The sequence below is a fragment of the Mycolicibacterium lutetiense genome (assembly GCF_017876775.1).
In the GTDB taxonomy this organism is placed as follows: domain Bacteria; phylum Actinomycetota; class Actinomycetes; order Mycobacteriales; family Mycobacteriaceae; genus Mycobacterium; species Mycobacterium lutetiense.
Map to the genome: position 1 here is coordinate 561,013 of NZ_JAGIOP010000002.1, position 57,671 is coordinate 618,683.

Genomic DNA, 57,671 nt, shown 5'->3' on the forward strand with positions numbered 1-57,671 from the left:
GGCGCGATGAGCGTCTGCGCGACATCACCCACGAGCGCCTGCAGGACTGGTTGACGTTCCTGGCCACTGACCCGGCGGCACGACAACACAAGAAGAAGAGCGACGAGACCGCAGGCCTATCCCCCGCCCGGGTAATCCAGACTCACCAGGTGGTCAGCCAAGTGCTGTCCTATGCGATGCGCTCCAAGTACGTGGCGACCAACGCCGCCGACCACATCGAGCTGCCCAGCAAGCCACAGAGCAAGGATCTGGCCCTCACTCACGACCAGGTGCACCGCCTGGCCGAGGAAACGGCCAACGCCGAGAAGGCCGTTCGTCGCCGCAGCGACACCGCCCCGGCGCAGACGCCCCCAGAAGCGCTGCGGGCCATGGTGCTGCTGCTGGCCTACTCCGGTCTGCGCTATGGCGAGTGCGCCGCGCTGCGGGTGGGCGACGTCGATATCGACAAGCGCCGGGTTCTCGTTGACAAGTCGGTTACCCAGGTTCGGGGCCAGGGCCGCGTCGAGGGCGAGACCAAGACACACCAACGCCGGTCGGTGCCGATTCTGACCGAGGCATTGGCCCAGGAGCTGAAGGCCGTCACCGAGGGCCGCGACCCGTCAGAGTCCCTGTTCCCCGGCCCCGACGGCACGGCGATGACCGTCGGCTGGTTCCGGGTCCGGTTCGATAAGGCCGTCACCGCCATTGGCGTGCCAGGCATCACGCCGCACACGCTGCGCCACACTGCGGGATCGCTTGCGATCAGCGAGATCGGCAGCGTGGTGGTGGCCTCCAAGCTGCTGGGCCACCGCAATGTCAGCACCACCGCCAACATCTACTCGCACATGCTCGACGGCGATTGGGACCGGCTCGCGACGGCGATGGATTCTGCCGCGCGCAAGGCTGCAACCAGCGGATAGCTACGCCAAACGTTCTAGCCAGCTAGAACGAATTACATTGCACCACAATCGATCTCGGATTGTTGATGCTTGCCAGCGTTGACCACGCTGAGCTATCGTTAGCTGCGTAGCGGGCCGATATGCCTGCGACAACACCACCCACGTGGAAGGCGCGCCAATGGCGCGTGCTGTTGCCGTATCCGCATATCGAGAGGAACACCGTTCCGTCATGAATTCCCAGACACCCGCGCCACCGCGCACCCGCCTATCCACCTCCGAGACCGCCGAGTTCCTCGGACTGCCTGCCTCAACGCTTCGTTACTGGAGGCACACAGGCGTCGGCCCAACCTCCTACCACGTCGGTCACCGTGTCTTCTACGACCTCACCGACCTCGAGTGCTGGCTGGCCGCTGAGAAGGCCAAGACCGCACGCGGTGGTGTGGAGGTGACCGAATGAGCGCACATCCCAACACGTCCCAGGCCGACCGCGACCGGCTGGCCGATCCCGACCTACCCGACCTCGATGACCGGGTGGGCACTGGCGCTGGCGCCCAGCATGACGAGGAGGTGCTGGCCCAGTGAGTCCCCCAAACGACAGCCGCCCCGGTGGTTTGAACACCACCGAGGCGACCAACAAGTCCCACGCCCAGGACTGCCACCAGAATACCCCCAGCGGGTATGGACGCGCAGCCCCTGAGGAGGTGAACCGTGGCTGACATCATCGAACGTAAGTTGCTGGCGCAGATGATGACCGCCGACGGCATGGCCCAGGTGGTCGAGGCCAAGGTGGCCCCGGACCTGTTCGTGGAGCCCGTGCACCGGGCCATCTTTGAGTGGATGCACGACTATCGCGACACCAGCGACGGCAAGACCCCGACACGCGACGCCATCGAGTATCAGTTCCCCGGTCGAGGCCTCCCCGACACGGTCGAGGAGGACACCGGCTGGCTCATCGGCCAACTGCGAGATCGGCACGTGATCAACCACGCTCAGGACCTCCTGCGCGATGTGGCCAAGACGGTCAACGATGACCCGATCGGAACCATCGAGCGCATGGCCGAAGCTGCCAGGGTGCTGCACGAGCAGATCGGCAAGAACGGCAGCGACAGCGACAGCGACGCACCGAGGCTCTGGAGCGCTGCCGACCTCAAGCCTGCCGAGCAGCCGCGCTGGCTGGCCAAGAATCGGCTGCCGCGCGGGGCCGTGAGTCTGCTGGTGGGCGACGAGGGCATCGGTAAGAGCCTGTTCTGGGTCTACCTCACCGCTGCGATCACCACCGGTAAGCCATTGCTGGAGTTCGGAGTTCCCGCACGCGATCCCGGCCACGTCGTGATCGTGGTGACTGAAGACGATTGGTCGACCACGGTCCGGCCTCGGCTGGAGGTGGCCGGGGCCGAGCTGGACATGGTTCGCGTGATCTGCGCCGAGGAGGACGGCAGCGGCGCACCGGAGTTCCCGCGCGACCTGCACCTGATCAGCCAGGCCGACCCTGCGCCGGCCCTGGTCGTCGTGGATGCCTGGCTCGACACCGTGCCGTCCAGGTTCGACGTGCGCAACCCGCAGGCAGCACGTCAGGCCCTGCACCCGTGGCGTGAGGTGGCGGTGACCACCGACGCCGCCGTGTTGCTGCTGACCCACACCAACCGGGTGGCCAGCGCCAACCCACGCGACAAGTACGGGGCCACAGGAGAACTGCGCAAGAAGGCACGCATGACCCTGTTCGCCCAGCGCGACGAGGACGGCGGTCTGGTCATCGGGCCTGACAAGGCCAACACCACCGCCGCAGTGATGGCGTCACGGTTCACCGTTCGAGGTGTCCAGCACTTCAACCCCACCGATGACCACGACGGCATGGTGCCGCGCCTGGCCTACGCCGGTGAGACCGGCCAAACCGCTCAGGAGCACATCGCCGAGGCCTACACGGCAGGCCGTGGGACCAGCGCCGAGGACAACCCCGTGGTCGGGTGGTTGGCCAGCCACCTGGCCGACGGCCCACGGTGGGCCACCGATGTGTACTCAGCCGCAAAGGAAACCGGGTACAGCGTCGACCAGACCAAGCGGGCCAAGAAGCGGCTGAGCGTCGAGGCCAAGAAGGACGGGGCCAGCGCTTGGTACTGGAGGCTGCCAGGGCATGAAGGTTCGCCGAGTGGTGGCCAAGGGAGCGCCGATGCCTCCGTCTGATGCTCCCTCGCTCCCTTGCTCCCTTCCCTCATAGGGCATCCAAGGGAGCACTGCAAAAAACACTTCTACCAGTAAAGAGAGCAAGAGGGCGGATGGAGAAACATACGGACACCCCGGCGCTCCCTTGCTCCCTTGCCTCCGCTCCCCATGTAAAGGGAGCGCCTGACCCCAACAACCCGAAAGGATCTCGGCACCATGACCACCGCTCTGGACTGCCACCACCGGCACCTGGCCGAGGAGGCCCACCGATGACCTGGCCCGCTGCCCTGGCCCTGTTCGGTCTGGGCTACACCATCCCGTTTGCCTGGCACCACGCCCAGCGATTGGCCGACTCACTCACCGAGGTAGAGGGGGTTCGGATCCCTGGCGTGGGCCAGGACGGCCCTCGCCGTGGTGAAGGAACTTTTTCGTGCACGAGTAATGACCCTTTTTTGGACCGAGGAGTCCACTGATGACCACACCGATTACCGACAAGCGCCGAGCGGCCCATCTGCTGCTTGCCTGCCTCGATGACGACGGCGACACCGTCGATACGATCCTGAACGCCGCCAACCGTGAGCCCGGTGGGCTGCAGGGCCTCCTGGCCGCGCTGGCCTCCGGGTGCATCGAGCTGCTGCTGGGCACCGCAGGCGAGGACGGTGCCCGCAAGACTCTGAACATGATCCTGCTGGACACCAGCTTTCATGCCCAGGAGCCCGACAATGGCTGACACCCAACCGGACACACCACCGGAGACTGAACGTCGGCCTACGGCCCCCTCGGGGGCCAATGCGGACGATCCGGAGGGCGACGCGACACCACCCAACACCGTGCGCGTGCCGATCGCCGGAGATCGGTGATCGGGAACTCCATCGACCACGGCAGCGGCGCTTTCTTGACGAGCTGCGGCTCGGCCTCGGCGTCGAAATAGCTGATGGTGGCGAGCGTCCCCGGCGGGCCGAACACCTCGTAGACCAGATGCTTGGGGTCGTGGGGCCGCTTCTCTTCACGTTCGGCACTGGTATACGCGGGGCGCGTCTCGTTGCCGAAGACGCCGTGCAACCGCGACACAGTAAATCCGCCTGCGACTGCAACCACCACCAGCACCAGCGGAATCCACAGCCGCTTCAGAATCCTGAAAATCGCGAGTTCCTCCGCCTATATCTGTGCCGGCACCCTGCCAGGTGCTCAAACTTGCATTTGCAGATCGGATGCGAACGACCGAGCCCGGGATGCGGTGGCATCCGAGGCCTGACCTTGCACGAAGCTTCCGCAAACGTGCGACGCGCCTCGATGAGCGCACCCGATCCCGAAGAGTAAACCATGCCGATGTGTCAATATGACGCAAAAGGGTCAGATCGTCGGAATCGGTTCAACGCCTTGACAATCACTGTGAAGCCCTATCGCTGGTTCGTCGACCGATATCGCCGATGATCACCGCTGCTCAGGCACCGTCGGGCGGGCGCCGAAGCTGCCCTGGATTCAGGGACCAGCTATGAAGCCGCCATGAAAGGACCATGGAATGCGCCATTGTCAAAGGCTGGTCCGCGGATGCTATCTCGTTGCGATGAATCCATCCAAACACCCGCCTGGGTCTACGCTCACTGCGACGGCCGCGCTAATCGGACGTTATTTGCTGTGCCGCTATGGCAGGAATCGGGCGATCTGCGGCGACGGCAGTGTCTGCGCGGCGCGCGCCTGCCGGAAGCCCACCGCGCCACCTGCGGCCGTCATCAATAGCATGCCGCTCAGTCCGGGCAGCACGGCGAACAGCAGGTCGGTGGTGCTGGCCGTACGCAAATAGTCGGTGTACCCCAGCCGGACGAACTCCGGCGTCGTAGGCGCCGAAAGACTCTGTGCCACTGGTGGTTCTGACCGTGGTACGGGAAGGATCGGTGCGCTTGGGGCTGCCGACGACGCCCTGGCGGGCGGGGCGGCGGGTGCCGGGATCGCGGGAGGAACCACCACCGGTGCCGGAACGATGGGGGCCAGGGCCGCACCGATCGCCGGAGCGGGTGCAGCGGGAACCTCGGACGGGGCCGACCGGATGACGATCGTCCTACCGCTCGGGGCCGTCGGTACCGGCGCCAGGTTGGGGGCTCGGCCGATGTTTCCGTTGATCGGCGCCCCGACCGCCCCACCTCCCCGGTCATCGCCCGTCACAGCTGCCGTCGGGGTCTGAGAGATCCCGCCCGACAGGACTGCCGAGGGAACCTGCGCGGTCGTGCCCACGCGGGCCGACCGCGGTGTTTCGGCGAATGATCCGCGGGCCGCAGTCGCCGGAGCCTCGTCGACGCCTACCTTGCTGGTCACGGCGCTGCTGGTCCCGATCTTGCTGGTCCCGATCTTCGATTCGGGCTTCGCGCCTATCGCGGCCCCCGGGCCGAGGGCGCCACCGGAATTCTTGACTCCCCCGCCGCGCCGCGGGCCGAGGCCGGCCGCGGGATTCGACTTCTTGTTCTTCTTCTTGTGATGGAAGAGGTCGTGGATGTCGACACCGAACAGATGCGCCGAGGCCACCGCGGTGCCTGCCATCCCAGGTCCAGCCACCATGGCACCACAAGCGATCGCACAGCCGGCTGCGGTGTTACGCACCCATGACCGGTCCACGAAGAGATCCCCCCCCCCCAAAGAGATCGGCGGCCCTATTGCCGCGCGCACTGGAACAAGTTCCTATTGTGGCATATCGAAGTTCTGTCGGGTTTGCTGGACCATTGCTCCGGCTGCAGCGAGACCGAGTCGGTCTGATGGGTGGCCTGCGGCGATACGCTGTGTATGTGGCGGTCAGCGAGTTCCGCCGCTCGGTGTGCATGCCCGAGATGGCGCTGAACAACCGCATGTCGGCGCGCACTCGGCACTACGCGGAGAGCGTGTCAAGCCGGTTGCGCGTGTTGACCATCGCGACGTGGATTGCTGCCGCCGTGACAGCAGGTTTCGGGATCTTCCAGTTGGCCTTGGACGGACCGATGTGGCGACTCGGGTTCATCAACCTCGTTTCCGCAGGTCTGTTCGTTCTGGTGCCGCTGTTGTACCGGTTCGGCGAACTGATCGCGCCGCTGACGTTCTTCCTGATCGCCTATATATCCGTGTCCGTGATGTGTTTCGCGGTCGGTACCGGTTCGGGTTTGCAGTTCTACTTCGTGGTCGCGGTGTCACTGGTGGTCCTGGTGTTGGGCATCGAGCGCATCGTGCTTGCGGCGTCGTTGGCGACCATGGCCGTGGCTGCCACCATCGCGCTGCAGATCCTGGTTCCGGAGGATCGAGGCGTCGGGCCGCCCTGGGCGCTGACCGCCGGCTTCGTGGTGTCGGTGGTTTCCGCGGCGGTGATGGTGTTTGCCACCGTCTGGACGTCACTGCGCGAAATGGCCCGGGCTGAGCAGGCGATGGACGCCGAATATCAGCGGTCCGAGCAATTGCTGAGCAACATCTTGCCCGCCACGATCGCGCAGCAACTCAAGGACCCCTCACGGACCATCATCGCCGACAACTATGACGACGCCTCGATCCTGTTCGCCGACATCGCCGGCTACACGGAACGGGCCAGCGACCTCACCCCGACCGATCTGGTGCGCTTCCTCGACCGGTTGTACACCGATCTCGATGCGTTGGTGGACCGTCACGGCCTGGAGAAAGTAAAGACCAGCGGTGACTCCTACATGGTGGTGGCCGGAGTGCCCAAGCCGCGTGTCGACCACATCGAGGCGCTCGCCTGCCTGGCGCTGGATCTGGCGGACGCTGTCGCCGATCTCAAGGACCCGCGGGGGCGCGCGGTGCCGTTGCGGATCGGCCTGGCAGCCGGACCCGTGGTAGCGGGCGTGGTCGGGGCCCGCAAGTTCTTCTATGACGTCTGGGGCGACGCGGTCAACGTCGCCGCGCGGATGGAGACCACCGACGTGGCCGGCCGAATTCAGGTGCCGCAGAACGTCTATGACCGCATCAGTCACGCGTTTGTGCTCGAAGAACGCGGCGATGTCGAGATCAAGGGCAAGGGTGTCATGCACACCTGGTATCTGGTGGGGCGCCGCGACGACGAAGCGGTACGCGCCGGACCGCAGACTGCCGGTCCGATGCGTGCCGCCTCCGTCGTGCCGCCCACGGGTGCCTGAACCTCGCGGTTCTGGTTCACCCGGGCCGCTGGTCAGCCACCCGATCCTGCTGATTCAGCAGTCGTGCATATCCCGCTCCCATACCCAGCAGCGCCAACCCGACCACGATGAACACCGCGACCCGGAAGATTCCGTCAAGAGTCCCGAGGTCGAACAGGAACAGCTTGGTCATGGCCGCTGCCACGAGCGCCATACCGCCGCCGATCGGCAGCGACCGCTGCGCCTTGGGACGTCGCGCCGCATAGGCGAGCAGGCCGGCCGCCGCCGCGATCCAGCAGATGGTCGCCACCATGTGGCCACCGAAGAAGCCGCCCCGGGTGCCGGCGATGGCGACGCCGGCCGTCACGGCGAACACGGTGAGCGCATATCCGGCCACCAGGGCGGCCAACGCCCACACCAACCGGAGCACCTCCCGATCCGCGGCACCCTCGACCGACCATGCCCACGAGATCGCGGCGGCGGCGGCGATCGCCACCACGCTGCCGATCAACACCGAAACCGTCAGCCCTGTAGACAGTTTCGTGGCGTGGACCAGAATGCCGGGTCCGGCGGTATCGAGGTAGATCAGTCCCCCGACCACGGCCAGGCCGATGGCAATCCACCGCGTCACACCGTGGCCGCGCCCGGCGACCCCGACCACCGTGGCCATCGCCAACAACACCGGACCTGCCACCGGTCCGTCGAAGGCCACCAGCACCGCGATGAGAGCGGCGACGGCCGCAAGTGCCGACCAGATCTGGCGTACCACAACGCTCATCCCCGGAATGCGCTCGCCGAGTGCCACGATCCCCACCAAGGCAGCCGCCAGCGCCACCACCATGAGGGCTGCAATCGTGCGATCAACGCCGGCTGCGACACACAACACCGGAAGGACGCCGCAGGCCGTCAGGGCCGCCATCGCCGACGGCTTGGTGGTCCAGCGCAGCACCAGCAGCCCACCCACCAGAGCCAGCACTGCAGCGAGCCCGCAGGCCAGCGCGAGCAGGAGATCGCGCCGACCGTCGATTGCGGCCGCCGCCAGCGCGATCAACAACGGCACCGTGGCCGCGGCGGTACGCGCGGCGTACAACCCGGTCCAGTCCCGACCGAACTGGACCGGAAGTGCAGCGGCCGACAACGCCAGCATGAATCCGATCAGCAACAGGGTCACCCCGTCGGTGACGACGGGCGCCAGGGCGATCAGCGGCACCAGGACCAACAAGCCGAGCTGTTCGGAGTTCCACCGCCGCGCCAGCATCAGACCGCCACCAGCAATTCCGGCAGCCAACATCAGCCCGATCGGCGCCGACACCCACTCATAGATCGTGGTCACGGCGATCACGTCCATGTACGCGGCGGCAACACCGGTCGCGGCCAGTGCGACCGCACCGACCCGGCCACCCGGCCGGCGATACAGCCACCATCCCGCGCCGACAAGGCCGGCGGCCAACGCTGCACCTGCCGCGACCCGGAACTCCGGTCGCAGGATGCCCGCCTGGGCGGCCAGCACCAGCAGCAGCACCACGCCGGTGAGCGTCACGGCCACCCCGGCGACCGCGAGTGCCTTGCCGATCCAGCCTTCGGAGCGCTCCGGCCGCATCGCGGGCACCGTCGGTGACGGCACCGGCGCCGGCGCTGGAGTGGGCGTTGGAGTGGGGGTGACGGACCAGGTAGCGGCAGACGGCGCAGCGGGCACCGGGGGCAGTACCGCTGCCGGAGCCTGATCGAGCATTCGCCCCAACTCCCCCAGATCCGCCGACACCCGGTTCGTGTAGGCCGAGATCGCCGCCAGGTCCGATGACATCCGGGCAATCACGGCGCGATGAGATTGGCTCATGCGGTCATAGTGGCAACAAATGCGCCCGCCGGGATGAGTAGGACTACTCGTCGAGGCCGTGTTCGATCGCGTAGCGGGCCAATTCGACACGGTTGGCGACCTGCAACTTGCGGAACGTGGCCTGGACGTGGTTTTCCACCGTGCGGTGACTCAGCGACAGGCGGGTGGCAATCTGCTTGGCCGTCAACCCTTTTGCCACGAAACGCAGCACCTCGGTTTCCCGTTCGGTCAAGCTGGGGGTGGCCGGACCGTCGTCCGGACGTTGAGAGATACGCCGATACTCGCCCAGGACCAACCCGGCCAACCCCGGGGTGAACACCGCCCGCCCCTCCGCGGTGGCCCGCACCGCTGCGGTCAACTCGACCTTCGACGCGCTCTTCACCAGATATCCGGTGGCCCCGGCTTTCACCGCTTCCAGAACGTCGTCGCGCTCGTCGGAGGCCGAAAGCACCAGCACCCGTGACAACGGCGACACCGTGAGCACCTCCGCAGTGGCCGTGGCACCACTGCCATCGGACAGGCTCATGTCCATGACCACGACGTCAGGCAGTACGACCCCGGCCCGTCTACGCGCCGAAGCCACCCCGTCGGCGGTGGCCACGACTTCGAACCCCTCGTCGGCAAGGTCGCGTGCCACCGCATCGCGCCAGATCGGATGATCGTCGACGACCATCACCTTCAGTGCGGACTCCGTCATCACTGCCCCCTCTCGACGGCGTCACGGTCTCCCGACGGGCGGGGCAGCGTGAGTTCCCATTCGGTGCCACATCCGGGCTCGGTGTTCAACTGCGCTTTCCCGCCCAACCAATCCAGTCGTCCCACAATTGATTTCGAGATTCCCACGTGGCCTTCGCGGATCGCCTCGGTCAGTCGCCCGGGATCGATGCCGATACCGTCGTCACGAATACTCACCGTCACCGAATCGCCGAGGTCTTCCAGCAGCACGAAAACCCGGGCGTCAGGTCCGGCGTGTGCGGCGGCATTGTCCAGGGCATTGCCGGCCGCTGCGAACAACTCATGGGCGGCATCGTGGTCCAGCAGCACGGGTTCGGCAGGCAGGCTGACCGAAACTCGATCGGAGGCCCGAGAACGCAGCAGGGCACCGATATCGGCGGTGCCTCCGGTGTGCGCCTCCGGATCGGGTGCGCTGACCAACCTGCGCAACGCCCGCTCCTGCTCCCCGGCGAGTTCAGCCAATTGAGCTGTCTCACCACCGATTTCGCGACCCTTCCGCGCAACCAGGGCCAGCACTTGAATGGCGCCGTCGTGCACCCGTCGTGACAATCGCTCTCGTTCCTCCAACGAGGCCGCCAACCGCACCGCACGCTCCAACTCGGCATGCGCCCGACGCGCGGTCTGAGCGGCCATCCCCACCGCGAGACCCACCGCCAGCTCGATGACGATGGTCGCGTTGCGCCCGAGATTGACACTGACGTAGCCCTTCAATGCGGCCGCGGCGCCCATCACCGCCAGCCCGGCTCCCATCCCCCCGACCGGACCGAATTGCAGTGCCGCCGAAATCGTGGCGTTCGTCGCCCACAACGTGGTCGGCCAGGACTGGTTGTCCGCGATCCAGTGCGCGGATGCCACCAATTCGGTAGAGAGCATGAGCGCCAGAACCACCACGATCTCCGCGATCACCCACGACGGTCGACGGCCGAAACCCTGCAGGTAGGCGATCGCACAGGCGATACTCCACACGATCAGCACCGCACACAGCACGCCGGCCAGTACCGGACGCCTCAGATCGTCGTTGATCGCGAGCTGAAACCCCAGCGCATACAGGCAGCTCAGCAACCGGAAGATCTGCGCGGCACGCCACAACGGAATGACCGGATCCGGGTGGCGCTGCATCGGCCCAGCATAAAGTCGCTCACGGCCACGCACGTGCACCGATCGTGAACGTGCGAGCTACGACTCCCCTCGCGCCACCGGTCGACCCGGATCTGACGCCCACTCCGACCATGACCCGGGATACAGCGCCGCATCCACCCCGGCGGCAGCCAGGCCGGCCACCGCGAGCGCCGCGGTGACCCCCGATCCGCAGTAGGCGCCGACATCGGCGCTGTCGGTCACCCCCCGGTCGGCGAGCAGCGTGTGTAGCCGGGCGTCCGGGAGCAGCGTGCCGTCCGCGGAAAGCAACTGGGTGCTGGGCAGATTGACGGCCCCGGGGATGTGACCGGCCACCGGGTCCACGGGTTCGACGTCGCCGCGGAACCGTTCCGCCGCCCTGGCATCCAGCAACAACTCGACCCCGGTCGTCGCCTGTTCGGCGGTCAGGGTGCGCAGAGCCCCGCGGTACAGGTCGTCATGGCGCACCTCGACATCACCACCCGGGGGTGCCACCGGCCCGGTGTCCAGAACCTCACCCGCCGCCGACCACGCCGCCAGACCGCCATCGAGAATGCGGACGTCGTCGATCCCGGCCGCGGTCAGCACCCACCAGGCCCGGGCCGACCCGGCACGGTTCCAGTCGTCGTAGACCACGGTGGGCACGCCCTTGCGCATCCCCCAACGACGCGCCGCCGCCTGTAGGTCGGATCCAGACGGCAGCGGATGACGGCCCCGACCGTTCACGCGGTGGTCGGTGAGATCCGCGTCCAGTGAGACATAGACGGCCCCGGGTAGATGACCGCTCAGGTAGGCCTGTTCACCGTCGGGTTCGGCCAACGACCACCGCACGTCGAGCACGGTGACCGGGCTCCCGGAAGGGATGAGCTGACGAAGTTCACCGGCCGTGACGAAGACGTTTTTCCGTGTGGAAGCCACGCGGTCGAAGCTACATCACTTTCGACAGAAACTCCTTTGTGCGTGCATGTTTGGGGTTGGCCATCACCTCACGGGGAGGACCGCTCTCCACGATGACGCCACCGTCCATGAACACCAACTTGTCGGCGACCTCACGGGCGAAACCCATCTCGTGGGTGACGACAACCATCGTCATCCCCTCGCCGGCGAGTTTCTTGATGACCGCCAGCACCTCCCCGACGAGCTCGGGATCGAGCGCCGACGTCGGCTCGTCGAACAGCATCAACTTCGGGTTCATCGCCAGAGCCCGGGCGATGGCCACCCGCTGCTGCTGGCCGCCCGACAGCTGTGCGGGGTAAGCGTCGGCCTTGGCGGCCAAACCCACCTGAGCGAGCAGATCCTTGGCCCGGGCCAGCGCCGCATCCTTCTTCACCCGTTTGACGCGCATGGGCGCCTCGACAATGTTCTCCAACGCGGTGCGGTGCGGGAACAGGTTGAAATGCTGGAACACCATGCCGATGTCCCGGCGCTGCCGGGCGGCATCCCGCGGAGCCATCTCGTGCAGCTTGCCACCACGTTCGCGATAGCCGATCAGCTCGCCGTCGACGTACAGACGACCGGCGTTGACCTGCTCGAGATGGTTGATGCACCGCAGGAACGTTGACTTACCCGACCCCGACGGACCGACCATGCACAGCACCTCGCCCCTGCCGACGTCCAACGTGACGCCCTTCAGGACGTGCAGGGCGCCGAAGTTCTTACAGACACTCTCGGCCCGCACCATCGGCTCGGCGGCGGTCATGGATGCGGCTCTCCCATCTGCGCTTTGGCCAGGGCCTCGAGTTGCTTGGACGTCAACTTGCGCGACGCACCGCGCGCGTAATGCCGCTCGAGGTAGTACTGACCGACCATCAGAATGCTGGTGATCGCCAGGTACCAGGTGGACGCCACCAGCAGAAGCGGGACCGGCTGAAACAGATCGACACCGATATCCTTTGAGCGGCCGTACAACTCGAAGCTGTACGGAATGGCGGTGACCAGTGACGTCGTCTTCAGCATGCTGATGAACTCGTTGCCGGTCGGCGGGATGATGACCCGCATGGCCTGCGGAAGCACAGTCCGCCGCATGGTCATGCTCCACGACATGCCCAGCGCCACCGAGGCTTCCGTCTGGCCTTCAGGCACGGAGTTGATGCCTGCCCGGATGATCTCCGCCATATAGGCGGCCTCGTTGAGGCCCAGGCCCAGAACCGCCAGCCAGAACACGTTCGGATCGGACAGGGTGAACTCGAAAAGCCTCGGGCCGAACGGTACGCCGATCTGAATGTTCTTGTATATCACCGGAACCAGACCCCACAGCACCAACTGGACATAGATCGGTGTTCCACGGAAGACCCACAGATACGCCCAGGACACGGCCTTGAGCACCGGGTTCGGTGACAACCGCATCACCGCGAGGAGCACGCCCAGAACGAGCGCCAGGATCATCGAATAGATGGTCAGTTGCAGGGTGTTCAAGGCGGCTTGCGATATGCGTTGATCGAAGAGGTACTTGCCGTATGTCTTCCACCCATACGCCTCGTTGGTCGCCGCGCCCCAGAGAAACAGCCCGATCAGGATGACGATGACGATCGCCGCCACCCAACGCCACGGATGTCTCAGCGGGACGGCGTCGATAGCGGCCGGCGACGATTCATCACTCATGGACGGCTCAGCTGGTCGCACCGTTGATGACCGGCTTGTCGATCATCCCGTTCTCCGCGCCCCAGTTCGCGGCCACCTGCTTGTACACACCGTTGTCGATCAGGTGCTGGAGTGCCTGCTGCAGCGACGCTGCCAGGGGCGATCCCTTCTGCACGGCCCAACCGTACGGAGCGGAGTCGAAGATCTCCCCAGCCGCTTCGAGCTTTCCGTTGCTCTGTTTGATGGCGTATGCCGTCACCGGCGAATCCGCCGACATGGCGTCGGCCTGCCCCAGCATCACCGCGCTGGTGGCGGCGGTCTGATCGTCGAACTTGACGACGTTGATGGCAGGCTTACCCGATTCGGCGCACTTCTTGCTGCGCGCGGGCATTTCCTCGGTGTCCTGCACCGTCGCCGTCTGCACTGCGACCTTCATGCCGCACGCGTCTTCCGGGTTGATCCCCGCACCGACCTTCTGCGCCCACGCCGAACCCGCACTGAAATAGGTCACGAAGTCAACCTGCTCTTCACGCTTCTTCGAGTCGGTGAACGAGGACATGCCGACGTTGTAGTTCCCGCCCTGAACCGACGGGATGATCTTGTCGAACAACGACGCCCGGTACTCAGGGGTGAGACCCAGCGTGGCGGCGATCGCATTCATCAAATCGACGTCGAAGCCGATGATCTGGCCGCCGGGATCTTTGAATTCGTGGCTCTTCCGACTTGATGGGGGTCTGGTGTGACCGATTGGGTTCGTGTCGGTGACTGATTGAGGGCTCGCGCCCTTGTCAACTGGGTGTTCTCTACGCATCCAGAGCAAAGGCGCGAGCATGTCTGACAATAGTGGTTCCCTGCTGCTTGGACTCGACGGCATCACCGTGGAGTCCGTGCAAGTCGATGACGGCGATGTCCGCATCGTTGAGGTGGGCACAGCGCTCGAGTGGGTCGGGATCTGCCCGGACTGCCGAACCAGATCGTCGCGGTCGAGGGGTTGGGTCACGACTCGGCCCCGGGACATCAAGATCGGTGCGGACCGGCCGCTGATCATGTGGCGAAAGCGGAAATGGTTGTGCACCAACACCTCCTGCGAACGCAGGTCATTCACTGAGTCGACGCCGTCGATCCCGCCGCGGGCTCGGGTGACGGTGCGAGCCAAGGCGGAGATGGCCCTGGCGGTCCTCGACGACGACCGCTCGGTCAAGGCCGTCGCCGCCGCGTATGGCTGTAGCTGGAACACCTGCCATGACGCGGTGATCGCCACCGCGGATCCGGTCCTGGCCGGTGAACCGCCCCCGGTGCGGGTGCTGGGCATCGATGAGACCCGCCGCGGGAAGGCCAAGTGGGAGACCTGCCCGGAGACCGGGGCCCGGGCGTGGGTGGACCGCTGGGACAGCGGCCTGGTCGACATCACCGGCGCCGGCGGGTTGCTGGTCCAGGTCAACGGGCGTGCCGCGCGGCCGGTGACCGACTGGCTGACCCAGCGCGAGCAGGCGTGGAGGGACGGGATCGAGTTCGTCGCGATCGACATGTCGGGGGCCTACGCCAAGGCCGCCCGCGAGGCGTTGCCGCACGCGAAGCTGATCGTGGATCGCTTTCATCTCGTGAAGAAGGCCAACGAGATGGTCGATCGGGTTCGCCGCCGCGTCACCCAGACCTACCGCGGACGCCGCGGGCACAAGAGCGATCCGGAGTGGATCAACCGCCGCCGGCTGCTGCGCGCCGCCGAACGGCTGACCGACGATCAACGCCACACGCTGTTCGAGAAACTGACCTGCGCAGACCCCAACGGGGACATCGCGGCGGCCTGGATCGCCAAGGAACTGCTGCGAGATGTGCTGGCCTGCACCGACCGTGGCGGTCTGCGCTACGAGATCGGCGACGCGCTGTACCGGTTCTACACGTTCTGCGCGGCGTGCTCGGTACCCGAGATCGTCAAGCTCGCCGAAACCATCTCCGCGTGGCAGGAACCGATGATCCTGGCCATCACCACCGGGCTGTCCAACGCCCGCAGCGAGGGCTACAACAGAATCGTCAAACACGTCGGCCGAATCGCGTTCGGATTCAGAACACCGGACAACCAACGCCGCCGCGTACGGTGGGCCTGCACCCGCCAATCACGGCGAGCGCCATCCAGAACCAGGCTCCGCCCCTGCTAAGTCGGAAGAGCCGAATTCGTTGGGCGGATAGGACGGGTCGGTCCCGATGACCAGTTTGCCGCTCGACTTGATCGGCTCCGGCACCGAATTGGCGATCGCGTCGACCTTGTCCGTCTTTGCCGCCGTTGTCGTCTGGGTTTCTGACCCACCGGATTCGGTGTTGTTCGCACAGCCCGACATTGCCAGCGCGCCGCTCGCGGCAATCACGACCGCGATACGCCACATCCTGCTTCGTCGTGGACGACATCCAACTGTCACGGTTGCCTCTTTTCTCTGTCTGCGGCTGCGGTCGGGCTGTTCCAGATCCAAGACGTTAACGGCCGCCGGCCGGGGTTGCAGCGCCGGTAACGGAACCTTAACTACCAGGCTGCGACACCACAGCCGTAACGCCAAAACCGCGATCTACATCTGTGTTTGTGTCAAACTTCCTGCATGGAATCCACTGCTGTCCCAAGCTTGTTGCCACATCTGTGGAAATCGACGCTGGTGTCGGGAATTCTCGCCGTCATCCTCGGCATTCTGGCGCTGGTATGGCCCGGAATTACCATTCTGGTTGCCGCGATCTTCTTCGGCGCCTATTTGCTGATCACCGGTATCTCGCAACTGGTCCTGGCGTTCAGCATCCGGTCATCGGTCGGTGGGCGGGTGTTGCTGTTCCTCGGTGGCGCCGCGGCCCTCGTGCTGGCTGTGCTCTGTTTCGTCAACCTGCAGAATTCGTTCGAGCTGCTGGCGATCTGGATAGGTGTCGGCTTCATCTTCCGCGGTGTGGCAACCACGATGTCAGCCATTGGGGATTCCGCACTGCCCGGGCGGGTCTGGGAAATCATCATCGGCATCATCAGTGTCATCGCCGGCATCATCATGTTCGTCGCCCCCAAGGACGGATTGGTCGCCCTGGCTCAGGTCACCGGCATCATCCTGATCGTCGTCGGAGTATTCGAGGTGATCTCGGCCTTCGCGATCCGCAGCGAGGCCAAGAAGCTCCACGCCTTGATCTCGCCGGAACGCCCCACCGTGACGTAAGACACCCGGTCAGGTCGGCGGTCGGGCCGGGAATGTCTACTACACTCCGTCGTAGATTGATCTGAGACCTCGAAAGTAGGGCCAGATGGACGCTTTGGACGTATCGCGGTGGCAATTCGGAATCACCACCGTGTACCACTTCATCTTCGTTCCGCTGACCATCGGGTTGGCACCGCTGATCGCCATCATGCAGACGGTGTGGGTGGTCACCGGAAACGACAACTGGTACCGGTTGACCCGGTTCTTCGGAAAGCTCTTCCTGATCAACTTCGCGATCGGTGTCGCGACCGGCCTGGTCCAGGAATTCCAGTTCGGCATGAACTGGAGCGAATACTCGCGATTCGTCGGAGACATCTTCGGCGCACCGCTGGCCATGGAAGGCCTCGTCGCATTCTTCTTCGAATCCACGTTCATCGGATTGTGGATCTTCGGCTGGACGCGACTGCCCCGACTGGTTCACCTGGCCTGTATCTGGATCGTGGCCCTGGCAGTGAACATGTCGGCGTTCTTCATCATCGCCGCCAACTCGTTCATGCAGCATCCGGTCGGGGCGCGGTTCAATCCGGAAACCGGCCGCGCCGAACTGACCAGCATCGTCGGGCTCTTCACCAACAACACCGCGATCGCGGCGTTCAGTCACGCTGTCGCAGGTGCATTTCTGACCGCGGGCACATTCGTGGCGTGTGTGTGCGCGTGGTGGATGGTGCGCTCGCGCCGTAGCGGTGAGGGCACGGAGGACACCACGCGTGACGACGCTGTCAGGATGTACCGCCCGGCCACCATCCTGGGCTGCTGGGTCGCACTGATCTCCGCGGTCGCGTTGTTCTTCACCGGAGACGCGCAGGGCAAGCTGATGTTCCAACAACAGCCCATGAAGATGGCCTCGGCAGAGTCGTTGTGTGACAGCGAGACCGACCCCAACTTCTCGGTACTCACCGTCGGCACCCACAACAACTGCGACAGTGTCATACACCTCATCGAGGTGCCGTATGTGCTGCCGTTCCTGGCCGAGGGCAAGTTCAGCGGCGTTCACCTAGAGGGTGTCAACGACCTCCAGGCACAGTTCGAGGAGAAGTTCGGACCCGGTGACTACCGCCCGAATCTCTTTGTCACCTACTGGTCATTCCGGGCGATGATCGGACTCCTGGCAGTGCCGGGGTTGTTCGCGCTGGCCGCCCTCTGGCTTACCCGCGGCGGGAGAATCCCCCGACACCGCTGGTTCAGCTGGTTCGCGCTGCTGACGATCCCCACCCCGTTCCTGGCCAACAGCGCCGGCTGGGTGTTCACCGAGATGGGTCGCCAGCCGTGGGTCGTGGTGCCGAATCCGACCGGCGATCAAGACATCCGGTTGACCGTCGCCCAGGGTGTCTCCGGGCACTCGGCGGGGCTGGTATGGCTCTCCCTGATCACGTTCACACTCCTGTATGCCGTGCTGGCGGTCGTGTGGTTCTTCCTGCTGCGCCGCTACATCGTCGAGGGACCGCTGGAACACGACTCCGAACCTGCCCCGCCGACGCCACCCGACGATGACGAAGTCGCGCCATTGTCGTTTGCCTACTGAGGAGCGGACCGATGGGACTACAAGAACTCTGGTTCATCCTGCTGACAGTCTTGTTCCTGGGATTCTTCATCCTCGAGGGATTCGACTTCGGCGTCGGGATGCTGATGGCATTCTTCGGCCGGACTGCCGCAGGCCGGAACGAAGACCCCGAACCGTACCGCCGGGCCGCACTCAACACCATCGGCCCGGTATGGGACGGCAACGAGGTGTGGCTGATCACCGCGGGCGGAGCCATGTTCGCTGCCTTCCCGGAGATGTACGCCACGGTGTTCTCCGGCCTGTACCTGCCGCTCTTGGCGATCCTGTTATCGATGATCGTGCGCGTCGTGGCGATCGAATGGCGGGGAAAAATCAATGATCCCGGGTGGAGGCGATGGGCCGACATCTCCATCGCGATCGGTTCCTGGACACCGGCGATCCTGTGGGGTGTCGCGTTCGCCGGGCTGGTGCGCGGCCTGCCGGTCGACGGCGACCGACAGATGCACCTGGCGTTCGGTGACGTCCTCAACGCCTACACACTGCTCGGCGGACTGGCGACCGGCTCCCTGTTCGCACTGCACGGCGCGGTGTTCGTCGCGCTGAAGACCAGCGGCCAGATCCGCACGGACGCCTTCCAATTCGCGACGCGGCTGGCGATTCCGACCACAGTTCTGGTGGCCGGGTTCGGCATCTGGACACAATTGGCCCACGGCAAGAGCTGGACGTGGTTCCTGCTCGCCGCTGCTGTGCTGGCACAACTCGCGGCGGTCGCCCAGATCTACCGCCGCAGCGGCGAAGGCTGGGCCTTCATCTACACCACGATTGTGGTTACTGCCGTGGTGCTTCTGCTGTTCGGATCGTTGTTCCCGAATCTGGTGCCTTCGACCCTGAACCCGGACTGGAGCCTCACCATCCACAATGCCTCGTCCTCGCCGTACACCCTCAAGATCATGACGTGGGCGGCGCTGGTGTTCGCACCACTGGTGGTGATCTACCAGTCCTGGACGTACTGGGTGTTCAGCAAGCGGATCTCCGCCGACCGGATCCCTGCCCCGGTCGGACTGTCGCGGCGGTCAGTCTGAATCTCTGGCGCGCACTGGGCATCCGGGGAGCCACCGGGTCCACCACGGCGCTGCGGCGTCATCTGCTGGCGACCGTCGCCTGCGGCGTCACCATCAGCGGCTGCACCATTGCCGCAGCCGCCGTGCTGGGACACATCGTTGCCGCGATCATCGTCGATCCGGCGTCGGCAGGCCGTCACGGCGGTGCCCTCGTCGCGTTGTCGGCGCTCTGGATAATGCGCGCCGCCGCACACTGGCTGCAGGGCCGTCTCTCCCAGCGCGGCGCAACCGCAGTGATCGGAGAATTGTCCAGCCAGGTGCTGCGCTCGGTAACTGCAGCACCGCCAAGGCAATTGGCGGCCGAACGCGATTCCGCCGCCGCCGTGGTCACCCGTGGTCTCGATGGGCTGCGGCCCTACTTCACCGGCTATCTGCCCGCAGTGGTGCAGGCGGCGGTCCTCACCCCGTTGGCAGTGGTGGTGATGGCCTGCTACGACCTTCAGGCCGCGGCGATCGTCGTGATCGCGCTCCCCCTGATCCCGATATTCATGGTGTTGATCGGGCTGGTCACCGCCGAGCGCTCGGCGGCGTCATTGGCCGCGATGACGACGTTGCAAGCCCGGCTACTCGATCTGGTCGCGGGTATTCCGACGCTGCGCGCCCTCGGCCGGGCGGCCGGTTCGGTCCAACGGATCACCGAATTGACTGCCGCGCACCGACGTTCCGCCATGGCAACGCTACGGATCGCATTCCTGTCCTCGTTGGTGCTCGAACTGCTGGCCACTCTGGGGGTGGCACTGGTGGCCGTCAGCGTCGGTCTGCGACTCGTCTACGGCGAGATGACGCTGACGGCGGGTCTGACGGCGCTGCTGCTGGCCCCCGAGGTGTTCTGGCCGCTGCGCCGCGTGGGCGCGGCATTTCACGCGGCACAGGATGGCAAAACAGCAGCCGAACAGGCTTTTCGGCTGTGCGAGACGCACGCTCCGACCGAAGGTGGCGTGCGCCTGACGAATTCCGCACCGACGATCGAGTTGGGGGGCCTGGGGCCGGCGATTGAACCCGGCCGGGTCACGGTGCTGACGGGACCCAACGGGGCGGGAAAATCGACCGCGCTGCAAGCCATCCTCGGATTGGCCACGCTGCCATCGGGACCCGTACGCGTCGACGGGGTCGAGGTGGGCGACCTCGACCTGACGGCCTGGTGGCATCACATCGCCTGGCTGCCCCACCGGCCGGTGCTGATCCCGGGGACCGTCCGGGACAACCTTGAACTACTCGGCCCCCTGGCCGACCCGGACCGGGCCTGCCGCGATTCCGGATTCGACGATGTGCTCGATGACCTTCCCGACGGACTGGACACCACGATCGGCCGCACCGGGGTCGGACTGTCACTCGGGCAGCGACAACGGTTGGGGCTCACCCGGGCACTCGGGTCATCGGCACGGGTGCTGCTGCTCGACGAGCCCACCGCACACCTCGATTCCGCTCTGGAACAGCGAGTGTTGCAGGCCATCGTCGCCCGGGCCCGCGCCGGCGCCACGGTCGTGGTGGTAGGGCACCGGGATCCGGTAGTGGCCATCGGCGACGAGGTGATCACGATTGGTGCCGCACATGTTTCGTCGTGATCCGCTGCTTCGTCTGACCCTCGACCTGCTGCGGCCCCGGTTGGGCCGGCTGATCCTGGCCAGCGTCCTCGGGGTGCTCTCGCTGGGGAGTGGGTTGGCACTGGCGGGCGTCTCGGCGTGGTTGATCACCCGGGCCTGGCAGATGCCCCCGATCCTGGACCTGTCCGTGGCCGTGGTCGCGGTCCGTGGGCTGGGCATTTCACGCGGTGTACTCGGTTACTGCCAGCGACTGGCTGCCCACGACACGGCGCTACGGGCGGCGGCCAACGCCCGCACCGGTCTGTACCGCCGGCTCGCGATGGGACCCGACGACGACGCGATGCGGCTGCCCAGTGGCGAATTGGTGTCCAGGGTCGGCAGTTCCGTCGATGAACTGGCCGACGTGGTGGTGCGCTCGGTGCTGCCGATCGTGGTGGCCACCGTGCTCGGCGCGGTGGCCGTCGGTGTCATCGCCCTCATCTCGCCCAGCGCGGCGCTGGTGTTCGCGCTGTGCCTGCTGATCGCAGGCGTGGTTGCCCCGGCACTCACCGCCCGCGCCGTCGCGGCCGCGGAATCCGTTGCAGTCCAACACCGTGGTGATCGCGACTCTGCCACGATGCTGGCCTTGGAGTACGCGCCGGAGTTGCGGGTGAGTGGACGGCTCGACGACGTCATCGCCACCGCCGAGCGCCATCACCGCGACTGGGGGCACACGGCTGACCGCGCGGCGGCCCCGGCAGCACTGGCCGCCGCATTGCCCAGCATCGCCATCGGCGCCAGTGTTCTGGGCGCTGTCATCGCGGGCATCGCACTGGCCCCCACGGTCGCGCCGACCACCCTCGCCATCCTGATGCTGTTGCCGTTGTCGGCCTTCGAGGCGACCACCGCCCTTCCCGACGCCGCAGTCGGACTCACCAAATCCCGCATCGCCGCGCGGCGTCTGCTCGAACTCACCGAGGGTGATCTCCAGGCCCGTCGACGACCGGCGGCTCCCTCGGTCGATCTGCCCGACGGAGGCCGGCTTGCCGTCGTCGGACCCAGCGGCTCGGGGAAGACCACGCTGCTGATGGCGCTGGCCGAGCGGCTCGATGAAACCCCCGGACGCGCAGCCTTTTTCGCCGAGGACGCGCACATCTTCGAGACCACCGTGCGGGACAATCTGCTGGTGGTCCGCGGGGATGTCACCGACCCCGAGCTACTGTCGGCGATCAAGCGTGTCGGGCTCACCGAATGGCTGGCGGCACTGCCTGACGGTTTGGCGACCGTGCTCGAAGGCGGCCACACCGCAATGTCAGCCGGTCAGCGCCGCCGACTGCTGCTGGCGAGGGCACTGTTGTCAGATTTCTCGGTCGTCCTGCTCGACGAGCCGACCGAAAACCTCGACGCGGCCGACAGCCAACGCATCCTGACCGAAATCCTCACTCCGGGTGACTGGTTCGACGCGGACCGGACCGTCGTCGTCGCTACCCACCATCTACCGGAAACGCTCGCCTGTCCCGTGGTTCACTGTCCGCAACCCGGCGCTGTCATCGGCGGGTAGCCTCACAGACATGACCGACGAGCGATCAAACCCGCCCGGGTCTGATGAAGGACAGCCGACCGGACCTCCCCCACCACCGGTTTATCCCTACGGACCGCCCCCTGGCGGGTATTCCGAGGCCTACCCGTCGGCTCCGCCCCCTGGCGGGTATCCGATACCGCCCGCGCCGCGTGCACCCGCCAACGGACTGGGCATCGGTGCGCTGGTCACTGCGATCATCGGGCTGCTGCTGTTCTGGACCGTGCTGGGTGGCCTGGTGCTCGGACTCATTGCGGTCATCCTCGGTTTCCTCGCGCGCGGCCGCTGCAAACGCGGCGAGGCCGACAACGGCGGCGTCGCCACCGCCGGCATCGCGCTCGGAGTCATCTCGATGGTGCTGGCGGTGGTGTTCACCGTCATCGCGGTCACCTTGGGCGTCTACTGGTTCAACGAAGTCGGCGGCAGCGACCTGATCTCCTGCCTACAGCAGGCGGGCGACGATACCGCGGCCCAGCAGCAGTGCGAGAACGAGTTCGAGCGGCGGGTGGAGGATTCGTTCGGCGTGACGCCGACCCCTACCCGCTGAGCCGACTCACGACGTGGCGGCACCAGGGAAATATTTGACGATTCCCTCCTGCACCACCGTCGCCACCAGGTGGCCCGCCGCGTCGAAAAAGTGGCCGGTGCCCAGCCCGCGGGATTCCGCGGCCACCGGCGACGTGGTCGAGTACAGCACCCATTCGTCGAACTTGATGGGCCGATGAAACCACACCGAGTGATTCATCGTCACCGCGAAGATCCGATCGAAACCCCAGGACAACCCGTGGGTGGTGATGATCGAATCGAGCACGGTGGTGTCCGAGGAGTACACCAGGGCCGCGCCGTGCAACACCGGATCCGAAGGCATCGTGCCTTCGGTCTTGAGCCACACCCGGTTGTGATCGAGCTTGCCGCCCTTGTCCCGCATCACCCAGGACGGATCGTTGGTGTACCGCCACTCGATCGGGCGCAACGCCTCGACGAACAGCGGCACCGTTTTCTCGTAGCCGCGCAGAAGTTCATCGATCTTGGGCAGCGTGTCCGGATGCGGAACCTCCGGAGCGGACAGGCTGTGCTCCAACCCCCGGCCGGCATTCATGTAGGACAACATCACCGTGGTCAGCAGGTTGCCGTCCTGCATGACATCCACCCGACGGTTGGCGAACCGGCGCTCGTCGCGCAGTCGCACCACGTGGAACTCGAGATCCTTCTGGGGATCACCACCAGCGATGAAATGCGCGTTCAACGCACTCGGCGCCAGCTTGTGTTCCAGCGTGCGCCCGCCGGCGACGAACGCCTGCGCGACCATCTGCCCACCGAAGGTGCGCACCGGATTCCTGCTCGGATGCGAACCGATGAACAGGTTGTCGTCGACGCGATTCAGATCGAGAACCGCCAGCAGCTCCTCGAAATCCGGGTGTGTCAAGGAAAGCCCTTCCAGAATCTTTGGCGCTGTCTGCCAGACAACCGCTAGACGTCGTCCTCCCCGATGCGGTGCACATGGATCAGATTCGTGGAGCCTACTGTGCCCGGCGGAGCGCCCGCGACGATGACCACGAGCTCGCCGCGCTTGTAACGGCCCAGATCCAGCAGCGACTTGTCGACCTGGCGGATCATGTCGTCCGTGCTGTTCATCTGCTCCACGATGAACGTCTCGGTACCCCAGGTCAGCGCCAGCTGGCTGCGTACCTCGGGCAGCGCTGTGAACGCCAGGACCGGCAGCGGGGTGTGCAGCCGAGCCAGGCGGCGCACCGTGTCCCCGGACTGCGTGAATGCCACCAACGCCTTGGCGTCGAGCCGCTCTCCGATGTCGCGGGCCGCATAAGAGATGACCCCGCGCTTGGTGCGGGGCGTGTGGGTCAACGGCGGCACCTTCACCGAGTTCTCCTCGACCGCCGCAATGATGCGAGCCATCGTCTTGACCGCCTCGAGCGGGAACTTGCCGACGGAGGTCTCCCCGGAGAGCATCACCGCGTCCGCGCCGTCGAGGACCGCGTTGGCGACGTCGGAGGCCTCGGCCCGGGTGGGCCGGGAGCTTTCGATCATCGACTCCAGCATCTGAGTGGCGACGATGACGGGTTTGGCGTTCTCCCTTGCCATCTGGATGGCACGCTTCTGCACCAGCGGAACTTCTTCCAGCGGCAGCTCGACGCCGAGGTCACCGCGGGCGACCATGATCGCGTCGAATGCCAGCACGATGGCCTCGAGGTTTTCGACGGCCTCGGGCTTCTCCAGCTTGGCGATCACCGGAACACGCCGGCCGACCCGGTCCATCACCTCGTGGACGAGTTCGATATCGGCGGGCGAACGGACGAACGACAATGCGACGAGATCGACCCCCAGTCGCAGCGCGAACTCGAGATCCTCGATGTCCTTCTCCGATAGCGCCGGCGCCGTTACGTTCATGCCGGGCAGCGACATGCCCTTGTTGTTGCTGACGGGGCCGCCCTCGGTGACCGTGCAGATCACGTCGTTGCCGTCGATCTGGTCGACCACCAGGCCGACGTTGCCGTCGTCGACGAGGACCCGATCCCCTGCCCGAGCGTCTTCGGCCAACCGCTTGTAGGTGGTCGATATCCGGTCGTGGGTGCCCGCGCAGTCGTCGACGGTGATCCGTACCGATTCGCCCGTCGCCCAGTAAGTGGGGCCATCGGCGAAACGGCCCAACCGGATCTTGGGGCCCTGAAGGTCGGCGAGGATGCCCACGGCGTGACCGGTGGCATCCGATGCCGCCCGCACCCGCTTGTAGGAGGCCTCGTGGTCGGTGTAGTCACCGTGGCTGAAATTCAGCCGGGCGACGTCCATTCCCGCCTCGACCAGAGCCCGTACGGTCTCATCGGTGCTGGTAGCCGGGCCAAGCGTACAAACGATCTTTCCGCGTCTGCTCACGTCGCATCAGTCTAGTTGATCGATTCAGACGACGCTCAGCGGGAGAGTCCAGGGACGTACCGGTGCCGGCAGATCCGACTCCCCCATCAGATATGCGTCCACCGCGTTGGCCGCGCTGCGGCCCTCGGCAATGGCCCACACCACCAGCGAGGCGCCGCGGTGCGCATCACCGCAGACGAATACGCCGGGAGCGTCGGTCTGCCAGTCCGAACCGCACGACACGGTGCCACGCCGAGTCAGTTTCAGGTGCAGCCCGTCGAGCAGGGCCATGTGCTCGACCCCCTCGAACCCGATCGCCAACAGCGCGAGGTCGCACGGAATCTGCAACGACTCGCCGACCGGGGTGATCTCGCGCCGTCCCTCCGCATCGCGGGTCACCCGAACTTCGGCGACCTCGACGGCCCGCACGTGACCGTTGTCGTCGCCGAGAAAACGTTGTACCGCTACCTCATACCGGCGCGCGCCACCCTCGGCGTGGGCCGGCGAGGTCCGGAGCACCAATGGCCATGTCGGCCACGGTGAGAGGTCGTCGTCGCGGGTCTCGGGGGGCTCGGCGTTGTAGTCGAGCTGAGTGACCGACGCTGCGCCCTGACGGTGCGCGGTACCCAGACAGTCGGCACCGGTGTCGCCGCCGCCGATGATCACCACGTGCTTGCCTGCGGCCGAGATCGGTGCGGATGCGTCGCCCTCGCATTCGCGGTTGGCGGGCACCAGGTGTTCCATCGCCAGGTGCACACCGTCGAGTTCACGGCCAGGCACCGCGTTGTCGCGGCCGCGCAGCGCGCCGACCGCCAGCACCACCGCCTGATGGCGCTGACGCAGCTGCTCCACGGTCAGATCGACACCGACCTCGCACTCGGTGACGAATCGTGTTCCCTCGGCCCGCATCTGGGCCAAACGCTGATTCAGCACCGCCTTCTCGAGCTTGTACTCGGGAATACCGTAGCGCAGCAACCCGCCGACCCGGTTGTCGCGCTCGTACACCGTCACCTCGTGACCGGCACGGGTGAGTTGTTGTGCGGCAGCCAAACCCGCCGGGCCCGAGCCGACGACGGCGACGCTCCGGCCGGTGGAGATCGCGGCGGGCTGAGGTTCGACGGTGCCGTTCATCCAGGCGTGGTCGGCGATCGTCTGCTCGATCCGTTTGATCGTCACGCTGCCACCGGTCTGCTCCTCGGAAATCGAGAGGACGCACGCCGCCTCACACGGCGCCGGGCACAACCTTCCGGTGAACTCCGGAAAATTGTTGGTGGCGTGCAGGCGATCGCTGGCCGCATCCCAGCGTCCCCGCCGGACCAGGTCGTTCCACTCCGGGATCAGGTTGCCCAATGGGCACCCCGCCTTGCCGGAATGACAGAACGGGATCCCGCAATCCATACAGCGGCGCGCCTGTTGTGACACCTCACCGGCGCGCGCGTTGGGATCCTCGCGCTCGTAGACCTCGCGCCAGTCCCCCACCCGCTCCTCGACCGGTCGCTTAGCGGCCTCGATCTTGGGGACACGAAGAAATCCGGTCGGATCAGCCACGGCTGGCCTCCATGATCGCGCTGTCCACATCGCGTCCCTCGGCCTTGGCCATCCGGGTCGCCTGCAGAACACGCTGGTAGTCGGTGGGCATTACTTTGGTGAATTGCGCACTGCGTCTGGGCCAGTCAGCCAGAATCGACGACGCCAACGTGCTGCCGGTATGGCGCGCGTGGCCGGCGACCACCTCGTGCAGCCAGGCCAGGTCCTCTGCCTCCAACTGCTGCAGTTGCACCATTTCGGTGTTGACCCGGGCCGGGTCCAGGCCGAGCACGAAGGCGATACCACCGGACATGCCGGCCGCCAGATTGCGCCCGGTCTTGCCCAGGATCACCACCCGGCCGCCGGTCATGTACTCACACGCGTGGTCTCCGACTCCCTCGACGACGGCCAAGGCCCCGGAATTGCGGGCACAGAAGCGCTCACCGACCCGCCCCCGCAGGAACACCTCGCCCGAGGTGGCGCCATAGAGCAGGGTGTTGCCGGCGATCACGTTGTCCTCCGGCAGGAACAGCACATCATCTGGCGGCCGCACGATCACCCGACCGCCGGAAAGACCCTTGCCCACATAGTCGTTGGCATCACCGATCAGATCCAGCGTGACGCCGGGCGGCAAGAATGCGCCGATCGACTGGCCGGCGGACCCGGTGAGCGTGACGTGAATGGTGTTGTCGGGCAACCCAGCGGCACCATAGCGGCGGGTGACCTCCGAGCCGAGCAGGGTACCCACCGTTCGGTTGACGTTGCGGACGGGCAGCTCCAGCCGAACCGGGTGGGCGTCCTCGAGTGCCCCCTCGGCGAGTTGGATGAGGGTGCGGTCCAGGGCGTGCTCGAGCCCGTGCTCCTGACCGCGCACCCGACGGCGCTGTGTCACGTTGCCGTGGAAATCGGTGGGAACCTCGAAGACAGGGCTGAGGTCGAGTCCACGGCTCTTCCAGTGCGCCACACCGGGATCAGTGTCGAGCACCTCGGCATGGCCGACCGCCTCGTCGATGCTACGGAATCCCAGCTCGGCGAGATAGCGGCGAATGTCCTCGGCGATGAACGTGAAGAAGTTCTCCACGAACTCGGGCTTGCCGTTGAACCGCGCCCGTAGTTCGGGGTTCTGCGTGGCCACTCCGACCGGGCAGGTATCCAGATGACAGACCCGCATCATGATGCAGCCCGCCACCACCAGCGGCGCCGTGGCGAAACCGAATTCCTCGGCCCCCAACAACATAGCCACGATCACGTCGCGGGCACTGCGCATGCCGCCGTCGCACTGCACGGTGATCCGGTCACGCAAACCGTTGAGCACCAACGTCTGCTGGGTATCGGCCAGGCCGATCTCCCACGGTGCCCCGGCATGCTTGAGCGAGGTCAACGGCGCGGCGCCGGTGCCGCCGTCGTGCCCGGAGATCAGCACCACGTCGGCGTGCGCCTTCGACACCCCGGCCGCGACCGTACCGACCCCGACGCTGCTCACCAGCTTCACGTGGATCCGCGCGTCGGCGTTCGCGTTCTTCAGGTCGTGGATGAGCTGGGCAAGATCCTCGATCGAATAGATGTCGTGGTGCGGGGGCGGCGAGATCAACCCCACGCCCGGAGTGGAGTGCCGGGTCTTGGCGATGTTGGGATAGACCTTGTAACCCGGGAGCTGGCCCCCCTCACCGGGTTTGGCGCCCTGAGCCATCTTGATCTGGATATCGGTGGCATTCACCAGATAGTCGCTGGTGACGCCGAAGCGGCCCGAAGCCACCTGCTTGACGGCACTTCGCCGCTGCGGATCGTAGAGCCGGTCGACGTCCTCACCGCCTTCACCGCTGTTCGACCGGCCACCGAGGTTGTTCATGGCGATGGCCATGGTCTCGTGGGCCTCTGCCGAGATGGATCCGTAACTCATTGCGCCCGTGTTGAACCGGCTCACAATCGACTCGACCGGTTCAACCTCGTCCAGCGGCACCGGCGGCCGCAACCCCTGCTTGAACTCGAACAGGCCGCGCAGCGTCCCGCCTTCCCTGGACAGCCGGTCGACCTCCTCGGAATACTTGGCGAAGATGTCACGGCGCCCGGCGCGGGTCGAATGCTGAAGCAGAAAAACCACTTCCGGGGTGAACAGGTGCAGTTCCCCCTCTCGGCGGAACGCGTACTCGCCGCCGACCTCGAGCCGACGATGTACCCGCTCGGTGGGATTCTCCGGATACGCACGCCGGTGTCGAAGCTTGACCTCCTCGGCCAGTACATCCAGTCCGACACCGCCGAGTTGGCTGGTGGTACCGGTGAAGTACTCGTCGACGACGTCGCGGCTCAGCCCGATCGCCTCGAAAACCTGCGCGGCAGTATAGGACGCGACCGTGGAGATGCCCATCTTGCTCATCACCTTGACCACGCCCTTGCCCAGCGCCTTGACGTAATTGCGCACGGCAGTGACAGTCTCGATCCCGGTGAGCTCGCCCTCGCGGATCAGGTCCTCGATCGACTCGAACGCGAGATACGGGTTGACCGCGGCGGCTCCGTACCCGATGAGCATGGCGATGTGATGGACCTCGCGGGCGTCACCGCTTTCCACGACAAGTGCCACCTTGGTGCGTTCCTTGGTGCGCACCAAGTGGTGATGTACCGCCGAAACCGCCAGCAGCGACGGGACCGGGGCCCGCGTGTGGTCGGAATCGCGATCAGAGATCACCAGGGTGCGAGCACCTTTGGCGATCGCCTCGGTGGCGCGCAACGTCAGGTCATCGAGCGCTTCAGCCAGCCCTTCGCCGCCGCGCTCGACGTCGTAGAGGGCACGGAGCACGGCGGTACGCAGACCCGGATGGTCACCGTCATCATTGATGTGGACGATCTTGCCCAACTCATCGTTGTCGAGAACCGGCCACCGCAACACGATTTGACGGCACGACGCAGCCGAAGGTTCCAGCAGATTCTCCTCGGGACCCATGACCCGGGCCATCGAGGTGACCACCTCCTCGCGGATCGCATCCAGCGGTGGATTGGTCACCTGCGCGAACAGTTCGATGAAGTAGTCGTAGAGCAACCGTGAGCGCTTCGAGAGCACCGCGACGGGGGTATCGGTCCCCATCGAGCCGAGCGGCTCCCCACCTGAAGCCGCCATCGGGGTCAGGAGAACCCGCAGTTCCTCCTCGGTGTAGCCGAACGCGATCTGCCGGCGCACCACCGAATCGTGATTCGGCTGGATCCGGGACCGTTCGGGCAATGTGCCGAGATCCAGCAGACCGGCATGCAGCCACTCACCGTAGGGCTCCGCCGCGGCCAACTGCTCCTTGATCTCGTCATCGGCGACGATCCGTCCGGCGGCGGTGTCGACCAGGAACATCTTCCCGGGTTGCAGGCGACCCTTGGCGACGATCTCCCGCGGCGGCACATCGAGTACACCGCTCTCACTGGCCAGGATGATCCGGTCATCGACCGTGCGCCACCAGCGTCCCGGCCGTAAACCGTTGCGGTCCAACACCGCCCCCACCACGGTGCCGTCGGTGAACGTGACGCAGGCCGGCCCGTCCCACGGTTCCATCAGCGAAGCATGGAACTTCCAGAACGCGCGCTCCTCGGCCTCCATCGTGGTGGCGTTCTGCCACGCCTCGGGGATCATCATCAGCACGGCGTGCGGCAGGCTGCGCCCGCCCAGGTGCAGCAGCTCAAGTACCTCGTCGAAGGACGCCGAATCGGAGGCGTCCGGCGTGCAGATCGGCGATAACCGGCTCAGGTCACCGGGAATCCGGGCGCTCGCCAGTAGCGCCTCCCGGGCGTGCATGCGGTTGCGGTTTCCGCGCACGGTGTTGATCTCCCCGTTGTGCGCCACGAACCGGAACGGATGCGCCAGTGGCCAGGACGGGAAGGTATTGGTGGAGAACCGGCTGTGCACGATCGCGATCGCGCTCATGCAACGCGCGTCCCGAAGGTCGGGAAAGTATTGCGGCAGCTGCATTGTCGTCAACATGCCCTTGTAAACGATCGTCCGGCTGGACAGCGACGCGAAATAGACCGCGTCGGCCCCCGCGCCCTGCTCAGCCCGCTTGCGGAGCGGGTAGACCCTGCGGTCGAGCTCGATACCGCTCGGACGGATGCCGTCGACCTCGGGTGCCGCAACAAACAGCTGCGCCATATGGGGCATACAGCCCAGCGCAGTCAGACCGATACCGGCACCGTCGGGATCCACCGGCACCCCCCGCCAGCCCAGAACCTCGAGGCCTTCTTCAGCGGCCAGAGCCTCGATGCGGGCACAGGCCGTACTGCGCGCGTCGCGGTCCTGGGGCAGGAAGCAGATGCCCGCGGCGAAGGTGTGAGCGCCATCGGCAGCCGGCTCCGGCAGCGCGAAATCGACTACTTCGCGCAGCAGCTCGCCCGGCAATTGCAGCAGGATGCCGGCACCATCCCCGCTATTGGGCTCGGCGCCGGCGGCGCCGCGATGTTCGAGGTGTTCCAGCGCGGTCAAACCGTCGGAGACGATGCCGTGGGAGCGGCGGCCCTGGATATCGGTGATCATCGCCACACCGCAGGAATCGGCCTCATTGGCGGGGTCATAGAGCCCCTGCGCATCTGGCAATGCCGAGAACAGCATCTAGTCGCACCTCCGCAAGTCCGGAACGTCCTGGTCCCGGGACTGCACCGGCCCGAATTTTCAGTGTATCAGCGCAGGTCGGCTACTACGGAGCGCTTATCGTCGGGACCAGCGGGAATCCCGGCAGGTTCCGGACCACGGTCCACAGGACCAGCGTGACCACGATCGTCACCACCAGCGGCATCGGGAACAGCGGTTTGCCCAGCCGCCACCGGAGCAGCATCCACACGATGAGGGCCGGGAGTCCGACCAGGGCGAAAACGTTGTCGACGACGGCTGCGCCCACGTCGCCGTGCAGCAGGTCGTGGGTCATCCGCAAGCCACCACAAGCCGGGCAGTTCCACCCGGTCAGGGCCTTGAACGGACACCCAGGGAACAGGAAACCGGGACCGTGAGGATCCGCCACCCCGATATAGGTCAGCACGCCCGCACCGAGTCCGCCCGCGGCCAGCAATGAAAGCCGTCTCGCCGGCGTGGAGGTGAGGCCGCTAGGTGCCATCGCGCAGCGGACGTCCATACGGGTCGCGGACCCGGTCGGTGAGGATCAGGATCGCGTCGATGAGCCCCCAGATGACCGCACCGATGCCGCACGTGGCCAGACCGACGAGCAACTGGGCGACGCCCAATCCGGTCTGGCCCAGGTAAATCCGCCCGATGCCCACAAAGCCGAACAGGCCGACCAACTGCAGCAGACCGGCAACCACCTTGGACTTGTCGGAGAGCGGTTCACCGGTGACCGGATGACGACCAAATGGCGCGCTCGGATCCACGAAGGCCGGTGGATAGGGCGGGTAGCCCGGAGGCGGCGGATATCCCGCTGGCGGCGGGAAATCCGAGGATTCTCCGGACGGTGACGGATCAGTCATACAGCCAGGATGCCAGAGTGCGAATCGTTATCGGCTACGGCGGAACCAGCGACGCACCCGACGGCCCTGCTGTGCCGGCTCAGCATCTTCGGCAGCAGCAGGTGATGCGGTTTCGGGCTCGTCGACGACAGTTTCATCTGCCGCGTCTGCCTCGTCCGGTTCGTCGGCGTCGTCGGCGTCGTCGGCGTCGTCGGCGTCGTCGGCCTCAGGCTCCGTGTCACCGTCGGCGTCCTCGGACTCATCGGCCACGTCATCGTCGGCGTCGGGCTCGGCTTCGACCTGCTCAGCAGGCTCGGCCTCGACATCGACATCCACTGCCTCGGCAGCGTCGTCGCCGTCCTCTTCCGTCACCTCGTCGGCTTCGGCTTCGGCTTCGGCTTCGGCTTCGGCTTCGGCTTCGGCTTCGGCTTCGGCTTCGGAGGGATTCTCGTCTACCTCTGCCTCATCCTGTTCCGGTTCGTCGGCGGTCGAAGACTCGTCAGCGACCTCATCGACAGAGGACTCCGCGACCTCGGCTTCGCTTTCGTCAGCGTCCACTGAGGCGATGGACTCATCAGCATCGGCCCCGTCCTCAGCCTCAACCGGCTCGTTTTCGGCGTCGGCTTGTGGCTCAGCCTCGTCTACAGCCTCGTCTGTGACGTCAGCTTCCTCGGCTTCAGCGGGCTCGGGCTCGGGCTCGCCAGCAGGTTCGTCGGAATCAGCTGCCGCCTCACCTTCGGCGTCGGTGGGCTCGTCATCGGAAGCCGACTCAGGCTCCTCGGCCGCATCCTCCGCGTCTTCGGATTCGACATCTTCGTCTACCGGGGCCTCAACCTCATCAACCTCGCCGGCATCCACCGACTCGGCAGGCTCAGCATCCGCGCCGGCGTCGGCCGCATCCTCGGTCTCGGCGGCGATCGCTTCGGGCTCTGGCTCCGATTCAGCGGTGTCTGTGCCAGCCTCGTCGTCGGTGCCCGTGGGCTCCTCGGCCGCATCCTCCGCATCTTCGGCTTCGACATCTTCGTCTACCGGGGCCTCAACCTCATCGACCTCATCCTCGGTCTCGGCGTCAACTGCCTCGGCCGCATCGTCGGTGATGTCCTCGGATTCGGCTTCCGCGTCGCTTTCGGCCTCCGGCTCATCTTCAGCGATATCCGAATCATCGACGTCTTCGACGGCATCCTCGTCAACGTCAGGTTCGGCAGTCTCGTCCGACTCTGCCTCGTCTTCAGACTCGTCGGAATCCTTGTCGATCGCCTTCAGATCAATTGCCGCGGCCGCTTCGGCGCCGTCGTCCTCGCTGGCACCGACCTCGTCCGGATGCATGTGGTCGGCGTCCTCGCCGTTTTCGCCGTCATCGTCGTCACCGGCCACCGTGGCGGCGGCGACAACTCCGGTCGTGGCGGCGGCCGCAACAAGTTCCTCGCCCAACTCGTCGAACGCCGATTCGTCCTCATCGGGCTTGCCCGCCAAGGTCGCCGGGTCTTCCCGTCCTCTAGTCGCCAACATGATGTAGACGACAGCGCCGATGAACACGAACGTTGAGGTGAAGGTGTTGACGCGGATACCGGCGAACTCGGTTGCCGGATCGCTGCGCATCAATTCGACCAGGAACCGGCCTGCGCAGTAGCCGGCCACGTACAGCGCGAACAGCCGCCCGTGGCCGAGCCTGAACTTCCGATCGGCCCAAATGAGCAGCGCGAAAATCAGTAGGTTCCACAGCAACTCGTACAGGAAGGTCGGATGTACGACCCGCAGGACCTCTCCGGTCGACACCCCGTTGAGATCGTCGACCTCGCCGAGGGAGTTCACGCGTTTGTAGATCTCCAGGCCCCACGGCAGTGTGGTGTCGCCGCCGTACAACTCTTGGTTGAAATAATTTCCGAGCCGGCCGATGGCCTGAGCCAAGATGATTCCCGGAGCGATTGCGTCGCCGAAGGCCGGCAGCGGAATCCCGCGCGAACGGCAACCGATCCAGGCTCCGACGCCGCCGAGGGCGACGGCGCCCCAGATTCCCAGACCGCCCTGCCAGACCTGGAATGCCGCGCCAAGGCCCCTTCCGGTGGGCCCGAAATACGTGGGCCAGTCCGTGATCACGTGGTAGAGCCGGCCACCGACGAGCCCGAAAGGCACGGCCCACAAGGCGATGTCATAGATGACGCCGGCTTGCCCGCCTCGCGCCTGCCAGCGCCGGTCGCCGATCACGAGCGCTGCGATGATGCCGACGATGATGCACAGCGCATATGCGCGCACCGGCACCGGCCCCAGATGCCAGACCCCCTGTGCCGGGCTGGGCAAATACGCGAGCACGGTAGTGGTCAAGCTGAAATCCTCTGCCTAACGCCGTTGGCCAGTTCTTCGGTGAGTCGACGGAGGGCGTCCAGCCCCTCGCCCAGGGCTGACACGAGTGCCGACCCGACGATGACGCCGTCGGCATAGGCGCCGATCTCGGCGGCCTGCGCTCCCGAGCGCACACCCAACCCGACCCCGACCGGGATGTCGGATACTTCCCTGACGCGCCGGACCAGTTCCGGGGCCGCGTTCGAGACCACGTCACGTGCTCCGGTGACGCCCATGGTCGATGCGGCGTAGACGAATCCGCGCGAAGCGTTCGCTGTCGCCGCGAGCCGTTCCGGCGTCGAAGAGGGCGCGACCACGAAGATCCGGTCGAGATCGTGCGCCTCGGATGCGGCGAACCAGTCGTCGGCTTCCTCGGGGATCAGATCCGGGGTGATCAGACCGCATCCACCGGCGGAGGCAAGGTCGCGGGCGAAGGTGTCAACGCCCTTGCGCAGCACCGGGTTCCAGTAGGTCATCACCACGGCGCGGCCACCAGCGTTGCTGATTGCCTCGACCGCGGCCAAGGTGTCACGCACCCGCACGCCGCCGGCCAGCGCGGCCTCGGTGGCGGCGGCGATCGTCGGTCCGTCCATCCCCGGATCCGAGTACGGCACACCGACCTCGACGAGGTCGCAACCGGATTCGACCAGCGCGGTCATCGCCGCGATCGAGGTCTGCACGTCCGGGAACCCGGTCGGTAGGTAACCGATCAGCGCGGCACGACTCTCGGCACGGCAGCCGTCGAACAACTCCGCCAGCCGGCTCATCCCACGCTCCCCTCGTCGAGCAGTCCGAACCATTTGGCCGCCGTCTCGACGTCCTTGTCACCACGCCCGGACAAGTTCACCACGATGATCGATCCGCTGCCCAGTTCCGGCCCCAGCTTGAGCGCGCCGGCCACCGCGTGCGCCGATTCGATCGCCGGGATGATGCCCTCGCGACGGCACAGGAGCGAGAACGCGTCCATTGCCTCGGTATCGGTGACCGGTCGGTACTCGGCACGACCGGTGTCCTTGAGAAACGCATGCTCGGGTCCGACACCCGGGTAGTCCAAACCGGCCGAGATGGAATGCGACTCGATCGTCTGGCCGTCGTCGTCCTGCAGGAGGTAGGAGAACGATCCCTGGAACGCGCCCGGCGACCCGCCGGTGAAGGTCGCGGCGTGCCGACCCGTCTCGACACCGTCGCCCGCGGCCTCGAAACCGACCAGCCGCACCGCTGGGTCGTCGATGAACGCGTGGAATGCGCCGATGGCGTTCGAGCCACCGCCGACGCATGCGGCGACCGCGTCGGGCAACCGACCCGCCTGATCGAGGATCTGCGCCCTGGCCTCCATGCCGATGATCCGCTGGAAATCACGCACCATCAGCGGGAACGGATGCGGACCGGCCGCCGTTCCGAAACAGTAGTAAGTGTCGTCGGCGTTCGTCACCCAGTCCCGGAACGCTTCGTTGATCGCGTCCTTGAGGGTTTTCGAACCGGCCTCGACCGACACCACGGTCGCACCGAGCAGTCTCATGCGCGCGACGTTGAGGGCCTGTCGGGCGGTGTCCACCGCGCCCATGTAGATGATGCATTCCAGACCGAGCAGCGCGCACGCCGTCGCGGTGGCCACGCCGTGCTGTCCGGCCCCGGTCTCGGCGATGACGCGCGTCTTGCCCATCTGCCGCGCCAGCAGTGCCTGCCCCAGAACGTTGTTGATCTTGTGAGAACCAGTGTGGTTCAGGTCTTCTCGTTTGAGGAAGATACGGGCACCACCGGCATGCTCGGATAACCGGGCGGCCTCGTACAGCGGCGAGGGCCGGCCACTGTAGTGCCGCTGCAGACGGTCGAGCTCGTCGAGGAAGGACTGATCGCCTCGTGACTTCTCGTAGGCCGCGGTGACCTCTTCGATCACCGCCATCAGCGCCTCGGGTACCAACCGCCCACCGTAGGGACCGAAGTGACCCCGAGCGTCGGGATCATGAACGGTGGGTTCGGCAACGCCTGCGCTGGAACGGGGCAACTCCGGCCCCGCAAGATCCGCCATCAATGTGTCTTTTCGTGCAAGCGGCTCATTGCCTGGTTCAGCGAGCCGGTTTCGGGCAGGACGGGTGCGTACCGGCGGTGACCAGATCGGCGACCGCGGTGCGGGGATCTCCGCTGGTCACCAGGCCCTCACCGACCAGCACGGCATCGGCACCCGCGCCGGCATACGCCAGCAGGTCAGCGGTTCCACGTATTCCGGACTCCGCGACGCGGATGACGTTGCTGGGCAACCCGGGGGCGATGCGAGCGAAGCAGTCGCGGTCGACAGTCAGCGTCTTGAGGTCGCGGGCGTTGACACCGATGACCTTGGCGCCGGCCTGCAACGCCCGGTCGGCCTCTTCTTCGGTATGCACCTCCACCAGAGCCGTCATCCCGAGGGATTCCGTGCGCTCCAGCAGCGATTCCAACACCGATTGCTCCAGCGCCGCCACAATGAGCAGCAACAGGTCCGCACCGTGCGCCCGAGCTTCATGAATCTGGTACGGCTTGACGATAAAGTCCTTGCGCAACACCGGAATTGACACTGCAGCCCGCACCGCGTCCAAGTCGTCCAGCGAGCCGTTGAACCTGCGCTGCTCGGTGAGCACGCTGATCGCCCGCGCACCGCCGGCTTCGTAAGCCCGCGCCAGGTGTGCCGGGTCGGCGATATTGGCCAACTCGCCCCGCGAAGGACTCGCCCGCTTCACCTCGGCGATCACGGCGATTCCTGGTTCCCGCAACGCAGCCATCACGTTGAGCGGTGCAGGTGCATCCTGGGCCCGCGCCTTGATCTCAGCCAGGCTGACGACGGCCTCGCGAGCAGCTACGTCGGCGCGGACTCCCTCGATGATGGAGTCGAGCACTGTCGCCGCACTCATCGCCCGTCGGTTCCTCTCTGGTGCCTCCGGGCCGGTCCCGGTTGCCCTCCCAGGAAGGGTAGCCGTCGCCACACCTTCACCATTCACCGGCCCTTACTGTCCGGATCGCCGCCGTCGCCGGTCGGATCCTGACCTTCGTCCAACGCATCCCACAGCATTCGCTCCGACATCGGCTCATCGCCGCTGTCTGCCCTCGCCGCCTCGCGCCGCGCCGCGGGCGCGGCATAGCGGCCCGCAATGCCGCGCTTCGCACCGTTTGCCGACCGCATCAGCAGCACCGCACCGAGCAGCGCGCACACCGCCGCCACCAGGGTCAGCACTGCGCCCCCGTAGGAGCGACTCGTCCCGCCCCCGGCGGCGGTCAGCTGGGACACCGGAACGGCTGCCAGTTCAGCAGCCCGCTGCGCCACATCTTTGATCACCCACAGGCTGATCCCCAGGTACCCCATCCCGGCGCTAGCAGCGGCGATCAGCAGCGCGAGCAGCCGCAGCGCCCAGCCGTGCAGGGCCAGCACCGCGACCGCGGCCGCCAGCACCAGCAACGCCAGCGGGATCAATGCCGTCGACCAGGATGCGCCGGTCAACGCCGTGGCCTTCGGCTGGCCCAGCCCGTCGAACGACGTCACCGAGACCCAGGTCATCCGCGACGTGACCCACAGCACCACCGCCGCGACGACGAACAGCGCCTGCGCCACCCGGGTCACGGCTCGGCCAATGTGTCGGCGGCGGCAATGGCATTGAGCACGGCTTTCGCCTTGTTCGCCGATTCGTTGTACTCGTAGGGGCCGTTGGAATCGGCCACGACACCCCCGCCGGCCTGCACGTAGGCCGTGCCGTCACGCATCAGCGCGGTCCGGATGGCAATCGCGAAGTCGGCATTGCCCGCGAAGTCCAGGTAGCCCAGGACGCCGCCGTAAAGGCCGCGTCGGGTCATTTCGACCTCTTCGATCAACTCCATGGCCCGCACCTTGGGCGCCCCCGACAGGGTGCCCGCGGGGAAACACGCGGTCACCGCATCCAGTGCGGTCTTCCCTTCCGCCAACTCCCCGGTCACCGTGGACACCAGGTGCATCACGTGGCTGTAGCGCTCGATGTGGCTGTAATCCTCGACCCGAACTGTGCCCGGGCGGCACACCCGCCCCAGATCGTTGCGGCCCAGATCCACCAGCATCAGGTGCTCGGCGCGTTCCTTCTCGTCGGCCAGCAGCTCCTTTTCCAGCAGGACGTCTTCTTCCTCGGTGTCGCCGCGCCACCGCGTGCCGGCGATCGGGTGCGTGGTAGCCCGGCCGTCTTTCACCGTGACCAGCGCCTCGGGGCTGGAGCCGACGACCGAAAAGTCCAGTCCGCCATCGGCATCGGGGACGTTGAGCAGGTACATGTAGGGGCTCGGGTTGGTGACCCGCAGCATCCGGTAGACGTCAATCGGGTCGGCGGCAGTGTCCATTTCGAACCGCTGCGACGGCACCACCTGGAAGGCTTCGCCGGCCTCTATGTCGCCGACCAGTTTCTCCACGATCGCGGTGTATTCCTCCACCGTGCGCTGCGCGCGGTGGTCAGGTGCAGGCCGGCTGAATGTGGCCACTGTGGACGGCAGCGGCTGCCCCAGCGCGGCGGTCATCACATCGAGGCGTCGCACCGCGTCCTCGTAGGCCTCGTCGACGCGCTCGTCGGTGCCGTTCCAGTTCACCGCGTTGGCGATCAGGGTGATGGTGCCCTCGTGGTGGTCGACGGCGGCGATGTCGGTGGCCAGCAGCAGCACCATGTCAGGTAGGCCCAGATCGTCGACGGCGAGCTCCGGGAGCCGCTCCAGCCGGCGCACCATGTCGTAGGCGAAATAGCCCACCAACCCCGAGGACAGCGGCGGCAGGTCCGGCACCGCCTCGGTCTGCAGCAGATCCAGCGTGGCCCGCAACGCCGCCAACGGTTCGCCGCCGCTGGGCGCATCCTTGGGGGCCGTACCCAGCCACACCGCGTGGTCGTCGCGCACTGTGAGGGCCGAGGGGGCACCGGCGCCGATGAACGACCATCGAGACCACGAGCGACCGTTCTCGGCCGATTCCAGCAGGAATGTGCCGGGACGGTTGGCGGCGAGCTTGCGGTACGCGGATAACGGCGTCTCGCTGTCGGCCAGCACCTTGCGGGTCACCGGGACCACACGGTGCTCAGCGGCCAGCGCCCGGAAATCCTCGCGCGATGTGGTGCGGTTGAGGCTGTCGGGGGTGGTTTGCACAGACCAATCCTCCCAGATCGACCGAGCAGGACTGGCATGCAGACGGCGTAGCGTGACCGACCATGACACAGATCAGGACCGGTGACACCGCTCCCGACTTCGAGCTCCCGGACCAGACCGGCACGATTCGCAGCCTGACGAGCCTGCTCGCCGACGGCCCGGTGGTGCTGTTCTTCTATCCGGCGGCGATGACTCCAGGATGCACGAAGGAGGCCTGTCACTTCCGTGATCTGGCCGGCGAGTTCACTGCCGCCGGGGCGAACCGGGTCGGAATCAGCACCGACCCGGTCGCCAAACAGGCCAAGTTCGCCGACATCCAGAACTTCGACTACCCGCTGCTCTCGGATGCCGACGGCAAGGTGGCGGCCCAGTTCGGGGTGAAGCGTGGCCTGCTCGGCAAGCTCATGCCGGTCAAGCGGACCACGTTCGTCATCGGTACCGACCGCACTGTGCTCGGGGTGATCTCCAGCGAGATCAGCATGGATACCCATGCCGACAAGGCGCTGGAAGTGCTCAAGGCACGTTGACCGCCCGCAGCACCGCCGCCATCGACGCTGCGAGCACCGAATCGCTGCGCCCGCACGCCCATCCGGTGCGGCCGGCCGACCGGTACTCCAGGTAGCTGACGGCGGTGCTGCCGATCGACTGCTGGGTCAGGCTCAACACCTCGACCGAATGGCCGATCTCCTCGAGTGCGGCCCGCAGCGCGTCCACCGGACCGATGCCGCGGTGGCTGCTGGTCGCGGTACGGCCGTCGCACACCAGCGTGAGGTCGGTGGCGGCGGCTGCACCGTCGCCGCCGGTATGCCAGTCCTTGAGTTGCACCGGCCCGCCGTGATCGAGATAGGCGGCCTCGAACAGTTCGAACAACTCGGCGGCGGTGACTTCCGCACCACTTTCGTCGGTGTGTGCCTGGACATGACGGGCGAAATCGATCTGCAGGCGGCGGGGCAGCTCCAACCCGTATTCGGCTGCCAGCAGGTAGGCGATCCCGCCCTTGCCGGATTGTGAGTTCACCCGGATCACCGCGTCGTAGGTACGGCCGATGTCGGCCGGGTCGATCGGCAGATACGGCACCCGCCAATCGATTTCATTCTCCGGCTGCCCGGTGTCGGCGGCACGTCGGCGATGTTCGGCGAAACCCTTCTTGATCGCATCCTGGTGGGTTCCCGAGAACGCCGTGTGCACCATGTCGCCCACATAGGGATGGCGCTCGTGAATCGGCATGCGGGTGCAGTGACTGACTGTCCGCGCGATCTCGTCGATGTCGGAGAAGTCGATCATCGGATCCACACCCTGGGCATGCAGATTCAGCGCCAGGGTGGCGATGTCGACGTTGCCGGTGCGTTCACCGTTGCCGAACACGCAACCTTCGACCCGCTGCGCACCAGCGAGTACCGCCAGCTCGGCGCAGGCGACCCCGGTCCCCCGGTCGTTGTGCGGGTGCACCGAGAGGATGACGCTGTCCCGACGAGGCAGGTTGCGGTGCATGTACTCGATCTGGTCGGCATAGACGTTCGGGGTGGCGATCTCGACGGTGGCGGGCAGGTTCAGGATGACCGGACGGTCCGGGGTGGCGCGCCACAGCTCGGTCACCGCGTCGCACAGCTCCAGCACGTAGTCAGGCTCGGTGAGGTTGAACACCTCCGGGGAGAACTCGAACCGCACATTCGGCATGCCGTCGGTGAATTCGAGGACGTCACGCGCGCCGGCCAGGATCAGGTCCCGCAGTTCGGTGCGGCCCTTCCCCAGTACGACGTCGCGCCAGGTGGGCGCGGTGGCGGTGTACATGTGGATGACGACGTCGTTGCGGATGCCACGCACCGAGTCCACGGTGCGCTCGATCAGGTCGCGCCGCGCCGGGACGAAGACCACGATGGTGACGTCCGGCGGGGCGATGTCGGATTCTGCGAGCAACCTGACGAAGTCGAAGTCGGTCTGCGACGCCGAGGGGTATCCGACCTCGATCTCCTTGTAGCCCATGGCCACCAGCAGTTCGAAGAAGCGGCGTTTGCGGGACGGGTCCATCGGCTCGGCCAGCGCCTGATTGCCGTCACGCAGATCCACCGGCACCCACAATGGAGCGGACACCATCCGGGCCGTGGGCCAATCACGTTGAACCAGGGGCACTTCGACGCGGTCATACACCTCGGCGTAGCGGTACGAGGGCATTTGGGAGTGACGCTGCCGGTTCCAGCCCGGCGCGTTGGCCGGGACATCTCCGGCCGGGGTGTCGATGGTGGGAAAAGTGGAATTAGTCATGAGGGTGCTTTCGGTCGGATGAAGTTTCGACCGGCGCGACGCAGCCCCACGGCAGGGGGCCGGTCGATTCAGGCCCCGCCGCGGCGGCTAAGGAGCAGGACGCGCGTCATGATGGCTAGACTCTACACAACTCCTCAGACAAGTAGACAGGTTGTGATGACGTCCCAAGTTCAGCGTCACCCATTGGCGACCCAGACCGCCCACCTTCTCCTGACGCGCATCCGCCAGGGCGAGTGGCCGCTGGGCCATCGACTTCCCGGTGAGACGACCCTGGCCGCTCAGCTCGGCGTGGGCCGCTCCACCCTGCGCGAAGCGATCCGTGAACTGTCCGGCAAGGGCGTACTGGAGAGCCGTCAGGGCGCCGGGGTGTTCGTGACGGCGCTCGACGCCGCCGAAGACTGGGACACCGTGCTGCGCCGCTCGACCATCGTGTCGGTGATCGAGGCGCGCATCGCCATCGAAGCCGAGGCCGCCGCGCTTGCCGCCACCCGGCGTACTCCCGCCGATCTGCGCGCGATCCGTCGCACCCTGGCGGCCCGCGGTGTGGTCGGCCAATCGGTACCCGATCACGTCGACTCGGACATGGCGTTTCACCGCACAGTGATCGCCGCAGCCCACAACGAGGTGCTGATCCAGTTGTTCGACGCGTTCCTGCCCAGGCTCCGGCTGGCGATGATCGACATGCTCAAGATCCGTCCGATCGCCTCCGAACCGTGCGATCACGACCTGCACGAGCAGTTGGCCGATGCGATCGCCGCCCGGGATCCTCAGGCCGCCGCATCCGCCAGCCGAACCCATTTGAGCTCGATGAAGGAGTCCTTCGCATGACCGCGGTTCTCGACATCGCCGATGTGACGTTCCGCCGCGAAGGCAAGCAGATCATCGACGGCATCTCCCTGACCGTGCAGCCCGGTGAGCACTGGGCGCTGCTGGGACCCAACGGCGCCGGCAAGAGCACCCTGTTGGGTTTCTGTGCCGCCGTGACGTTTCCGACCTCAGGCACCGTGCAGGTGCTCGGCGGCCAGATGGGCCGCACCGACCTGGCCGTGCTGCGCCGGTCCATCGGCCATGTGAATCCGCGGCATCGCCTGCAGTATCCGCTCACCGTGCGCGAGGTGGTGCTCACCGGCATCACCGCCACCATCGACATTGCCGCGCATTGGACGCCCACCGCCGAGCAGATACGTCGGGCCGAGGAACTGATCGACACCGTGGGACTCTCGGCCCGCACCGACGCGCTGTGGCCCACGCTGTCCCAGGGCGAGCGCGGCCGCACCCTGATCGCGCGGGCGTTGATCGCCGATCCGCAGCTGCTCCTGTTGGACGAGCCGACCACCGGCCTGGACGTCGCAGCCCGTGAGCAGCTGCTGGAAACCCTTGACACCCTGGATGACTCACACCCGGACATGGCCTCGATCCTGGTCACCCATCACCTCGAGGAGCTGCCCACCAGCACCACGCACGCCCTGCTGATCTCCCAGGGACGCACGGTCGCCAGCGGGCCGGCCCGCGACGTCGTCAACACCGAACACGTCAGCGAGGCCTTCGCCCACCCCGTGGTGGTGGGATATCAGGACGGTCGCTGGAGTGCGCGAGCCAAGGCCAGCTCGCGGGTGCTGTAGCGGCTGCTCAGCCTTCGGCCGGGGCGTTTCGACGCCGGCGCGCCTCACGGTGCCGGGTCACCGGGGTGGTGTCGATGACGCGGTTGACCATGGTTGCCAGGAAACGTGACGGCTGAAGCTCGGGCGGCACCACGTCATGCCGGATGGCGATGTCGGGCAGGGCTGCCAAAGCCTCGTCAACAGCAGCCGTGGCGACATCGACAATCTCGAACAGGGTTTCCGGCTCGGCCTTGTCGATGCTGTCGACTTCCTCGCCGGCGGTTTCGGTGACCTCGACGTCGTAGTCGATCATCACCAGCGCCACCGCGTGATACGCATCGTCCTCGGTGCCGAGCTTGCCGAGCAGATCGATCAGCCATTCGGCCTTGTCCGGCTCGGTGCTCAGGATCGTCGAGCGCAGACCGTAGACGAATCCGAGCGCCGAAAGCGGGTGGCGCAGCCGCAGATTCTTGGCGTCGCCGTAACTTTCCTCGACCCGGTTGGCGGCGTTCTTACCGAAGCTGGAATCCATCCGTTTGGTGCTGATCAGCAATTCCGGGCCGGTGTCCCAGTCCGACATCACCACATCGACCTGCTTCATGTAGTGCTTGCCCAGCACGCTCGCGCTCGATGCGGCAACGCCTTTCATCGACCGGCGCAGCCGCTGCTCGATGAGGTGGCGTTCCTTTTGCGGCAGCGCCTCGAGCAGACTGGAGATGGCGCTGGGCATGATTCGCGGATCGGTGGGGCGCGGCCACACCGCGTCCGGATCGAACCCGGCGCGCCGCAACTCGTAGGACAGCCATACATCCAGGGCTAGCGCCGGAACTCCGGTGGTGGACGGCGCGTCCAGGAACAACGGCACCCCGAGCAGCCTGCGTAGCACCCGGAAATCCGGGACGAAGGTCCGCTCTCCCGCGTTACGCACCCAGGGGTTGGTGTGCACGCCCCCGGGTGCCGCGTCGGCCACGATCCGGTCGAAGATGGCCCACGCGGTGGCTTTGGTCGACGGTTCAGCGGGCACGCCGAGACCTTACCGTTCGGCGGGTCGCCAATGAATCGCGCGCTGTCCGAACAGGTTCCAGGGCGATTCGGGCGGGAAGTCCCAACGCGTCGTCGACGATGCGGGTCGCCTCCAGGAGCCCGCCGCGTTCCAGCAGCCCGCCGACTCGTCGGCGCACGGCCCGCAACTCGCCGGCGCGTGCGGCCACCAGATCGGGCGACGGAACCAGCCACCGGTCGGCCTCACGAGGCTCGATCTTGAGGATGCCGCCGCCGTAGGAGCGGCCGACGATCTCGGCGTGCAGCACGGTCACCGAGTTGAGGGCGGCCAACCCGAGCATGTCCCGGCCCAGGGTCCGCACCTCGTCGCGCAGGTACACGCCGTGTACCGAGTTGAGGTGGTGTGCCTGGGCCCGGTTGGTGACCAGCCGTGGGGTGTCGGCGTTCATACAGGTCAACAGCAGGTCAGCCGGCTTCACCAGTGGGACCAGATACCAGGGCCGGCGCACCCGGCACTTGTAGGCCAGGTGCACGCCGGCCGCGTGGCCGGCGTCGATGTAGCGCTGCGCAGCGGCCGACGGTTGACCGGCCGGCCGGAACAGGTGGATGGACCGGCCGTCCTCCCCCAGGCGGGCCAACTGATCGGCCGACAACGTCAGGCCGCGCAGGTGTGCGCTGCCCGGCGGCGACAGCGGCAGCAGGTCAGGGTTGCGCAACCCCAGTTCGCTCACTCGTTCCGGTGATAGCGCGAAGAAGCTGTTGTTTCCTGTCACCATGCCCAGCGTGGTGTCTCCCCAACCCTCCAGCACCGAGAAGTGCCCATCGGTGTGCAGGCCATGGATCGCGTCCACCGGTGCACTACCGATCAGGCCGCTGACCCACTTGTCGGCGGGATCGCGTGGCGCCCAACGCCGCTGCGCGAGTTCAGATGTCAGTGAGTCCGCGTTGCGGGCCCGATGGATGACGGCATGCCCGCAGGGCCCTCCGCCGAACCCGTCGGCGAGCAGTAGCACCACGTCGGCCTCGGCCTCGGGAAACACCTGCTCGTCGAACATGACCAATTCGACGCTGGCGAACCGGTCGAACAGGAACTTCCGCACCGCCGCCGCGTAGTTGACGCTGAGCAGTTCGGCGGGCAGCACCAGAGCCAGGCGGCCGCCCGGCCGCAGGAACAAAGCGGCGTGCACGGTGAATGCAGCCCAACTCGACGCCAGCCCCGACAGCGTGACTCCGGCCTTGAGCGCGGCCCGGCGCGACTGTGCCCGGGTGGCGCCGCGAAACTCCTGATAGCGGATGTAGGGCGGGTTGCCAATGACCGCGGTGTACTCAGCGCGCGGTTCGACAGTGAAGAAGTCGGCCGTCCTGATACGGGCCGTACCGCCGGCGGCGGCAACGCGCCTGCGGGCAGTGGTCGCACTGGCCGCGTGGAGCTCCACCCCGTCGACCCTCGGCCGGGCGGCGCCCAATTCGGTCAACCGGGTAACCGCCTCGACCACGAACGCTGCCTCCCCGGCCGCAGGTTCGAAGACGGAATCGTCGGAGGACCGGATTGCCCACCGGGTCAGGTAACGCGTGATCTCGGGTGGAGTGAAAAACGCACCGCGCGCTTTGCGGATCGCGGCGCTGTCAGTCACCCCGTCATTGTTGCCGATGACACCGACAAGTTCGGACACCGCAACGCGCGATGGCGTGTGAAAAGGGAGGCTCCAACCCGAACGGTGGTCCGGCAGGACCCGGGTCCGGTACCGACGGGTCGATTGTCCGCCTGGCAAACGGGCTGGAACTCAGGTCGTCACCTTTGAGCGGGCTGAAGATCACGTCCGCACGACGTCCGTGAGCAGCATAAACGCCGCCGATACGCACCGCCCGTCCCCCTGTGCGGCTTACACTTCGGCAGTGTTCTCGGAGACGCGCTACGCGCGCACCGGAGACCTGCGCGTCGCCTACCGCGCGTCGCGTGAAGGTCCGCGTGACATCGTGTTCGTACCGAACTGGTTCACATGTTGTGAAGTCATTCCCGAATTGCCCTCGATGCAAGGGTGGATCGATGCGATGACCTCGCTCGGCAGACTCATCTTCTTGGACCAACCAGGGACCGGAGCTTCCGATCACACCCATCCCGCACGAAAGCCTTGGTGGCCCTCGAATGCTACGCAACTCCCGTCGGCGGCCCGCTCGATCCCGAGGAAGCGACAGCGACCATGGTCGGTATGTGGGGAACGGGCGGGTTCCAACGTTTGATCAATCCGGACATGCCATGGAACGAAGAGATTCGAGCATCGAGTTCGAGGACCGCGGCGCTCACGAACTCAAGGGTGTGCCCGGCGAATGGCGTCTCTTCGCGGTCGCTTCTTCCTAGGACCAGGTTGCGGCGTCAGCCGTCGGACAGCAGCACATCCGCGTCGAAGCAGGTGTGGGCACCGGTGTGGCAGGCCGCGCCGGTCTGATCGACCTCGAGCAACACCGTGTCGCCGTCGCAGTCCAGGCGGACCGAGTGCACGTACTGGGTGTGCCCCGACGTCAGACCTTTGACCCACTGTTCGCCGCGCGAGCGCGAAAAGTACGTGGCCTCACGGGTTTCCAGGGTGCGGGCCAGGGCGTCGTCGTCCATCCAGGCGACCATCAGAACCTGGCCGGTGGACCGTTCCTGCGCCACGGCGCTGAACAGTCCGTCGGCATTGCGTTTCAAACGTGCCGCGATGGCCGGGTCCAGGCTCATCGGACGATGATCCCTTCTGCTGCCATCGCCGCCTTCACCTGGGCGATGGTCAATTCCCGGAAGTGGAACACGCTGGCGGCCAGTACCGCATCCGCGCCGGCGTGCACGGCGGGCGCGAAATCGGCCACCGCACCGGCTCCACCGCTGGCGATCACCGGGACGCCGACCGCTGCACGCACCGCGTGCAGCATCGGCAGGTCAAATCCGGCCTTGGTGCCGTCGCGGTCCATCGAGTTGAGCAGGATCTCGCCGACCCCGAGTTCGGCGCCACGGGCGGCCCACTCGATCGCGTCGATCCCAGTACCGCGGCGCCCACCGTGGGTGGTCACCTCCCACCCCGAGGGGGTGGGCTGCTCGCCGGCCGGCACGGTGCGCGCGTCGACGCTGAGCACGATGCACTGAGAGCCGAACTGGCGCGCCATCTCGGCCAGCAGTTCGGGGCGTGCGATGGCGGCGGTATTGACCGACACCTTGTCCGCCCCGGCCCGCAGCAGCACGTCGACATCGTCCACAGCGCGCACGCCGCCACCGACCGTCAGCGGGATGAACACCTGCTCGGCGGTGCGCTTGACCACCTCGAGCATGGTCGACCGGCCCGACGAGGACGCGGTCACGTCCAGGAAGGTCAGCTCGTCAGCGCCTTCGGCGTCGTAGGCGGCCGCGAGTTCGACGGGATCACCTGCGTCGCGCAGGTTCTCGAAGTTGACGCCCTTGACCACCCGGCCGGCGTCGACATCGAGGCACGGGATGACCCTGGTCGCGACGTCACTGGTGGTGCTCACAGGTAGTCCTCCGGATTTCCAGCGGATTGCACGATTTCCAGCATGCGTTCGTGCACACCGGGCGCGGCGGCAAGCGCCGACTTCGATTCGGCCGTCCACGGATCGCCGGCCAGGTCCGTCACGATGCCCCCGGCCGCGCGAACCAGCGCGACGCCGGCAGCATGGTCCCAGATGTGGTGGCCGAAACTGATCGCCCCGCCCAGGATCCCGGCCGCCACGTAGGCCAGGTCCACCCCGGTGGCTCCGTGCATCCGCACCCGCGAGCACACGCGGCTCAGATTGGACAACACCTCGACCCGGTAGCGGCCGGGGAATCGGCCGCGGGAGTCGATGTTGAAGGTTTGGATACCGATGATCGAATCGGTCAGGGTCGGTGAACCAAGCCGCGGCAGCACGGCACCGTTATCCAGCACCGGACCTCCGGCCAGCGCCGTATACCGCTGACCGGTGAACGGCAACCAGGTCAGGCCCGCCACCGGCTCGCCGTCGGCCAACAGGCCGAGCAGGATCGCCGCCATCGGCGACCCGGCCGCGTAGTTGAACGTGCCGTCGATCGGGTCGAGCACCCACACCAACGGCGAATCGATCGGCTCACCGCCGAACTCCTCGCCGTGGACGCCGATTCCGGTGGCCTCGGTCAGCGCCCGCACCACCTGCCGCTCGATCGCGAGATCGACCTCGGTGGCGAAGTCGTTGCCCTGCTTGGTGACCGCGGAATCGGCGCGGTGCCCGGCGATGAACGGCACCGACGCCGCGTCGAGGATTTCGGTGGCCGCAACTACCAGTGCGGCCAGCTTCGACGGATCCAGGTCACCCACCTCGCTTATCCGCTGACCGCGGCCAGCGCCTGCGGCAGAGTGAATCGCTGCGCATAGAGCGCCTTCCCGACGATCGCGCCCTCCACACCGTGGCCGGTCAAGGTGGCGATTGCCCGGAGGTCATCGAGGCTGGACACCCCGCCGGAGGCGATGATCGGGGCGTCGGTGCGGTCGGCGACCGTCGCCAGCAGTTCCAGGTTGGGTCCGGTCAGGGTGCCGTCCTTGGTGACGTCGGTGACGACGTAGCGCGAACACCCTTCGCGGTCAAGGCGGTCCAGGACCTCCCAGAGATCGCCGCCGTCGGTTTCCCAGCCGCGACCGCGCAGGCGCCAACTGTCGTTCTCGAACTGGACGTCCAGGCCGACTGCCACCCGGTCGCCGTATTCGGCGATGGCCCGGCGGCACCACTCGGGGCTTTCCAGCGCCGCGGTGCCGATGTTCACCCGGGCGCACCCGGTGTCCATGGCCGCCTTCAGCGAATCGTCATCGCGGATGCCGCCGGACAGTTCGACTTTCACGTCGAGCTTGCCGACCAGATCGGCCAGCAGTTCGCGGTTGCTGCCGCGCCCGAAGGCGGCGTCCAGGTCCACCAGGTGGATCCACTCGGCGCCGTCCCGCTGCCAGGCCTCGGCGGCTTCCAGCGCCGAACCGTAATCGGTTTCACTGCCTGCCTTGCCCTGAACCAGACGCACCGCCTTGCCGTCCACCACATCGACAGCCGGCAACAGAATCAAACTCACAGTCCCTCAACCCAATTCGCGAGCAGCGTCGCACCGGCGTCGCCACTCTTCTCCGGATGAAATTGCGTAGCCGACAACGCACCGTCTTCGACGGCGGCGATGAACGGCACGTGATGCGTTGCCCAGGTGACCAGTGCATCCGGATTACCGGACCACTCCTGGGCAGCGTACGAATGCACGAAATAGAAGCGCGTAGCGGCGTCGAGGCCCTTGAACAGGGTGCTGCCGGCCGCCGCGTCGACAACATTCCAGCCCATGTGCGGAATCACCGGCGCGTCCAGTCGGGTCACCGAGCCCGGCCACTGCCCGCATCCGGTGGACTCCACGCCGAACTCCACGCCGCGGGCGAACAGAATCTGCATACCGACACAGACCCCCAGCACCGGGCGGCCGTGCTGCAAACGGTCGGCGATGATCTTCTCGCCGCCGATCGCCCGGAGCCCGGTCATACACGCCTCGAACGCGCCGACCCCCGGCACCACGAGCCCGTCGGCTGCCGCAGCGGCCCCGGGATCAGCGGTGACCTCGACATCGGCACCGACGCGTTCCAGCGCGCGCTGAGCCGAGCGCAGGTTGCCCGATCCGTAGTCGAGAACGACGACGTTCTTTGTCACAGAGTGCCCTTGGTCGACGGAACACCGGTGACCCGGGCGTCGTACTCGACGGCCTGGCGCAACGCGCGGGCCACGGCCTTGTACTGCGCCTCGGTGATGTGGTGCGGGTCGCGACCGTAGAGGGTGCGCACGTGCAACGCGATGCGGGCGTTGAAGGCCAACGATTCGAACACGTGCCGGTTGATCACCGTGTGGTACGGCGCATTCGACCCGGCAATGGTGAACTCGACCATGAACTCGGGTTCCCCGGTGTGCACGAAGTAGGGCCGCCCGGACACATCGACGGCGGCATGCGCGAGAGACTCGTCCATCGGGATGAAGGCATCGCCGAACCGGCGGATGCCCTTCTTGTCCCCCAGCGCCTGGCCGAGCGCCTGGCCCAGGACGATCGCGGTGTCCTCGATCGTGTGGTGTCCCTCGATCTCGATGTCGCCTTTGGCGTGCACGGTGAGGTCGAAGCTGGCGTGGGTGCCCAGCGCGGTCAACATGTGGTCGAAGAACGGGACACCGGTGTCGATGTCGACGACACCGGTGCCGTCGAGGTCGATCTCGACGACGATGTCGGATTCCCTGGTCTTGCGTTCGACTTTCGCGCGACGGGTCACGATGCTCCTACCGGGCTGTTGGCGGGCTGAAGTTCGGTGGCGGACAGATCGGCACTGGCGGCCAGGAATGCGTCGTTCTCCTCGGCCAGACCGATGGTGGTGCGCAGGAATCGCGGGATGCCGACGTCGCGGATCAGGATGCCTTTGTCCAGATAACGCTGCCAGCTGGCCGGCGCGTCGGAGAACTCGCCGAACAACACGAAATTCGCATCGCTCGGGATCACCCGGTAGCCCAGGCGGGCCAATTCGGCACTCACCCGATCACGTTCGGCGGCCAGTTTCGCGACGCTGCCCAGCGTGTCGTCGGCGTGCCGCAGCGCGGCTCGTGCGGCGGCCTGGGTGAGCATCGACAGGTGATACGGCAACCGCACCAGCAGTAGCGCGTCGATCACGGCGGGTGCGGCGGCCAGGTAGCCGAGTCGCCCGCCGGCGAAGGCGAAGGCCTTGCTCATCGTGCGGCTGACGATGAGCTTGGCCGGGTACTCGTCCAGCAACGCCACGGCACTGGGCTGCGACGAGAACTCGCCGTAGGCCTCGTCGACGATCAGAATGCCGCCGGTCATGGCGTCGAGTACCCGACGCAGATCGTCGAGCGGAATGCTCTGTCCCGAAGGGTTATTGGGGCTGGTGACGAATACGACGTCGGGATTGCGCTCGGTAATGGCGGCGACCGCTACGTCTACGTCGAGCCCGAAATCGGCGGCACGGGCGGCCTGCAGCCACTCGGTCTGGGTGCCGTCGGAGATGATCGGGTGCATCGAATACGACGGCACGAACCCGATCGCGGTGCGTCCCGGCCCGCCGAAGGCCTGCAACAGCTGCTGCAGGATCTCGTTGGAACCGTTTGCCGCCCAGAGATTGTCGACAGTGAGCGGCACCCCGGTGGCCGCGGTGAGGTAGGCGGCCAGATCAGTGCGTAACGCCACCGCGTCACGATCGGGATAGCGGTGCAGTTCGGCGGCCGCCTCGCGGACCGATGCGGCGACGTCGTCGATCAGAGCCTGGGTCGGCGGGTGCGGGTTCTCATTGGTGTTGAGCCGCACCGGCACCACCAGTTGCGGAGCGCCGTAGGGCGATTTCCCGCGCAGGTTTTCCCGCAACGGCAGATCGGCCAGCGTCACATCCCGTGCGCTCATGATCGTCTGTTCTTCGCGCAAGCGCTCATCACCGCTCGAACCTCCGCCGTACCGCCTCGCCGTGCGCGGGCAGGTTTTCTGCCTTGGACAGCGTGATCACATGCCCGGAAACGTCTTTGAGTGCGGCCTCGTCGTACTCGATGACGTGGATACCGCGCAGGAACGTCTGCACAGACAGTCCGCTGGAGTGCCGGGCGCAGCCCGCGGTCGGCAGTACGTGGTTGGAGCCGGCGCAGTAGTCACCCAGGCTGACCGGTGACCAGGCGCCCACGAAAATAGCTCCGGCAGAACGAATCCGGCCGGCCACCGCGGGCGCGTCCTCGGTCTGGATCTCGAGGTGCTCGGCGGCGTAGGCATTCACCACCCGCACCCCCGACTCCACATCGTCGACGAGCACGATCGCGGACTGCTTGCCCGAGAGTGCCGCCGTCACGCGCTCGACGTGCTTGGTGGTGGCCAGCTGGCGGGTGAGCTCGCGGTCGGTGGCCGCGGCAAGGGCTTCACTGTCGGTGACCAGCACGCTAGCCGCCATCTCGTCGTGCTCGGCCTGGCTGATCAGGTCGGCGGCAACATGTACCGGGTCGGCCGTGTCGTCGGCCAGGATCGCGATCTCGGTCGGGCCGGCTTCGGCATCGATGCCGACCTGCGAGCGGCAGATCCGCTTGGCGGCAGTCACATAGATGTTGCCCGGGCCGGTGATCATGTCCACCGGGGCGAGCTCGGCGCCATCGGTGTCGGTGCCGCCGTAAGCCAGCAGCGCCACCGCCTGCGCACCACCGACAGCCCACACTTCGTCGACACCGAGCAGCGCCGCGGCGGCCAGGATGGTCGGGTGCGGCAGGCCGTCAAACTCCGCCTGCGGCGGGCTGGCGATCACCAGCGAATCCACACCGGCGGTCTGCGCGGGCACCACGTTCATCACGACGCTCGACGGGTACACGGCGTTGCCGCCGGGCACGTACAGCCCGACGCGCTCCACCGGCACCCAGCGTTCGGTGACGGTGGCACCGGGGGCCAGCGTGGTCGTGGTGTCGGTGCGGCGCTGATCGGCGTGCACCGCGCGGGCCCGGTCGATCGCAACCTGCAGTGCGGCGCGTACGTCAGGGTCGAGTTCGGCCAGGGCGGCAGTCAGCTTCGCCGCGGGCACCCGGACGGTTTCCGGGCGGATGCCGTCGAAGGAATGGCCGTACTCCAGGGCAGCCTCGGCACCGCGCTCGGCGACGGCATCTACGATCGGGCGAACCTTGGGCACCACTGCGTCCACATCGACGCCGCCGCGGGGCAGCGCGGATCGCAACTGCGCGGCGTTCAGCACGCGGTTGCGCAGGTCGATACGGGACATCTGAAACTCGGCCATCGGTTCAATTGTCCCTGATCAGTCCAGTTGATAAAAATCCGTCGTCGGTTGCCTCCGGCGCAACCCGCCGTAGGGTAGTTCCAGACTGCCGAATGGAGCCCTAGATGTCCGCCAAAGACCACCCGAACAACGCCCCCGGCGTACCGATGCTTATGCCGCCTGCGCTGGAGCGGTTCCAGATCAAATACATCAACCCGCTGGTAAAGCCATTTTCCAAGCGCTTGCCAGGCTTCACCGTGATCAAACATCGCGGCCGCACCTCCGGTACGCCTTACGAGACGATCGTCACCAGCTACCGCAAGGGCAATGTCTTCGCGGTGACGCTCATGCACGGTAAGACCAACTGGGTGAAGAACGTGATCGCGGCCGGCGGGGCCGACGTGCACCTGTTCCGTGGCGACATCAAGATCACCAACCCGCGCGTCCTGCCGGCGGGTACCGACGATCCGACCCTCCCCCGCATCCCCCGCAGTGCGGCACGCCGGATGGGCGTCTTCGTCGCAGATATCGTTTGACACGCTCGCCAGACTGCATTCATGACCTGGCAGATCTGGCTGGCGTTTCTCGGCGCGTCTATCGCCATCAGCGTGTCCCCGGGAGCGGGGGCCATCCAGTCGATGGCCACCGGCCTGACCCATGGCGTACGCCGGGGCCTTTGGAGCGTGCTGGGACTTCAGCTCGGTCTGATGCTGCAACTGGTGCTGGTCGCCGTCGGCCTGGGCGCCCTCGTCGCCAAGTCGATGCTGGCCTTCCACATCGTGAAGTGGATCGGTGTGGCCTACCTGATCTACCTGGCGATCCAGCAGTGGCGTAGCGCCTCGCAGGATCTGCGCGACCGGATGGGCGGTACGGGCGAGCGGGGCCGACTGGCCCTAGTGATGCGCGGATTCCTGGTGAACACGACCAACCCGAAGGGCTTGGTGTTCCTGGTCGCGGTACTGCCGCAGTTCGTGGTGCCGACGGCACCGTTGCTGCCGCAATACCTGACGATCGGGGCCACGATGGTCGTCATCGACGTGGTCGTGATGAGTCTCTACACCGGGCTGGCGGCCCGACTGCTCACCTGGTTGCAGACACCGCGTCAACAGACCATCCTCGGCCGGGTGTTCTCCGGGCTGTTCGCCACTGCCGCCGTGGTGCTCTCGTTGGTGCGCCGCGGCGCGGCGGCCTAGCCAACAGTCAATTGTGGACGGAGCAGAAGACGACAACGGTCTGACGAAGCCGCACCGAGGGCATCCCAACTCGATCAGTGACCACAAAGCATCAGAAGTCACATCAGTACCGTCACTTAAATAGCCTCGGGCACAACACCATTCACATTTGATTAGACAGGCTCTAGGCCGCGGATCACTGCTTGATGCTGACCGTAATCCGCCGCGTAGGCACCTCGATGCCCAAACATCTGCGTCCGGACCAGAGAGTTCCCTGCGACTCAGTTCACTGCGATTCGTTGTGCCGAGCTTGCAGCCTCTCGTCGTGACTGGCTGAAAGTACCGCAAAACGCGACACGTTCGTCACAGTGTCGGCTCCGGCCACCACCTACTCGCCGCCCGATATGCCAGACACGCCCTGGCCGACCGAATTCTCCAACGCACCCTTGATGATCGGTGCTGCCTGTTGCATCGCGGCCTGCAACGGACCCGCGGCATCGGGTGGGAGCACATCGCGCGACCAGACGAAGTGGCTGCGTTGCGGGCCTTCCGCCACCACCTGCATCACGGCATTGTCATGCTCGGGCCGCAGGGCGTCCCCGATCAGCGAGTAGGCGATCCGGTAGGCCTGATCGTCGCGGCTGACGAGGCGCTCACGGGCGACGAAACCGTCGGCGAACGTCACAACCCGAACATCGCCGTCCGCCTCGGCGGATGTCACGAACCCCGGCGCCATCCGCACCGGACCATCAGCCCAGTCGCCGATCACCTGCCACACGAGGGAACAGTCAGCTTCAACGTCGAACTCGATCTGGATCCATGCCATGGGACCAGTCTGGCTGCCGGCCGAACGGCTGTCTTGAACATTCTTGCGGGCTGTCGGTGCCGCCCAGACTGTCGGTCCCCTTGGCTAACGTGCAGGAGGTGTTGACCGCTCAGACCCTGATCACGCGACCCGATTTCAGCGTTGCGACGTGGGACTGCACCGGCGAGCACGCTGACTGGTCCGAGCCCGAGCGCCCGGTCGACGGGCGGTTCGTACTCGTGCGCTCGGGGTGCTTTCGCCGTCGCGGATCCGGCGGCGCAGTGGAACACGACGCGACGCTCGGTTACCTCGGTGCGCCAGGCGAGCCCGAACATTTCGCCCATCCGCACGGCGGCGATTCGTGTACGTCGCTACAGCTCAACGCCGAAAGCTGGTGGCAACTCGCCGGCGAGCCCAAGCGGATCGGGCCCGCGGCCGTCTATGTGGACGCCCGTCTCGAACTGGCGCATCGGCGGCTCCTGACCGCCGGCAACGATGATCCGGATTACCAACTGGCCGAGAGTCTGGTGCAGCTGGTCGGGACGGCGCTTCGTTCGGCGGCGCAACGGCCGATACCGGCCGGATCACCCGCCCGACTGTCCGCGCGGCGACTGGTGGCAACGGCCCGCGAGGCGATCAGGCAGGCCGATGACGCGGCTGTGGGGTTGTTTCCCCTCGCGGCCGCTCTCGGCGTTTCCCCGTACCGGCTGAGCCGCTCGTTCAGTAGCGAACTCGGGGTATCGGTGACGCGGTATCGCAACCGAGTCCGGGTCGGACGTGCGCTCGACCATCTGCGCAGTGGTGAATCCACGATGGCCGATGTCGCCGCCACGTTGGGTTTCGCTGACCAGGCCCACTTCTGCCGCACAGTGCGTGCGCACACCGGATGGACTCCGACCGCGACCCGCCGTGAATTACGCAGAGCCGCAGCGCGTTAGGTGTCCAGACCGATATCGAGTACCTGCACCGAATGGGTGAGAGCGCCGATCGCCAGGTAGTCGATCCCAGTGCCGGCGTAATCGGCAGCACTGTCAAGCGTCAGGCCGCCCGAGGATTCCAGAAGTGTCTTGGGCGAGTGTGTGTCCCGGCGCTGAACCGCGATCTGGGTCTGCCAGACCGGGAAGTTGTCCAGCAGCACCAGCTCCACATCGGCGGACAGCACGTCGTCGAGCTGCTCCAGGGAATCCACCTCGACCTCGCACGGCAGGTCCGGCGCCTCGGCCCGGACCGCCTTGAGCGCGGCCAGCACCGACCCGGCCGCGGCGACGTGGTTGTCCTTGATCAGTGCCGCGTCGCCGAGTCCCATCCGGTGGTTGACGCCACCACCGACCCGCACCGCGTACTTCTGCAGTGCCCGCAGGCCGGGCAGCGTCTTGCGGGTGTCGCGGATCTTGGCGTGGGTGCCGGCCACCGCGTCGACCCAGGCCGCGGTCGCGGTGGCGATTCCCGACAGGTGACACATCAGGTTCAGCATGGTGCGCTCGGCGGTCAGCAGTCCGCGGGTCGGCGCCTCGATGGTCAGGATCGCCGACCGGGCATCCAGCCGGGCACCGTCCTCGACGCGGTCGATCACGCGGTAGCCGTCGACGCCGAGTACCTCGTCGAGCACCAGCAGGGCGATGTCGACACCCGCGGCCACACCCGGCTCCCGGTTCACCACCGACGCCGTGGTCATCGCATCGGCTCCGACGGTGGCCATGGTGGTGACGTCCGGGCCGTATCGCAGGTCTTCTTCGAGTGCCCGTGCAATCGTGGCCCGTGCCTCGGCCAGCTCGATATCCGAAAGTGCCATCAGCACACCACCGTTGGGCTGTCGAGGGCGGGCCGGCCGGTTACGGCACGAATCGTCACGGAATGCTCCTGGGCGGGGTCGGTTTCAGGGTGGTCACCACGATGGTGGCAGCCGCGGCTTTCGGTGCGGGCCAGGGCTGCTACGGCAATTGCGCGTGCGGTTGCGGTGAGGGCCGCGTCCTCGAAGCCCTGGCGGCTCGCGGGCTGCACCGAGCGTGCATCGGCCAGAACGGTATCGAGCCGATGCAGGCCGTCGGCGTTGCGAACCACTGACGCATATTCGGACATGTTCCGCTGCAGTACATCTCGGTCAACAGAGTCGTGACGACGGTCCTGCGGCGCCTGTGCGCGCACCGAACCTGCCACGCAGGCATGCTCGGCTGCCAGACGTCCGGCCCGGCCGCCGACGACCAGACCTTCCAGCAGGCTGTTGGAGGCCAATCGGTTGGCGCCGTGCATGCCGGTCCGGGCCACCTCGCCCGCGGCGAACAGCCCGGGCAGTTCGGTGCGTCCGTGCACGTCGGTGACGACACCACCGCAGCTGTAGTGCGCGCCGGGCACCACCGGGATGGGTTGGCGGGTCGGGTCGACACCGGCTGCCGCACAGGCTGCGGCGACTGTGGGAAAACGGTCGGCGAACTCGGCGACGCCCCTGGCGTCGAGGTACACGCATGGGTCGCC

53 protein-coding genes and 2 pseudogenes (2 of these 55 only partly in view) are annotated in these 57,671 nt (G+C 66.5%); 19 read left to right on the forward strand and 36 right to left on the reverse strand.

All coding sequences use genetic code 11. The features are described from left to right. From JOF57_RS12025 to JOF57_RS12040, 5 genes are all read left to right on the forward strand, one after another. Nucleotides 1-899: the 3' portion of a tyrosine-type recombinase/integrase gene (locus JOF57_RS12025; RefSeq protein WP_209916697.1), read on the forward strand. 433 nt of this gene lie to the left of the window's left edge; 899 of the gene's 1,332 nt are visible here — the last part of the coding sequence; its start codon lies beyond the left edge, outside the window; it ends in the stop codon at nt 897-899. A 208-nt stretch (nt 900-1,107) separates the two neighbouring features. After that, nucleotides 1,108-1,335, forward strand: coding sequence for a helix-turn-helix transcriptional regulator (locus tag JOF57_RS12030; protein ID WP_064850417.1), 228 nt, complete (start codon nt 1,108-1,110; stop codon nt 1,333-1,335). Then, nucleotides 1,332-1,460, forward strand: a complete 129-nt coding sequence (locus JOF57_RS31235; protein WP_273544670.1) for a hypothetical protein — start codon at nt 1,332-1,334, stop codon at nt 1,458-1,460. The genes JOF57_RS12030 and JOF57_RS31235 overlap by 4 nt, the downstream gene beginning before the upstream one ends. Nucleotides 1,461-1,586: 126 nt before the next feature. Beyond that, nucleotides 1,587-3,059 carry an AAA family ATPase gene (locus JOF57_RS12035; RefSeq protein ID WP_307870006.1) on the forward strand — a complete coding sequence of 491 codons (1,473 nt, stop codon included), beginning with the start codon at nt 1,587-1,589 and terminating at the stop codon, nt 3,057-3,059. A 451-nt stretch (nt 3,060-3,510) separates the two neighbouring features. Next, nucleotides 3,511-3,768, forward strand: a complete 258-nt coding sequence (locus JOF57_RS12040) for a hypothetical protein (protein ID WP_209916699.1) — start codon at nt 3,511-3,513, stop codon at nt 3,766-3,768. Nucleotides 3,769-3,890: 122 nt separating this feature from the next. Here the strand turns inward: JOF57_RS12040 and JOF57_RS12045 are convergent. Both JOF57_RS12045 and JOF57_RS12050 read right to left on the reverse strand, forming a co-directional pair. Next, nucleotides 3,891-4,160: pseudogene (locus JOF57_RS12045) on the reverse strand (MmpS family transport accessory protein); the annotation flags it as partial. Nucleotides 4,161-4,682: 522 nt separating this feature from the next. Continuing rightward, on the reverse strand, nt 4,683-5,588 hold the full coding sequence (locus JOF57_RS12050) for a hypothetical protein (protein WP_209916701.1): 906 nt from the start codon (nt 5,586-5,588) through the stop codon (nt 4,683-4,685). A gap of 260 nt (nt 5,589-5,848) precedes the next feature. On the opposite strand from JOF57_RS12050, the gene JOF57_RS12055 reads away from it, so the two are divergent. Beyond that, nucleotides 5,849-7,144: an adenylate/guanylate cyclase domain-containing protein gene (locus tag JOF57_RS12055; RefSeq protein ID WP_209923288.1), complete on the forward strand. Its 1,296-nt coding sequence runs from the start codon at nt 5,849-5,851 to the stop codon at nt 7,142-7,144. A gap of 16 nt (nt 7,145-7,160) precedes the next feature. Here JOF57_RS12055 and JOF57_RS12060 read toward each other — a convergent pair whose 3' ends face one another. Genes JOF57_RS12060 through JOF57_RS12090 form a run of 7 tightly spaced genes read right to left on the reverse strand, consistent with a single transcriptional unit; the run spans nt 7,161 to nt 14,202 of the window. Further along, complete coding sequence (locus tag JOF57_RS12060) at nt 7,161-8,960, reverse strand: DUF2339 domain-containing protein (RefSeq protein WP_209916703.1); 1,800 nt, start codon at nt 8,958-8,960, stop codon at nt 7,161-7,163. Between the two features lie 43 nt (nt 8,961-9,003). Further along, nucleotides 9,004-9,657 (reverse strand): response regulator, encoded by a 654-nt coding sequence (locus tag JOF57_RS12065; RefSeq protein WP_209916705.1) that lies wholly within the window; start codon nt 9,655-9,657, stop codon nt 9,004-9,006. Beyond that, nucleotides 9,657-10,814, reverse strand: a complete 1,158-nt coding sequence (gene macS, locus JOF57_RS12070) for a MacS family sensor histidine kinase (protein WP_209916707.1) — start codon at nt 10,812-10,814, stop codon at nt 9,657-9,659. Before macS ends, JOF57_RS12065 begins: the two co-directional genes overlap by 1 nt. Nucleotides 10,815-10,871: 57 nt before the next feature. Continuing rightward, nucleotides 10,872-11,729 carry a sulfurtransferase gene (locus tag JOF57_RS12075; RefSeq protein ID WP_209916709.1) on the reverse strand — a complete coding sequence of 286 codons (858 nt, stop codon included), beginning with the start codon at nt 11,727-11,729 and terminating at the stop codon, nt 10,872-10,874. 10 nt (nt 11,730-11,739) lie between these two features. Then, nucleotides 11,740-12,492, reverse strand: a complete 753-nt coding sequence (locus JOF57_RS12080) for an amino acid ABC transporter ATP-binding protein (protein WP_209923290.1) — start codon at nt 12,490-12,492, stop codon at nt 11,740-11,742. A 14-nt stretch (nt 12,493-12,506) separates the two neighbouring features. Next, nucleotides 12,507-13,412, reverse strand: a complete 906-nt coding sequence (locus JOF57_RS12085; RefSeq protein ID WP_209916711.1) for an amino acid ABC transporter permease — start codon at nt 13,410-13,412, stop codon at nt 12,507-12,509. A gap of 7 nt (nt 13,413-13,419) precedes the next feature. Then, entirely contained in the window at nt 13,420-14,202 is a 783-nt protein-coding gene (locus tag JOF57_RS12090) for an ABC transporter substrate-binding protein (protein ID WP_234938115.1), read from the reverse strand. Here JOF57_RS12090 and JOF57_RS12095 point away from each other — a divergent pair. Continuing rightward, nucleotides 14,161-15,547 (forward strand): annotated as a pseudogene (locus JOF57_RS12095) (ISL3 family transposase). The gene JOF57_RS12090 and the pseudogene JOF57_RS12095 overlap by 42 nt on opposite strands. On the opposite strand, the gene JOF57_RS12100 reads toward JOF57_RS12095, so the two are convergent. Further along, complete coding sequence (locus JOF57_RS12100) at nt 15,506-15,772, reverse strand: hypothetical protein (protein WP_234938116.1); 267 nt, start codon at nt 15,770-15,772, stop codon at nt 15,506-15,508. The pseudogene JOF57_RS12095 and the gene JOF57_RS12100 sit on opposite strands and share 42 nt — an antisense overlap. Before the next feature lie 207 nt (nt 15,773-15,979). Between JOF57_RS12100 and JOF57_RS12105 the strand changes: the two genes are divergently transcribed. The 6 genes from JOF57_RS12105 (at nt 15,980) to JOF57_RS12130 (ending at nt 22,880) form a co-directional block, all read left to right on the forward strand. Further along, nucleotides 15,980-16,570, forward strand: a complete 591-nt coding sequence (locus tag JOF57_RS12105) for an HdeD family acid-resistance protein (RefSeq protein ID WP_209916713.1) — start codon at nt 15,980-15,982, stop codon at nt 16,568-16,570. An 85-nt stretch (nt 16,571-16,655) separates the two neighbouring features. Next, nucleotides 16,656-18,131 (forward strand): cytochrome ubiquinol oxidase subunit I, encoded by a 1,476-nt coding sequence (locus JOF57_RS12110; protein ID WP_209916715.1) that lies wholly within the window; start codon nt 16,656-16,658, stop codon nt 18,129-18,131. A gap of 11 nt (nt 18,132-18,142) precedes the next feature. Continuing rightward, nucleotides 18,143-19,192: a cytochrome d ubiquinol oxidase subunit II gene (gene cydB / locus JOF57_RS12115; protein ID WP_209916717.1), complete on the forward strand. Its 1,050-nt coding sequence runs from the start codon at nt 18,143-18,145 to the stop codon at nt 19,190-19,192. Nucleotides 19,193-19,242: 50 nt separating this feature from the next. Beyond that, nucleotides 19,243-20,796, forward strand: coding sequence for a thiol reductant ABC exporter subunit CydD (gene cydD, locus JOF57_RS12120; RefSeq protein ID WP_209923292.1), 1,554 nt, complete (start codon nt 19,243-19,245; stop codon nt 20,794-20,796). Beyond that, nucleotides 20,783-22,315, forward strand: coding sequence for an ATP-binding cassette domain-containing protein (locus tag JOF57_RS12125; RefSeq protein ID WP_209916719.1), 1,533 nt, complete (start codon nt 20,783-20,785; stop codon nt 22,313-22,315). The genes cydD and JOF57_RS12125 overlap by 14 nt, the downstream gene beginning before the upstream one ends. 10 nt (nt 22,316-22,325) lie before the next feature. Continuing rightward, nucleotides 22,326-22,880 (forward strand): DUF4190 domain-containing protein, encoded by a 555-nt coding sequence (locus JOF57_RS12130; RefSeq protein ID WP_209916721.1) that lies wholly within the window; start codon nt 22,326-22,328, stop codon nt 22,878-22,880. 6 nt (nt 22,881-22,886) lie between these two features. Here JOF57_RS12130 and JOF57_RS12135 read toward each other — a convergent pair whose 3' ends face one another. The 12 genes from JOF57_RS12135 to JOF57_RS12190 all read right to left on the reverse strand — a co-directional run bounded on the left by JOF57_RS12135 (nt 22,887) and on the right by JOF57_RS12190 (nt 39,625). After that, the gene (locus JOF57_RS12135) at nt 22,887-23,759 is read right to left on the reverse strand and encodes an acyl-CoA thioesterase II (protein ID WP_209916723.1); all 873 of its coding nucleotides are present in this window, start codon (nt 23,757-23,759) and stop codon (nt 22,887-22,889) included. 44 nt (nt 23,760-23,803) lie between these two features. After that, nucleotides 23,804-25,222: a pyruvate kinase gene (pyk, locus tag JOF57_RS12140; RefSeq protein WP_209916725.1), complete on the reverse strand. Its 1,419-nt coding sequence runs from the start codon at nt 25,220-25,222 to the stop codon at nt 23,804-23,806. Nucleotides 25,223-25,246: 24 nt separating this feature from the next. Then, nucleotides 25,247-26,749 carry a glutamate synthase subunit beta gene (locus JOF57_RS12145; protein ID WP_209916727.1) on the reverse strand — a complete coding sequence of 501 codons (1,503 nt, stop codon included), beginning with the start codon at nt 26,747-26,749 and terminating at the stop codon, nt 25,247-25,249. Beyond that, nucleotides 26,742-31,307 carry a glutamate synthase large subunit gene (gltB, locus tag JOF57_RS12150; RefSeq protein ID WP_209916729.1) on the reverse strand — a complete coding sequence of 1,522 codons (4,566 nt, stop codon included), beginning with the start codon at nt 31,305-31,307 and terminating at the stop codon, nt 26,742-26,744. The genes JOF57_RS12145 and gltB overlap by 8 nt, the downstream gene beginning before the upstream one ends. 85 nt (nt 31,308-31,392) lie before the next feature. Continuing rightward, nucleotides 31,393-31,806, reverse strand: coding sequence for a DUF2752 domain-containing protein (locus JOF57_RS12155; RefSeq protein ID WP_209916731.1), 414 nt, complete (start codon nt 31,804-31,806; stop codon nt 31,393-31,395). After that, nucleotides 31,796-32,173 carry a TM2 domain-containing protein gene (locus JOF57_RS12160; protein ID WP_209916733.1) on the reverse strand — a complete coding sequence of 126 codons (378 nt, stop codon included), beginning with the start codon at nt 32,171-32,173 and terminating at the stop codon, nt 31,796-31,798. The genes JOF57_RS12155 and JOF57_RS12160 overlap by 11 nt, the downstream gene beginning before the upstream one ends. Before the next feature lie 27 nt (nt 32,174-32,200). Further along, nucleotides 32,201-34,474 carry a prolipoprotein diacylglyceryl transferase gene (lgt, locus tag JOF57_RS12165; protein ID WP_209916734.1) on the reverse strand — a complete coding sequence of 758 codons (2,274 nt, stop codon included), beginning with the start codon at nt 34,472-34,474 and terminating at the stop codon, nt 32,201-32,203. Continuing rightward, the gene (gene trpA / locus JOF57_RS12170; RefSeq protein ID WP_209916736.1) at nt 34,471-35,259 is read right to left on the reverse strand and encodes a tryptophan synthase subunit alpha; all 789 of its coding nucleotides are present in this window, start codon (nt 35,257-35,259) and stop codon (nt 34,471-34,473) included. The genes lgt and trpA overlap by 4 nt, the downstream gene beginning before the upstream one ends. Continuing rightward, the gene (gene trpB, locus JOF57_RS12175) at nt 35,256-36,521 is read right to left on the reverse strand and encodes a tryptophan synthase subunit beta (protein WP_209916738.1); all 1,266 of its coding nucleotides are present in this window, start codon (nt 36,519-36,521) and stop codon (nt 35,256-35,258) included. Before trpB ends, trpA begins: the two co-directional genes overlap by 4 nt. 37 nt (nt 36,522-36,558) lie before the next feature. Then, nucleotides 36,559-37,377 (reverse strand): indole-3-glycerol phosphate synthase TrpC, encoded by an 819-nt coding sequence (trpC, locus tag JOF57_RS12180; RefSeq protein ID WP_209916740.1) that lies wholly within the window; start codon nt 37,375-37,377, stop codon nt 36,559-36,561. An 83-nt stretch (nt 37,378-37,460) separates the two neighbouring features. After that, nucleotides 37,461-38,081: a TIGR02234 family membrane protein gene (locus tag JOF57_RS12185; RefSeq protein ID WP_209916742.1), complete on the reverse strand. Its 621-nt coding sequence runs from the start codon at nt 38,079-38,081 to the stop codon at nt 37,461-37,463. Then, nucleotides 38,078-39,625: an anthranilate synthase component I gene (locus JOF57_RS12190; RefSeq protein WP_407666630.1), complete on the reverse strand. Its 1,548-nt coding sequence runs from the start codon at nt 39,623-39,625 to the stop codon at nt 38,078-38,080. Before JOF57_RS12190 ends, JOF57_RS12185 begins: the two co-directional genes overlap by 4 nt. Before the next feature lie 44 nt (nt 39,626-39,669). On the opposite strand from JOF57_RS12190, the gene JOF57_RS12195 reads away from it, so the two are divergent. Beyond that, entirely contained in the window at nt 39,670-40,134 is a 465-nt protein-coding gene (locus tag JOF57_RS12195) for a peroxiredoxin (protein ID WP_234938117.1), read from the forward strand. On the opposite strand, the gene JOF57_RS12200 is transcribed toward JOF57_RS12195, so the two are convergent. Continuing rightward, entirely contained in the window at nt 40,121-41,869 is a 1,749-nt protein-coding gene (locus JOF57_RS12200) for a 2-isopropylmalate synthase (RefSeq protein ID WP_234938118.1), read from the reverse strand. The two genes, JOF57_RS12195 and JOF57_RS12200, sit on opposite strands and share 14 nt — an antisense overlap. A 156-nt stretch (nt 41,870-42,025) precedes the next feature. Here JOF57_RS12200 and JOF57_RS12205 point away from each other — a divergent pair, with 156 nt between their 5' ends. Next, complete coding sequence (locus JOF57_RS12205) at nt 42,026-42,697, forward strand: FadR/GntR family transcriptional regulator (protein WP_209916748.1); 672 nt, start codon at nt 42,026-42,028, stop codon at nt 42,695-42,697. Further along, nucleotides 42,694-43,491 (forward strand): ABC transporter ATP-binding protein, encoded by a 798-nt coding sequence (locus tag JOF57_RS12210; RefSeq protein ID WP_209916749.1) that lies wholly within the window; start codon nt 42,694-42,696, stop codon nt 43,489-43,491. Before JOF57_RS12205 ends, JOF57_RS12210 begins: the two co-directional genes overlap by 4 nt. Before the next feature lie 7 nt (nt 43,492-43,498). Here JOF57_RS12210 and JOF57_RS12215 read toward each other — a convergent pair whose 3' ends face one another. The 10 genes from JOF57_RS12215 to hisD form a co-directional block, all read right to left on the reverse strand. Then, complete coding sequence (locus tag JOF57_RS12215; RefSeq protein ID WP_209916751.1) at nt 43,499-44,494, reverse strand: hypothetical protein; 996 nt, start codon at nt 44,492-44,494, stop codon at nt 43,499-43,501. Next, nucleotides 44,484-46,106: an N-6 DNA methylase gene (locus JOF57_RS12220; RefSeq protein WP_307870007.1), complete on the reverse strand. Its 1,623-nt coding sequence runs from the start codon at nt 46,104-46,106 to the stop codon at nt 44,484-44,486. Before JOF57_RS12220 ends, JOF57_RS12215 begins: the two co-directional genes overlap by 11 nt. Before the next feature lie 740 nt (nt 46,107-46,846). Continuing rightward, the gene (hisI, locus tag JOF57_RS12225) at nt 46,847-47,191 is read right to left on the reverse strand and encodes a phosphoribosyl-AMP cyclohydrolase (protein ID WP_209916755.1); all 345 of its coding nucleotides are present in this window, start codon (nt 47,189-47,191) and stop codon (nt 46,847-46,849) included. Further along, nucleotides 47,188-47,973, reverse strand: a complete 786-nt coding sequence (hisF, locus tag JOF57_RS12230; RefSeq protein WP_209916757.1) for an imidazole glycerol phosphate synthase subunit HisF — start codon at nt 47,971-47,973, stop codon at nt 47,188-47,190. The genes hisI and hisF overlap by 4 nt, the downstream gene beginning before the upstream one ends. Further along, on the reverse strand, nt 47,970-48,800 hold the full coding sequence (locus JOF57_RS12235; protein WP_209923299.1) for an inositol monophosphatase family protein: 831 nt from the start codon (nt 48,798-48,800) through the stop codon (nt 47,970-47,972). Before JOF57_RS12235 ends, hisF begins: the two co-directional genes overlap by 4 nt. After that, nucleotides 48,797-49,531 carry a bifunctional 1-(5-phosphoribosyl)-5-((5-phosphoribosylamino)methylideneamino)imidazole-4-carboxamide isomerase/phosphoribosylanthranilate isomerase PriA gene (gene priA, locus JOF57_RS12240; protein ID WP_209916759.1) on the reverse strand — a complete coding sequence of 245 codons (735 nt, stop codon included), beginning with the start codon at nt 49,529-49,531 and terminating at the stop codon, nt 48,797-48,799. Before priA ends, JOF57_RS12235 begins: the two co-directional genes overlap by 4 nt. After that, nucleotides 49,528-50,145 (reverse strand): imidazole glycerol phosphate synthase subunit HisH, encoded by a 618-nt coding sequence (gene hisH / locus JOF57_RS12245; protein WP_209916761.1) that lies wholly within the window; start codon nt 50,143-50,145, stop codon nt 49,528-49,530. Before hisH ends, priA begins: the two co-directional genes overlap by 4 nt. Next, entirely contained in the window at nt 50,142-50,750 is a 609-nt protein-coding gene (hisB, locus tag JOF57_RS12250) for an imidazoleglycerol-phosphate dehydratase HisB (protein ID WP_209916763.1), read from the reverse strand. The genes hisH and hisB overlap by 4 nt, the downstream gene beginning before the upstream one ends. Continuing rightward, nucleotides 50,747-51,886 carry a histidinol-phosphate transaminase gene (locus JOF57_RS12255; protein WP_209916765.1) on the reverse strand — a complete coding sequence of 380 codons (1,140 nt, stop codon included), beginning with the start codon at nt 51,884-51,886 and terminating at the stop codon, nt 50,747-50,749. Before JOF57_RS12255 ends, hisB begins: the two co-directional genes overlap by 4 nt. A 28-nt stretch (nt 51,887-51,914) precedes the next feature. Further along, complete coding sequence (gene hisD / locus JOF57_RS12260) at nt 51,915-53,243, reverse strand: histidinol dehydrogenase (RefSeq protein WP_209916768.1); 1,329 nt, start codon at nt 53,241-53,243, stop codon at nt 51,915-51,917. A 104-nt stretch (nt 53,244-53,347) separates the two neighbouring features. On the opposite strand from hisD, the gene JOF57_RS12265 reads away from it, so the two are divergent. Then, entirely contained in the window at nt 53,348-53,758 is a 411-nt protein-coding gene (locus tag JOF57_RS12265) for a nitroreductase family deazaflavin-dependent oxidoreductase (RefSeq protein ID WP_209916770.1), read from the forward strand. A 21-nt stretch (nt 53,759-53,779) separates the two neighbouring features. Next, nucleotides 53,780-54,415, forward strand: coding sequence for a homoserine/homoserine lactone efflux protein (gene rhtB, locus JOF57_RS12270; RefSeq protein ID WP_209916773.1), 636 nt, complete (start codon nt 53,780-53,782; stop codon nt 54,413-54,415). Nucleotides 54,416-54,782: 367 nt separating this feature from the next. Here rhtB and JOF57_RS12275 read toward each other — a convergent pair whose 3' ends face one another. After that, the gene (locus JOF57_RS12275; protein ID WP_209916775.1) at nt 54,783-55,220 is read right to left on the reverse strand and encodes an SRPBCC family protein; all 438 of its coding nucleotides are present in this window, start codon (nt 55,218-55,220) and stop codon (nt 54,783-54,785) included. A gap of 98 nt (nt 55,221-55,318) precedes the next feature. On the opposite strand from JOF57_RS12275, the gene JOF57_RS12280 reads away from it, so the two are divergent. Continuing rightward, the gene (locus JOF57_RS12280; RefSeq protein WP_307870008.1) at nt 55,319-56,137 is read left to right on the forward strand and encodes a helix-turn-helix transcriptional regulator; all 819 of its coding nucleotides are present in this window, start codon (nt 55,319-55,321) and stop codon (nt 56,135-56,137) included. On the opposite strand, the gene nadC is transcribed toward JOF57_RS12280, so the two are convergent. After that, nucleotides 56,134-56,991, reverse strand: coding sequence for a carboxylating nicotinate-nucleotide diphosphorylase (nadC, locus tag JOF57_RS12285; RefSeq protein WP_209916779.1), 858 nt, complete (start codon nt 56,989-56,991; stop codon nt 56,134-56,136). The two genes, JOF57_RS12280 and nadC, sit on opposite strands and share 4 nt — an antisense overlap. Beyond that, on the reverse strand, nt 56,991-57,671 hold the 3' portion of the coding sequence (locus JOF57_RS12290; RefSeq protein WP_209916782.1) for an L-aspartate oxidase. 921 nt of this gene lie beyond the right edge of the window; 681 of the gene's 1,602 nt are visible here — the last part of the coding sequence; its start codon lies off the right edge, out of view; it ends in the stop codon at nt 56,991-56,993. The genes nadC and JOF57_RS12290 overlap by 1 nt, the downstream gene beginning before the upstream one ends.

Bases quoted from the DNA above. Each gene is read 5' to 3' on its own strand.
- JOF57_RS12030 (WP_064850417.1), top strand. From the start codon at position 1,108: ATGAATTCCCAGACACCCGCGCCACCGCGCACCCGCCTATCCACCTCC.
- JOF57_RS12055 (WP_209923288.1), top strand. From the start codon at position 5,849: ATGCCCGAGATGGCGCTGAACAACCGCATGTCGGCGCGCACTCGGCAC.
- gltB (WP_209916729.1), bottom strand. From the start codon at position 31,307: ATGCTGTTCTCGGCATTGCCAGATGCGCAGGGGCTCTATGACCCCGCC.
- JOF57_RS12275 (WP_209916775.1), bottom strand. From the start codon at position 55,220: ATGGCATGGATCCAGATCGAGTTCGACGTTGAAGCTGACTGTTCCCTC.
- JOF57_RS12255 (WP_209916765.1), bottom strand. From the start codon at position 51,886: ATGAGCGCACGGGATGTGACGCTGGCCGATCTGCCGTTGCGGGAAAAC.
- hisD (WP_209916768.1), bottom strand. From the start codon at position 53,243: ATGGCCGAGTTTCAGATGTCCCGTATCGACCTGCGCAACCGCGTGCTG.
- JOF57_RS12085 (WP_209916711.1), bottom strand. From the start codon at position 13,412: ATGAGTGATGAATCGTCGCCGGCCGCTATCGACGCCGTCCCGCTGAGA.
- JOF57_RS12205 (WP_209916748.1), top strand. From the start codon at position 42,026: ATGACGTCCCAAGTTCAGCGTCACCCATTGGCGACCCAGACCGCCCAC.
- hisI (WP_209916755.1), bottom strand. From the start codon at position 47,191: ATGAGCCTGGACCCGGCCATCGCGGCACGTTTGAAACGCAATGCCGAC.
- JOF57_RS12210 (WP_209916749.1), top strand. From the start codon at position 42,694: ATGACCGCGGTTCTCGACATCGCCGATGTGACGTTCCGCCGCGAAGGC.
- JOF57_RS12195 (WP_234938117.1), top strand. From the start codon at position 39,670: ATGACACAGATCAGGACCGGTGACACCGCTCCCGACTTCGAGCTCCCG.
- rhtB (WP_209916773.1), top strand. From the start codon at position 53,780: ATGACCTGGCAGATCTGGCTGGCGTTTCTCGGCGCGTCTATCGCCATC.
- JOF57_RS12160 (WP_209916733.1), bottom strand. From the start codon at position 32,173: ATGACTGATCCGTCACCGTCCGGAGAATCCTCGGATTTCCCGCCGCCA.
- trpC (WP_209916740.1), bottom strand. From the start codon at position 37,377: ATGAGTGCGGCGACAGTGCTCGACTCCATCATCGAGGGAGTCCGCGCC.
- JOF57_RS12125 (WP_209916719.1), top strand. From the start codon at position 20,783: ATGTTTCGTCGTGATCCGCTGCTTCGTCTGACCCTCGACCTGCTGCGG.
- JOF57_RS12130 (WP_209916721.1), top strand. From the start codon at position 22,326: ATGACCGACGAGCGATCAAACCCGCCCGGGTCTGATGAAGGACAGCCG.
- JOF57_RS12040 (WP_209916699.1), top strand. From the start codon at position 3,511: ATGACCACACCGATTACCGACAAGCGCCGAGCGGCCCATCTGCTGCTT.
- JOF57_RS12090 (WP_234938115.1), bottom strand. From the start codon at position 14,202: ATGCGTAGAGAACACCCAGTTGACAAGGGCGCGAGCCCTCAATCAGTC.
- JOF57_RS12065 (WP_209916705.1), bottom strand. From the start codon at position 9,657: ATGACGGAGTCCGCACTGAAGGTGATGGTCGTCGACGATCATCCGATC.
- JOF57_RS31235 (WP_273544670.1), top strand. From the start codon at position 1,332: ATGAGCGCACATCCCAACACGTCCCAGGCCGACCGCGACCGGCTGGCC.
- JOF57_RS12060 (WP_209916703.1), bottom strand. From the start codon at position 8,960: ATGAGCCAATCTCATCGCGCCGTGATTGCCCGGATGTCATCGGACCTG.
- JOF57_RS12200 (WP_234938118.1), bottom strand. From the start codon at position 41,869: ATGACTAATTCCACTTTTCCCACCATCGACACCCCGGCCGGAGATGTC.
- cydB (WP_209916717.1), top strand. From the start codon at position 18,143: ATGGGACTACAAGAACTCTGGTTCATCCTGCTGACAGTCTTGTTCCTG.
- trpB (WP_209916738.1), bottom strand. From the start codon at position 36,521: ATGGCGGATCTTGCGGGGCCGGAGTTGCCCCGTTCCAGCGCAGGCGTT.
- JOF57_RS12105 (WP_209916713.1), top strand. From the start codon at position 15,980: ATGGAATCCACTGCTGTCCCAAGCTTGTTGCCACATCTGTGGAAATCG.
- JOF57_RS12100 (WP_234938116.1), bottom strand. From the start codon at position 15,772: ATGTGGCGTATCGCGGTCGTGATTGCCGCGAGCGGCGCGCTGGCAATG.
- JOF57_RS12080 (WP_209923290.1), bottom strand. From the start codon at position 12,492: ATGGTGCGGGCCGAGAGTGTCTGTAAGAACTTCGGCGCCCTGCACGTC.
- nadC (WP_209916779.1), bottom strand. From the start codon at position 56,991: ATGGCACTTTCGGATATCGAGCTGGCCGAGGCACGGGCCACGATTGCA.
- JOF57_RS12110 (WP_209916715.1), top strand. From the start codon at position 16,656: ATGGACGCTTTGGACGTATCGCGGTGGCAATTCGGAATCACCACCGTG.
- JOF57_RS12155 (WP_209916731.1), bottom strand. From the start codon at position 31,806: ATGGCACCTAGCGGCCTCACCTCCACGCCGGCGAGACGGCTTTCATTG.
- macS (WP_209916707.1), bottom strand. From the start codon at position 10,814: ATGCAGCGCCACCCGGATCCGGTCATTCCGTTGTGGCGTGCCGCGCAG.
- JOF57_RS12265 (WP_209916770.1), top strand. From the start codon at position 53,348: ATGTCCGCCAAAGACCACCCGAACAACGCCCCCGGCGTACCGATGCTT.
- trpA (WP_209916736.1), bottom strand. From the start codon at position 35,259: ATGAGCCGGCTGGCGGAGTTGTTCGACGGCTGCCGTGCCGAGAGTCGT.